The following is a 57,671-nucleotide window of genomic DNA, read 5'->3' as shown; positions in this document are numbered from 1 at the left end:
GTCCCGCACCGCGTCCTTCACGGCCGCGGCGACGTCCTCGGTCCGCGCCGGGCGCAGCACCCGCCGGGGGCGGGCCTCCTCGTTGCCGGCCCAGTTGCGCCACACGCCGCCGTTGTCGCTGCCGCTCATGCCGGGCGTTCCCTTCGGGCCGGTGTTCCTGTACGTCGGACGGGAGAGGGGCGGTTACCGCCGGTTCTCGCTGTCCGGAAGGGTGGACTTGGTCAAGCGTCCAAGTCAAGGGTCCTGGAGTCTTGACTTGGACGGGCGACCAAGAGACGGTGACGGCGTCGCCACCGGTCCCCGCAGAGCCCGCATCCGTACGCCGCGGCCCAGGTCCCGCGGAGTCCGCATCCGTGCCCGGCGCGCGGCCCGGTTCCTCGCGGAGTCCGCACCGCGTCCGGCGTCGGCCCGCGTCCGGAGAAGATCCGTATCCGGAGGAGGTCCGCGTCCCGCGGAGGTCGACGTCCCGGCAGGGGGCGACGTCGCGGCAGAGGTCCCCGTCCCAGCAGAGGCCGACGTCCCGGCAGAGGTCCCCGTCCCCGCAGAGGTCCACGAAAGGCCGCCCATCATGGCAAGCGCCCGCCCCGACGCCGCAGCCGCCGTGTCCCCGGACTCCGCGGTGCCGACCGCGTCCGCCCCGCGCCCCGCCGGCTTCGCCGACCTGGAGAAGGCGACCGCCGGACTCCAGCCGCCCTTCGCCGCCGTGGACCTCGGCGCGCTGCGCGCCAACGCCGCGCAGATGGCCCGCCGCGCCGGCGGCAAGCCGATCCGGCTCGCCAGCAAGTCGCTCCGCTGCCGCGCCCTCATCGACGACGTCCTGGCCCGCCCGGGCTTCGCCGGCGTCCTCGCCTTCACCCTTCCCGAGGCGCTCTGGCTCGCCGCCCACGACCCCCGCGCGGACGTCCTCGTCGGCTATCCGACCGCCGACACCGACGCGCTGGGCCGTCTCGCCGCCGACGAGGACGCCGCCGCCCGCGTCACCGTCATGGTCGACTCCCTCGAACAGCTCGACCTCCTCACCGCGGCCGTCGGAGCCTCGGGCCCCCCGGTCCGTGTCTGTCTCGACCTCGACGCCTCCCTCCGCCTGCTCGGCGGCCGCGTCCACCTCGGCATGCGCCGCTCGCCCCTGCACGCCCCCGCCCAGGCGGCGGCTCTGGCCCGCGCCGTCGTCGCCCGTCCCCGGCTGCGGCTGGTCGGCGTGATGGCGTACGAGGGGCAGATCGCCGGGGTCGGCGACGACCAGCCGACCCAGGCCCGCCCGATGCGCACCGCCGTCCGCGCGGTCCAGCGGCTCTCCGCCCGCGAGCTGCGCGCCCGCCGCGCCGCCGCCGTCCGCGCCGTCCGCGAGGTCGCCCCGCTGGAGTTCGTGAACGGAGGCGGCACCGGCAGCCTGGAGACCACCTCCGCCGAGCCCGCCGTCACCGAACTCGGCGCGGGATCCGGGCTCTACGCCCCCGCCCTCTTCGACCACTACCGGGGCTTCAGTCCGCTGCCCGCCGCCTTCTTCGCGCTCGCGGTGGTCCGCCGCCCCGCCCCCGGCCACGTCACCGTCCTCGGCGGCGGCTGGACCGCGTCCGGCGCCCCCGGGCCGGACCGGCTGCCCGTCCCCGTCCACCCGGCGGGGCTGCGGATGCTCGGCTCCGAGGGCGCGGGCGAGGTCCAGACCCCGCTCGTGGGACCCGCCGCCGACACCCTCCGCTTCGGCGACCGGGTCTGGTTCCGGCACGCCAAGGCCGGCGAGCTCTGCGAACGCGTCGACACCCTCCACCTCGTCGAACACGACCGGGTGGTGGACGAGGTCCCCACCTACCGGGGCGAGGGCATGGCCTTCCTGTGACCTCCGACCGCCCTGCGGTACCGTGACCCGGCCCATCGCGGCCCCCGCCCCGACCGGCCCCGGCCCCGGCCGACCGGCCCCGCCCCCTCCCGAGGAGCCGTCCCATGCCCCGACTCTCCGCCGGTGAGCGCCGCGAGCAGCTGGCGGAGGCGGCGATCCGGGTCATGATCCGCGACGGGGTCGCCGAGACCACCACCCGGGCCGTGGTCGCCGAGGCCGGGGTGCCGCTCGGCGCCTTCCACTACTGCTTCCGTTCCAAGGAGGAGCTCTTCCAGACCGTCATCGAGCGGATCATGGAGCGGAACCTCCCGCCGGCCGACCTCGCCCACCCGGAGGGCGCCACCCCCTTCGACAAGGTCCGCGCGATCCTCCGCGCGTACTGGGAGCAGGTCCGCGCCCGCCCGGACGAGCACCTGGTGACGTACGAGGTCACCCAGTACGCGCTCCGCCGGCCCGGCCTCGCCGACCTGGCCCGCCGCCAGTACCGGCACTACCTGGACGTGAACCGCGCCCACCTGGAGTCGATGGCTCGGGCGGCGGGCCTCGCCTGGACCGTGGACCTCGCGGTTCTCGCCCGTCACGGCCTCGGCGTCCTCGACGGCCTGACCCTCACCTGGCTGATCGACCGCGACGACGAGCAGGCCTTGGCCGCCCTGGACGAGTACGCCCGCTACCTCGCCTCGGTCGCCGAGCCCCTGCCCGTCGCGTAGCGCGCGGGGGTCAGCGGTTCTCGGCGGAGGTCCGCGTCTCCTTGACGGTGTAGGTGACCGCCGGTTCGCGGGGCGCGTCGCCCGCCTTCATCTCGCGCGCCTCCGCCTTCAGGATGCGGGCGGCCTTGCCGGCGTTGCGGGCCAGCTCCGGCAGCTTCTTCGCGCCGACCACCAGGGCGACGACGACCAGCAGGATCGCGATCTCGCTCATACCGAACACGGGGACTCTCCTGGCGGGGGACGGGACGGTGGTCCGACCCGCGTCAATCTACAGGGGCGTAGAAGGACCGGGTAGGGTCACCCCCCGAACGATGAACGACGTCCGGACGGTCCGGGCGAGCGGCCGGGAACGGCGAGGGGGACGACGGATGAAGAAGCGGGACGCCGGGGAGCCGGAGCCCACCGGGGCCGCCGCGCGCCGGCGCGGCCAGGGCGAGCTGGAGGCCCAGGTCCTCGCCGCGGTGCGGGCCGCGGGCCGGCCGGTCACCGCCGGTGCGGTGCGGGAGGTGCTCGGCGGCGGACTCGCGTACACCACCGTCATCACCATCCTGACCCGCCTCCACGCCAAGGGGGCCGTCGCCCGCGAACGCGCCGGCCGGTCCTTCGAGTGGACGGCCGTGGCCGACGAGGCGGGGCTCGCCGCCCTCCGGATGCGCAGACTGCTCGACGGCGAGGGGGACCGGGAGGCCGTCCTCACCCGCTTCGTCACCACCCTCCCCGCCTCCGACGAGCAACTCCTCCGGGAGCTGCTGGCCCGCGCCGAGGAAGGGGCGGAAGACGGGGAAGAGGGAGAGAACCGGGCGGGGGAGGGCTGACACCGTGGGCGTCCTCGTCTTCCTGCCGCTCGTCCTGCCGCTGACCGCGTGGCCCGTCGCCCGGCTCGCCGAGCACCACCTGCACCCGCGCACCGCGACCCGGCTGCTCACCGCCGTGGCCGCGCTGCTCGCCGTGTGCAGCACCCTCTGCCTCGCCCTTCTCATGGTCGTCGGGACCGCCCAGCTGCCCGGCAACCCGCTCCCGGACGCCTGGTCGGACCCGGAGGTGCGGGCCGCCGTGCCGTACGACGAGTTCGCGGGCCGGGCGGCGATCCCCGCGCTCCTCGCGGTGGTCGGGGTCTGCGGCCGGGTGCTGCTGCGCCACCGGAGCGTCCGCGGGCGGGCCGCCCGCGCGCTCGCCGGGCTGCCGGACCGTCCGGTCGCGGTGCTGCCGGACCCGCTCCCGTACGCGTACGCCCTCCCGGCCCCGGCCGGGCGCTCCCGGGGGAGGATCGTGGTCAGCCGGGGCATGCTCGCCCGGCTGGGCTCCGCGGAGCGGCGGGCGCTCTTCGCCCACGAGCGGGCGCATCTGACGGGCCGGCACGACCGGCTGCTGCTCGCCGCCCGGCTGGCCGCCGCGGCCAATCCGTTCCTCCGGCCGCTGCGGACGGCCGTCACGTACTCGGCCGAGCGCTGGGCGGACGAGGAGGCCGCGGTACGGGTCGGCAGCCGGCGCGTGGTCGCGCGGGCCATCGGACGGGCGGCGCTGGCCTCCGGCGGCGCGAGCCCCGCGACCCTGCCGGCCTTCGCCGTCGCAGGTCCTGTGCCGCGCCGGGTGGCCGCCCTCCTGGCGCCGCCGCCCCCGGCACCCCGCGCCTGGCCGCCGGTCTTCACCGCCGTCGGGCTCGCCCTGTGGGGCGCCGTGATGGGCGCCGCGGCCTCGGCCCTCGCCTCGGCGAACTCTGCGGTCGCTCTCTACGCGGTGCTCAGGGCGGCGACGCCGCTCTAGGCGTATTGACCCGCAGGGTTGCCGACGCGGGTCGGTACACCCGGTGCCTGTCCGACCCGGGGCCGCGCGTCTCAGAGGTCGAACTCGTGCGGGGGCAGACCCAGGGCGAAGCACGCCTCGCGGACGACGGCCCGCTCGGTCGGGTCGAAGTGCCCGTCGGCGCCGCCGATGACGATGCCGATCTGGACGACGGCGCGGGCCTCCGCGGGCTTCTTCTTCGCCTTGGCGATCTCCTGGAGGACGGCGACCTTCCCGAAGTCGAAGTCGGCCGCGAGCTGGTCGAGCTGGGCGTCGAAGCGCCGCTGGAGGTCGGCCGCCTCGAAGTTCCGCAGCACCTCGTTGGCGGCGATCAGCTGGGCCACGCGGCTCCGCTCGGCCGGGTCCACGGTGCCGTCCGCCGCCGCGACCAGCGCGCACATCGCCATGCTCGCGTCCCGGAAGGCGCCGCTGGTCAGTTCGTTCTTCCGCGCGGTCAGCTGGGTCTGCATGGTCGAGGCGGACTCCTTGATCCGGTCCCACAGCGCCATCGTCGGCTCACACTCCCTCGGCCGGACTACTCCGGTGTCGAACTTCTACAGTGTTGTAGAAGTTACCAGTCCGAAAAGGAGTGGGAGGCGCGGGGGAGGGTTGTTAGGGTCGGTCGCATGTGCTCCGTCATCCAGAACTTCCGGGCGATCCGGCTTCGTTCCGCGCGCTGACCGCGGTTCCGGCCCTTCATCAGAACGACGCGCCGCCACGCGCGCGCGTCCGTATCGCCCTGCGTCCGCGCCCCCGTGCGCGCGTCGCGTCCGCCGGTCCCGAGGTCGTCCGCGTCCACCGTTCGCCTCAGGATGACGAGGACCTCTCTCCCATGCGCTCAGACCAGCGCCAGCGCCCCACGTTCGTGTTCGTGCACGGCGGCTCCAGCAACGCCCGTGCCTGGACCCCGCTCCGCAACGAACTGGCCCTGCGCGGCCACCGCTCGTACGCCGTCGACCTCCCCGGCCACGGCGACACGGCCGGCGGCCCCGCCGCCTACCACCACCCGACCCAGGACCGCACGGCCCTGCACCACGAGACCTCCCCGATGCACGGCGTCACCCTCGCCGACAACGCCGAGCACGTCGTCGGCGTCCTGCGGCGGCTCGCCGGGCACGGCCCGGTCGTCCTCGCCGGCAACAGCCTCGGCGGCCTCACCCTCACCGCCGTCGTCAACGCCGCCCCGGAGCTCGTCCACCGGGTCGTCTACCTGTCGGCGCTCTGCCTCGCCGACCCCGCCCTGCTCACCGAGCCGTGGGACGTCGTCGACGACGGCCTGCTCGAAGCGGCGGTGACCCGGATCGCCGTCCCGTACGAGGCGCCCGGCCGTGACCCCGGCGTCGTCCGGCTCGACTGGCGGCGCGCCCACACCGACCCGGAGGCGTTCGCCGTGCTCAAGGAGGCCATCATGGCCGACGCCTCCGACGCCCTCTTCCGCCACTTCCTCGACTCGCTCGACGCGGACGAGAACCACGCCGTCATGGAACCGGCCGCGCTCGTCCGCCCCGAGGCGTGGCGCCGGGTGCCCCACACCTACGTCCGCCTCTCCGCCGACCGGAGCCTCACCCCGGCGGTGCAGGACTTCATGATCCGCAAGGCGGACGAACTCACCCCAGACCACCCCTTCGACGTGCACACCCTGCCCACCTCGCACGTCGGGTACGTGAGCCGGCCCGAACTCTTCGCCGACCTCCTCACCCGACTGACCTGACCCGACCCGACCCGACCCGACCTCGTCCGATCTGACCGATCGGGCACGACCCGGTCCCGCGTGACCCGGCCGCCGTCCCGATCCGGTCCGGCGTGACCCGGTCCGGTCCGGCGTGATCCGGTCCGGCGTCCCGATCCGGTCGGGCGCTCGGTGGCCGCCGTACTCCCACGGCGGTCACAGGGCGCCCGGCCGGGTCACCCGATGGTGTGCACTCTCCCCATGCGCCGGGGGCGTACGCCTCGGCAGTGGTCCTGGGGGTGCGCGCCCGCTCCCTACACTCCGCGCTCATGTCGCTCTGGCTGCTCAACCACTTCAGCTCCCTGACCCTCGCCGTCGTCCTCGTCGGCGGCACCGTCGTGCTCGCCGTCGCCGGCAGCGTGCTGCTCCGCCGCCGCCACCCGTCGCTCGCCGAGGGCGAGCACAACGACATGGTCGGCGTGACCCTGGGGATGTTCGGCGCGATCTACGGAATCATCCTCGCCTTCGTCATCGTCACCCTCTGGACCCAGCTGGAGAGCACCCAGACCATCGTCGCCGCCGAGGCCACCGACGTGGCCCTCATCGCCCGGGACGCCGCCGCCTTCCCGCCGGCCGTCCGCGCCGACCTCGACGCCGCCCTGAGCGACTACGTCCACGCCGTCGTCGAACAGCAGTGGCCCCTGATGCGCGAGGGCCGCCCCCAGTACGGCGCCACCGAACGCAGCCTCGTCGCGGCCTTCGACGTGCTCCAGGCGTACGACCCCAAGTCCCCGCGCGAGGAGGTCTTCTACGAGGAGGCCGTCGCCCACCTCAACGACGTGGCCGCGCAGCGCCGCGCCCGGGTCACCATGGCCGAGCAGGAACTCCCGCCGCTCCTCCAGGTCCTGGCCTTCGGCGGCGCGCTCGTCCTCCTCCCGCTGACCTTCCTGTACGGGATGAGGAAGCTGCGGATCCAGGTGCTCTTCGTCGCCTCGGTCGCCGGACTCATCGGCTTCAGCCTGCTGCTCGTGCTCGTCCTCGACCGCCCCTTCGCCGGCGAGCTGAGCGTGAGCCCCGCCCCGTACAAGGAAGGCGCGCTGGCCCGCTACTGGGCCCCGTGAACCACCCGTCCGGCCGCCGCCGGGTGGCCGGAGCCCCGCCCGTGCCGTCCCATGGCGGAGAACGTCCGCGGCGGGGGAGATCCCGGCCGGCCGGGGCGAGGCGAGGCGGGGCGGGAGGCGCGATGGCGTGGACGAACCGGCTGCGGGAGCTACGCGCCGGCGCCGAGCGGCGCTTCCCGGTCCTGACCGAGGTGACCGAACGGCTCGTCGGCGGCAGCCTCCTCGACGCGGGCACCCGGCTCGCGGCCCAGGCGTTCCTCGCCGCCGTCCCGCTGCTCTTCGCCCTCGCCGCCTTCGCCCCCACCCCCGTGCGCGACCAGCTCCGCGAGTCCCTGCGGGCCATGTTCGGCCTCACCGGCCCCGCCGACCAGGAGCTCCAGCAGGTTTTCGACCAGACCACCCCCGACGGGGTCCGGGAGACCACCGGCGCCGTCGGCGCCCTCGTCGCGCTCGTCTCCGCCACCAGCTTCAGCCGCGCCATGGCCCGCGTCTGCGAGCGCGCCTGGGGCCTGCCCAAGGCGGGCACCCGGATCGCCGCCTGGCGGTGGGCGGTCTGGCTGCTCGCCCTGGTCGTCGTCGTCCTCCTCCAGGCACCGATCCGGGACGGCTTCGGCGCCGGCGCCTGGCTCGGCGTCCCCCTCTTCTTCCTCGTCGCCACCGGCGTCTGGCTGTGGACCCAGCACCTCCTCCTCGCCAACCGCGTCCCCTGGCTGCCGCTGCTCCCCGGTGCCCTGCTCGGCGCCACCACCTCCACCGCGCTCGGGATCACCGCCCGCTTCTACATGCCCGCCGCGCTCAACCGGGCCCTCGCCGAGTACGGCGCCCTCGGCCTCGTCCTCACCCTGCTGTCCTGGCTCATCGTCGTCTGCGCCGCGCTGACCTTCGCCTTCACCATCGGAGCCGTACTCGCCCACGAACCCACCCTCAGCCGCCGGCTCGGCACCGACCGCATCCGCCCGGCGGGCCCCGGGCCCGACGCCGGGGGCGACACCGGCGCCGACCGCACCTGACGGGGCTTCGCGTGGAGGGCGCCATCCGCACCTGACGGGGCCTCGTGCGGAGGAGCCGACCGCACCTGACGGGTGAGCCCGCGACCTGACCGGCCCAACCACGGGCCCCACGAGTGGTGGGGCGTCCGTGCCGCTCAGAGACTCCCGGCATGACCAACCACACGAATCGTGCCCGTGCGCACCGCCGTGGGCGCGCCGGGACGACGAGCCTCGCCTGTGCCGTGGCGCTCGCCACCGTGCCCGTGCTGATGCTCGGTCCGGCCGCCGCCCCCGCGGCCGCGGCCCCCCTCCCCGGCGGCCTCGGCCCGTGCGTCTCCGCGGCCCCGCCGGGGGACCCCACGACCTGCCCGTCCCCCTTCCCGCCGATCGACAACGACCCGATCAAGGGCCGGGACAACGCGATCAACATCTACGTCGGCGAGGACTACCTCGTCCGCGGCAGGGCCGCCGAGGCGGAGGGCCGGATCGTCGTCCTCGACGCCTTCGACATGAACAAGCCAGCGGGCGGTGTCTACAACATCGGAGAGGTCGGAGTCGGCTCGAAGGTGCCGCCGGCCGTGGGCGCGGACTGGCTGACCACGGGCGGCGACATCACCGTCGCCACCGGCCAGGAGCTGCTGGCCGAGGACGGAGTCGTCCGTCACGCGGGCACCGTCACCGGCGACGTCGAAGCCACCCTCGAACAGGACGACGACGCCACCGCCCCCTACACCGCGCTCCGCGACCAGCTGACCGCCGCGAGCCAGTGCTACGCGCGCGTGGACGGCGCCCCGCGCACGCCCACCGGCACCGCCGTCAACGAGGGCGGCCAGACCCTCTTCACCGGCGACGGCACCTCCCCGCTCCAGATCTTCAACGTCGACTTCGACATGGAGGGCCCGAACGACGGGCAGCAGGGCATCGTCTTCGCGAACATCCCGGCCGGTGCGACGATCCTCGTCAACGTCACCGGCGACAACCGCACCCTGCGGACCTACAGCGGCGGCATCGCCGACACCGACGACCCGCTCAACGCCTACCGCGAGCGCCTGCTGTGGAACTTCCCCGACGCGACGACGGTCGACCTCGCGGGCACCGGCCAGTTCCAGGGCAGCTTCCTCATCGGCAACCAGGCGTCCACCACGACCGTCAGCCTGCCCGGCATCAACGGCCGCTTCTTCACCACCGGCTCCCTCACCCACACCAGCGTCGGCGAGAGCGGCGGCCAGGAGTTCCACGCCTACCCCTTCACCGGCGACCTCCCGAACTGCGACACCCCCCAGGTCGTCACCGGTGACGTGACGGTCCTCAAGACGGACGCCGAGACCGGCGACCCGCTGGCGGGTGCCACCTTCAGCCTGTGGGAGGAGACGAACGGCGTTCCGGGTCTCCAGACCGACGGCGCCGACCCGGACACGGTGGTCGGCGCGCCGTGCGTCACCGGCGCCGACGGCGAGTGCACGCGGACGGTGGAGACGGGGACGTACTACTGGCAGGAGACCGACGCGCCGGACGGGTACGACCTGCCGGCGAACCCGGTCTTCGGGCCGCTGGTGCTGACCGAGGAGAACGCGTCGACGGGAGTGAGCGTCGAGGCGGACAACACCGCCACGCCCGTCCCGCCGGTCACCGGTGAGGTGCGGGTGGTGAAGACGGACGCGGAGAGCGGCGCGCCGCTGCCGGGCGCGACCTTCCGCCTGTGGGAGGAGACGAACGGCGTCGCCGGTCTCCAGACCGGTGGCGCCGACCCGGACACCACGGTCGGCACGGCGTGCGTGACCGGCGCGGACGGCGTCTGCGAGCGGACGGTGGAGACCGGCACGTACTACTGGCAGGAGACCCAGGCGCCGGACGGGTACGACCTGCCGGCGAATCCGGTGTTCGGGCCGCTCGTCCTGACCGAGGAGAACGCGCAGGCGGGCGTCACCGTGGAGGCGGACAACTCCCGTACGCCGATCCCGCCGGGGACCGGGTCGGTGCGTCTGATCAAGACCGACGCCGGCAGCGGGCTGCCGCTGGGCGGCGCCACCTTCGAGCTGTGGGAGGAGACGAACGGCGTCACCGGGCTGCAGACCGCGGGCGACGAGCCCGACACCCGGGTCGGCACCCCCTGCACCACCGGCTTCGCCGGCCTGTGCGGCTTCGACGACCTCGACCACGGCACGTACTACCTGCGGGAGACGGCCGCCCCCGACGGCTACGAGCTGCCCGCCGACCCGGTGAGCGGGCCGTACGTGGTGAGCGCGGAGCAGGAGGCCGTCTTCGTCATGCTGGACAACGAGCGGGGCGACGGCCCCGGCCCGGGCCCGGACCCCTGTGAGCCGAAGGGCTACGGCGACGAGGGGTACGGCGACGAGGGGTACGGCGACGAGTGCCCCGACGCGGCACGGAAGCACGCCACCGTCTGAGAGCGGTGACCCGAGGGGCGGACGGCGCGCGGAGCGCCGCCCGCCCCTCGGTCCGTCAGGCCCCGCCCGGCCGCCCCGGCACACGGGCGGTGCTGTCGCCGGGGACGAGGGCGGGCAGCAGCGGCCGGGGGCGCGGGTCGGGCCGCGGGGCGGAGGCGGCGGCGCCGAGGGCGAGGTCGACGGACTGCCGGGCCATCTCTCGCTTGGGGAGGACCACGCTGGTGAGCGCCGTGCCGGAGAGCACGCCGGCCGGGGTGTCGTCGTACGCGACCACGGAGAGGTCGTCAGGGACGGTGCGGCCCAGGGCGCGGGCCGCCTCCACCGCGGCGACCGCGAGGACGTCGTGGGTGGCGAAGAGCGCCGTCGCCTCCGGATGCGCGCGCAGCGCGTCGAGCGCCGCCGCCAGGCCGCCCCGGAAGGTGGGTTCGGCCGCGGTCCGCACGGCGTCGTCCGGCAGCGGGATCCCGTCCTCGTGGAAGGCCCGGCGGAAGCCGGCCGTGCGGACGGTGTGCGCGGGGCTGGCGAGGACGAGGGCCCGCTCGTGCCCGAGCGCCCGCAGGTGCCGGCCGGCGAGGTGGCCGCCGTGCTCGTAGTCGACCGTCACCACCGGGAAGCCGTCCGGCAGCGCGGCCTCCCACGCGCACAGCACCACCGGGAAGCGGGCGTCCGCGAGGAGCGGCAGATGGCCGGTGAGCCCCTGGTCGCCGGCGATCAGGAGGGCGTCCACGGAGCGGCTGGCCAGCGCGGCGAGATGACGCCGGGCGCGCTCCCCGTCGAGCCGCGTCGTGCAGAGCAGCAGCCGGTGGCCGCGCTCCTCCAGGGCGTCCTCGACCTCCTCGACCACGTCCGCGTAGAACGGCGCGGAGACGGTCGGCACGAAGAGCCCGACGGTGCGGCTGCTGCCGGTCGCGAGCGAACGGGCCACCAGATTGGGGACGTAGCCGAGTTCGGTGATGGCGGCGCGGACGCGCGCCTCGGTGGCCGGGCGCACCGCGACCCGTCCGGTGACCACGTTCGAGACGGTCTGCTTGGTGACGCCGGCCCGCTCCGCCACGTCCTGCATGGTGACCATGACGCCGCCCCCGTCGTCCCCGCCCCGCCCGCCGATCACGCCCGGCTCGCAACGTAACCGGGCCCCCACCTGCGGTCAAGGCGCCGACGGCGCCCCGCCGATGTGGTCCGGACGCCCAACTCCCCTACGAGGAAAGGGATCCGGCGGAGTCGGGGCTCTTGTTTTACCGGTCAAATGCGCTCTAGGGTCCGTGCCGTCAGCGGCCCGACTCCTCCACCCCAGGGAGTACTCGTGCACCTCTCGCGCAACGGATTCGTGAGCACGCTCGTCGCGGCGCTCCTCGCCGCGGCCGGAGGCGGCGCCCTCGCCGCCGCCCCGCCGGCCGAAGCCGGATCCGCGCCCCCGACCGCCCCCTCACCCGCCTCCGCCACCGCCACCTACACGGTCACCGTCGGCGCCAAGGGTGCCTGGAACCGCCCCGACGACACCCCGGCCAGCCCCTACACCGACAAGGACGGCACCTTCTACTACCAGCAGGCCCACGCGCTCTACGGCGCGAACGACCCCCGCAAGTGGACCTTCTACACCGGCACCGACTTCGACACCGCCGACCGCTCCGCCGCGATCAGCGACGCCGTGAACCCGGCCGACCCCGCCGACCGCAACAACGACACCACCGCGCGCTGCAACAACAGCCCCACCGGCGTGAAGTCCACCGCCGCGCCCGCCGGAAGCGGCTACGCCCACCGCAACTACTGCGACCTGACCGGGATGTGGGTCGATCCGGACACCGGCGACTGGTACGGCCTCGTCCACAACGAGTTCACCCCGCAGCCCTTCGCGGACGGCATCCACTACGACGGCATCGACTACGCGGTCTCCACCGACCAGGGCCGGACCTGGAAGATCAAGGACCACGTCATCACCTCGCCCTACAGCACGGACCGCGGCGACACCGCCGCCTTCCCGCGGCAGACGTACCACTACGGCACCGGCGACCCCCGGCTCTTCGTCGACACCGCCTCCGGCTACTTCTACGCCTTCTACGGCTCCCGGATCGTCAACAAGGGCGGCGGCTGGGCCGCCTTCTACGGGCACGTCGCCCGCGCCCCCATCTCCCAGAAGATGGCGCCCGGTTCGTGGCGCAAGTGGTACGACGGCGCCTGGACCCAGCCCGGCGGCGGAGGCCGGGAGTCCACCATGGTCCCGGTCGGCGCGGCCGGCACCACCGGCTACGTGCCGAAGGAGAAGGAGTACGACCCCGCCAACGCCGGCTCGGTGAGCCAGCAGGTCGCCGCCGGGCTCACTCCCGCCACCTCCCCGCTCTTCGTCATGGACATCACCTACAACGCCTACCTCGGCCTCTACATCGGAGAGCCGCAGGCCGTCGACCAGAGCGGCAACGCCCCGCAGGAGATCTACGCCACCACCGACCTGACCACCCAGAAGTGGTTCAGGCTCGGCGACACCGGCGGCTACCGCACCGCGTCCTGGTACCGCTGGTTCCTCGACGCCGGCAACCGCACCGGCTCCGGCATCGTCGGCAAGGACTTCCGCGCCTACTGCTCCTTCGGCTGCTCGGGCGGCGCGAGCGCCGAGTACGTCAACCTGAGCATCGGTACGAACGCGCCCGCGGCCCCCGTCGACACCGCCCGCGCCTACCGCGTCTCCGCCGCGGACGGCCGTGTCCTCGCCCAGGTCTCCGGCGGCTCCGCCACCACCTCCCGGGCCGCGCCCACCGGTTCGACGCTGGAGCACTGGACCTTCACCGCCAAGGGCGACGGCTCCTACCGCATCGCGAACGCCGCCACCGGCGGTCTCCTCGGCGTCGCGTCGACCGCACCCGCCACGCGCGCGTGGGGCACGAAACCGACCGTCACCGCGGCCGCCTCCGGCACCGGCCAGGACTGGTTCGTCGTCCCCGCCGCCTCCGCCACCGACAACACCCCCACCGGGACGGTCAAGCTCGTCAACCGGTACAGCGGCCTCGTCCTCGCCCTCTCCGCCACCTCCTCGCGCGCCGCCGAGACCACCCCGGCCCGCAGCTGGACGGACACCACCGGCTCCCCGGTCGGCGCCGGCCGCACCGCCGCCGAACAGACCCTCGGCCTCACCCCGGTCGGCGACCCCCCGAGGACCGTCACCCTCACCACCGGCGGCAAGGCCCTCGACAACCCCGACCACAGCACGGCGGACGGCACCGGGCTCGTCACCTGGACCCCGAACAACGGCGCCAACCAGAAGTGGACCCTCACCCCGCGCGCCGACGGCGGCCACGAACTCCGCAACAACGCCTCGGGGAAGTGCGCCGACATCGAGAACGGCTCCACCGCCGCCGGCGCCCGCGTCATCCAGTGGACCTGCCACGGCGGCGCCAACCAGCGCTGGACGCTCACCCGCCTCCCCGACGGCACCTCCACCGTCACCTCCGTGCGCAGCGGCCTCCTCCTGACGGCCGCCTCCACGGCGAACGGAGCACGCGTCACCCAGCAGCCGGACACCGGGAGCGCCCTCCAGCGCTGGACGGTCGGCTGACGCGGCCGGAGGGGAACGAGCACCGGCACCGGCCGAGGTCCCGGATCCCTCTCGGGCATCGGCTCCGGTTCTCTTGCTCTTGCTCGGGCTCGGGCTCCGCCTCCGCCGGACTGGCCGATTCCGGAGGGGCGCCGGGGTGCGGCGGCTTGGCCGGGCGGTCCCCGGGTAGAGCCCCGGAGACAAACCCCCGGCGCCGTCCGCGCCGGGGGTCCGCTCTGTGTCCGGGAGGAATCGATGGAAGACGCCCTGTACGGAGATGCCGCCGAGCCCGGGGACCGGCTCCGGGCCGGACGGCTCTGCGTGCCGGTCCGGCCGGGCCCCCGCGCCTGCGTGACCCGGCTGTTCCGCACGCCGTTCGGGGACAGGACCGCCGTCGCGTTCAGCGGACCGGCGCGGCTGAGGGAGGTCCTGGGGGCGGCCCAGCCGTGGATAGTCCTGGCGGAACCGGCGCTGCGCGCACTCGTCGAGCCGCTGGGCGTCCGCGAACTGCGGATCGACCCCGCCCGCCTCCCCGCACCGGCGGCTCCCGCGCCCGTCCCCGGGCCCGTCCCCGCTCCGGCGGCCTGAGAGGGCCGCCGGGGAGGCCCTACTCCAATCCGGACACCTTCAGGACGGCGCGGGCCGTCTCCGCGTGGACGCGCAGCGAGAGCCGGTCGAGGTCCGGCCCGCCGTGGTCGAGGGTGCCGCGCCGCCGGGCGTCCCGGGCCTCGGCGTCCAGCCGTAGCCAGAGGGCCGGGTTGGCGAGGAGGACCCGGAGGTCGATCTCCGCCCGCGCGCCCTCCTCGTCCCGCAGCACCAGGCTCTGCCCCGTACCGACCGGCCAGGCGACGGCCGTCAGCCGGTCGGTACGGACCGTCCGGACCACCCACAGCCCGCGCACCGTCAGCAGGCCCGGCGCCGAGCTGACCCTCGGCGGCAGCAGCACCACCAGGAGGAGTACAGACAGCCCGATCCACCCGAGGGCGCGCCCCGCCGGCAGCCCGTGGGCGCCGGCGTCCACCACCAGCGCCGTCCCGAGCAGCAGCCCGGCGCAGACGAGCGCCGAGCGCGCCTCCCCCGGCCAGTCCGCGTCGTGCAGCACGTCGTCGGCGGGGTGGGCGTGCGGGCCGGGGAAGGGGAGAGGGGGCTGCATGGCGCCGAGGCTAGGGCGCGGAGCGGACCGTGCCGGGGAGGTTGACACGGTGTTGACGCCGAGGCGAGCGGTCTTGACACACCGCTGACGAAGGGGGGGGAGGCAGGGCTACGGACGGGAGCGGGCGTACGGGACCGTTCGTACGGCAGGGGGCGTACGGGAGCGGGGCCGCGGGCACCGGCGGCCGCCCCCGGGGCCGGGTTCCTCTCCGGCACGATCGGCGCCGGAAGACTGATGACCGGGTCCCCGCCGATCCGTTACCGTACCCGCGGGTAACGGGCGGGTGGCCGTCCCGTACCGCGCGAGGGGAGACCGCCATGGAACGGCAGTGGAGCCTGGAGGAGAGCACGGTCGTGGACGCCCCGCCGGCGCGTGTCTACGCCTGGGTGTCGGACCTGCGGAACATGGGGCGCTGGAGCCCGGAATGCCGGTACGTGTGGGTGCCGCGGCCGCCCGCGCGGGTCGGCACCCGGTTCGTCGGCCTGAACCGGCGCGGGCCGTTCGCCTGGCCGACCTCCGGGCGGGTGGTCCGGGCCACCCCGGGCAGCGAGTTCGTCTTCGACATCGACGTCCTCGGGCTGCCCATCGCCCGCTGGGGCTACCGGTTCGAGCCGGAGGGCGAGGGGACGCGGCTCACCGAGTTCTGGGAGGACCTGCGGACCGGGGGCCGCCGGGCCAGGGTCGCCGAGCTGCTCGGAACGGTCTTCGCCGGCACGAACGCGTCCCGCCGCGTCGCCGTCAACCGCGCCGGCATGCGCACCACCCTGACCCGCATCGCCCGTACCGCGTCCACCGGGCCCTGACCCCCGGACGCGGGCTCCGGCATCGCCGGGTGTCCGCGTCCGGGGGGCCAGGGACCGGGTCCCGCCGACCCCCGGTGGCGGCGCCGGTCGCGGCCGGTCGGCCCGCTAGGTTCGGGGCATGACGACATCCCTCACCGGCAGTGCCTTCGACTCGCTCCTCCTTGACGCCGTGCCCGACCAGCAGGCGTTGCGCCAGGTCTACGAACTGCCCAAAGCAGCGGCCGTGCGCAAGCAGATGAGCGAACTCACCGATGAGGCACGGCGGTTGATCGGATGCTCGTCGCTGGTCCTGGTGGCGAGCGCGGACGCCGAGGGCCACTGCGACGTCTCCCCGCGCGGAGGTCCGCCCGGGTTCGTCGCCGTCCTGGACGCGCGGACGGTGGCGATACCGGACGCGACGGGGAACAAGCGTCTGGACACCCTGCAGAACGTCATCGCCACGGGACGGGCCGGGCTGCTGTTCACCGTCCCGGGGCGCACCACGACGCTCAGGGTGAACGGCCGGGCCTGTGTCTCCACCCGCCCCGATCTGCTCTCCCGGTTGACCGCGGTGGGCAAGCCGCCGGCGAGTGCGCTGGTGGTGGGCATCGAGGAGGTGTACCCGCACTGCCCCAAGTCGCTGCTGCGCGGCGGAGCCTGGAAGCCGGAGCAGTGGCTGCCGGCGGACGCCCAGCCGACCTCGGCCGAGGTGACGCTGGCCCAGCTGCGGATGCCGGGGCTGACGATCGCCGACATCGAGCGGGCGGAGGCGGACTCGCTGAAGTACCGCTACGAGTGACGGGCCCAGGGCCGGTCACGGGGGATCGGCCCCGCCCGCACGCGCTTCGTCGGGGTCGGCGGCCGGCTGATTCCCGGCCCGCAGTTCCCGCCGCAGGGCGCGCAGCGCGGTGCGCTCCTGCGCCCGCCGCCGCAGCCACGCACGTCGTCGCTCGCGCGTGACGAAGAGGAGCAGGATCAGGACGAGGAGGCCGCCGACGGCGAGGGCGGCGACGAGCCAGGGGAAGAAGGACAGCCGGACGGTGTCGCTGGTCACGGTCCTCGCCGCACCGCCGGGGACCGTGGCGGTCACCGAGGCGGTGACCGCCAGGCGGCCGAAGGCGGGGAGGTCGGCCAGGCGGCCGGTGACGGTGGCACTGCCGCCGGGGATCACGTAGATCCCCCCGGGGGCGAGCGGGACGGTACGCGCGCCGCCGCCGGTGATGTTCAGCGTTCCGGCGAAGGTGTAGAGGACGTTGCCCGTGTTGCGTACGGTCACGGAGAACTCCTCGCCGTCGCCCGCGGGCCGGTGTTCCAGTTCCGAGAGGGAGACCTGGAGGTCGGCGGTGCCGGGGACGGTGAGCTCGACGAGCCGGGCGATACGGGTCTCGGTGTTGACGCCGCCGCTGACGGCGGGGGTGCGCAGCGCGGTGACCAGGCTGCCGAGATAGCCGCCGGGCGGGGTGCCTGCGGGCACCGTGAGGGAGAAGCGGACCGTGGCGCTGCTCTTCGGCGGCACGGTGACGGTGGCCTCGGATTCCAGCTTCAGCCAGGCCCCGACCGCGCGCATCCTCTGGCCCTCCTGCGCGGGGGCGAGGCCGCCGCCGGTGGCGTTGCCGACGTCGGCGCCGTAGACGTGGAAGGTGCGGGCCTTGTCGCTCTCGTTGTAGATGACAGCGGAATCCTCGATCCGGGCACCGGCCTTGAGCGCGTACCCGAAGTGCCCGCCGGTCAGCGTCGTCAGACCGTAGAGCCCGGCCCGTACGCCGAACGGAGCGCCGGCGGCCGCTTCCCCCGGAGTGGGCGAGGGGGCGGGGGCCGGCGCTGCCTGCGCGCCCGGCGCCAGAGCGAGCACGAGGCCCGCGAGGAGGAGACCCCACCGGGGACCCCACCGGAGACCCCGCCGGGCGGGGACCCGTGCCCGGCGGATGGTGGCGCCGCCGCGGGCGCGCAGGCAGCTGTTCACGGGATCAGCCGGTGATCGTGTACTGGAGGGTGCCGCTGTACGAGCCGGGGACCGTTTCCGCGGGGATGTTCCACTGCGCCGTCGACCCTTCGTGGGCGAAGACGCCGCGGGTGCCGCCGTCGCCGGTCGCCATCGTCACGGCGGGGGAGAGGCTCGTGCCCGGCTGCGGGTCGGCGCCCTTGGGGAAGGAGCCGCCCGGGCCCGGCTTGGCGACGCCCGTCCACCGGACGCCGGTTCCGTTCAGGGACCGGCCGGTCGTGACCAGCAGATTGTCCCATCCGACGGTGTCCTTGCCGCCGCTGACCAGATCGGTCGTGGCGACGGTCACCGACCAGGGGGCGGTGGTGGAGAGGGTGTTGGTGTACGTGAAGGTGCCGAGTCCCGCCGGGGCGCTGACGCGGCCGGGTGTCAGCGTGCCGAAGTCGACGGCCGGCAGGTTCACCTCCATCGACAGGACACCGGGCACCTTGGCGACCTGTACCGACATCGACTGGGCCGTGCCCCTCGGCTTCGAGGTGTTCAGCAGCACCTGCGCCGCGACACCCGCGGCGGTGGAACCGGCCGCCAGGTCGGGCCGGCCGTCGGCGTTCAGGTCTCCGACGGCGTACGCGCCGCTCACACCGCTCGCCGTGACGTACACCGGGCTCGCGTTGCGGAAGGAGCCCTTCCCGTCGCCGAGGAGGACGGTGGGCTGGTCGTCGGGGCCGTTGCCGGTGACCAGGTCCGGCTTGCCGTCCGTGTCGACGTCGGTGATCGCGACGCCCGTGAGGGCCCGGCCGCCGACCGGGTGGGTGACCGGTGCGCCGAAGGCTCCGGCTCCGTCGCCGGGGAAGACGGTGATCGCCCGGTCGCTGTGCGCGACGGCCGCGTCAGGCTTGCCGTCGCCGTTCACGTCGCCGAGGGCGAGGGCCCCGCCGAGGGAGACGGCGTCGGCGAAGCGGGTGGCCGGGCCGAGACGGCCCTTGCTGTCGCCGAGGAGGACGGAGATGTCGGACGTGCCCGCGTTGACGGTGACCACGTCGAGCCTGCCGTCGCCGTCGACGTCCCCCGTCTTGAGGCCGGAGGGGCGCAGTTGCCTGGCGGAGTAGCTGGTGGGCCGGCCGCCGCCGACGTAGTAGTTGCTCGCGGTGCCCAGGGCGCCGGTGCCGTCGTTGGTCCACAACGAGACGTTGTCGCCGTTGGCGTTGGAGGTCAGCACGTCGGGCTTGCCGTCACCGTTCATGTCGGCGACCGTGACGTCCACGGGGAACAAGGCGTCCGTCGACGGGTTGACCGGCGTCGGCGCGAAGTAGGAGGTGGCCGGGGCGAAGCCGCCCTTGCCGTCGCCGAGCAGCTCGACGACGCTGCCCATGCTCTCCTCGCCGTGCTGCGTGGGCCGCTTGGTCAGGGCCGCCGCGACGACCGCGTCCAGCCGGCCGTCACCGTTGAGGTCCGCCAGGGCGACAGCCGTCGGGAAGGCGCCGGTGTCGAGCCCGAAGGAGACACCGGGGCCGAAGCCGCCCTTGCCGTCACCGAGCGCGGCCACCAGGGTGTTCGATCCCTTGACCGGGGTGACGAGGTCGGCCTTGCCGTCCCCGTTCAGGTCGCCCAGCGCCGGGGCGGTGCCCTTCCCGGAGCCCGCGGGCAGCGGGACGGCGGTCGCCCCGCCGAAGGAGACGCCGGGATCCGGCGCGGCCTGGGCGGCCGGCGCCAGACACAGCCCGGCCATGAGTGCGACCGCCGAGCCGAGCACGAGCCCGGCGACGCGTGGTGTGGAAGTCTTCAACGTACCTGCCCCTTGCAGATGTCGCGGCACGTCGACAGGAGGAGTCGAGCCGCGGGGGTGTGTGGGGAGAGCCGAATGCAGTCAACACCGCCGCGGCGGGAGATTTCAGTGGATGTCCCACCAGTTCCGCGGCCGCCCCGCGGCCGTGACCTGGTGGTTCCTACGATGTCCAACCGGCTTTCTCTGAGCGGGTGTTGTCGTGGCAACCGCGGAACCAGGGCTCCGTTACGGACAGTTCCTCCGCTCGAACACCACGCGCGGGGCCGGCGTGCGGGGGAGAGCCGCCGTGCCACCGTGTTTCGCGTGCGGAGCCGCGGACGGTGCCGTGTACGGAGCCGCGGACGGTGAGGACGGTGAGGGCGGTGACAGGGCGAGCCCGGACACGGGCTGCCCGGGGTGCGTGGAGGGCCTGCCCGGGGCGGTTTCGCTCCCGCCCCGGATCCGTCACCCCTCCACGAGGCGGGCCGCGCCGAAGGAGACGTCGAACCGGTCGCACCAGATGCTGACGCTGCCGTACGCGGACCAGTCCAGGCCGGCCGGCAGGGGGTAGTTCTGGTCGCCCTTGTTGCCCTTGAGCTTGGCGAGGTTCACGTACTTCCCGTCGTCGAAGACGCGCCACCCGGCGATTCCTTCCTTGACCGGCGCGTCGCTCAGCCACACCCGCAGGTCGGGCCCGTTGCTCGTGTCCAGCCCTTCGAGGCGCAGTGTGTGGCTGCCGTCCGCGAGGCGCACGATCCGCACGGTGCCGGCCGTCGCGTGCTCGTGGCTGATGAAGGTGCCCCGGGCGACCGTGGCCGGCGTGGCGGGCGGCTCGGGCCGCGCCGTCGCCCCGGGGGACGGCGCCCGCGTGGCCGGTGCGGCGGAGGGCAGTTCCTCGGTCACCGTCTCGTCCACCCACAGGGCCCAGGGCTTGAACCAGACGAGCCCGGCGGCGAGCACCGCCACCACCAGCACACCCACCCCGGCCCATCGGGCCTTCCTCACACCGCGCCCCACGACACACCTCCGCCTCTCGTCCTCGCTCCCCCAGGAGAGCGGGCAGCCGCCCCTGCCCGGGGGCGGCGCCCACATTCCAGACCTACGCGCCGAGCACGGCAAGGGGACATGAACGCCCCGGGCGGGCCCGCAGGTTGCCGGGGCCGGGCATTCGACCCGGAGTCCCGGCCATGGCACTCTGCGGCGCGAACGCCGATTCTCTGCCGGGCCGTTCGCCGCCACGTAGATCACGGGGGAGCCGCATGACCATAGTGCCGCATCAGGAGAACCCACGGACCGAAGGCCACATGGTGGTCTGCGGTGACGACGGGCTCGCGCACCGGCTGGCGGCCGAGCTGCGGGAGGTCTACCGGCGTCGCGTGGTCCTCGTCGTCCCGGTCGCCGAACCGCACGAGCGGCCCGCCGCGCCGATCACTCCGCTCCCGGCGGACCCCTCTCATGGCGGGGCGGGGCCACCGCTGCGGGAGGTGGACTCCCCCGCACCCACCCGTGAGGCCCTGCGGCGGGCCGGGGCGGAATCCGCCGACGCCCTGGCACTGCTCTACGAGGACGACGAGACGAACCTGCGGGCCGCGCTCGCCGCGCGCCGGCTGAACCCGGGGCTGCGCCTGGTCGTCCGCATGTACAACCGCAAGCTGGGCGACCAGCTGGAGGAACTCCTCGACCAGGCCGTCCTCCTGAACGAACCGGGCGTGGACCGGACCGTCCTGGACGCCTCCACGACGGTGCTGTCCGACGCGGACACCGCCGCGCCCGCACTCGTCGCCACGGCCATCGCCGACACCAGGAAAGTGGTGCAGGCCGGTGGCCTGCTGCTGCGCGCGGCGGAGCGGCCCGCTCCCGGCCGCGGGGAGGTCCCCGACCCGGGACTGTGCACGCTGGCGCTGCTGTCGTCGACGACCAGCGACCCCGCCGGGTCCGAGGGCTCGGACACGAGCGGGGCACGAGGCCCCGATCTCCTGCCCGACGACCGGGTCGTCCTCGCGTCCCAGGGCCGCGGCACCATCGTCCTGGAGGCGGTCGGCCGGGCCGGTCCCGCCCTGCCGCCCCGCCGTCTCACCCGTCGCGGCGCCCCCCTCGGCGAGCTGTTCTCCGCCCGCCTGCGGTGGGCGCTCGCCGGCATCGTCGCCGCGGTCCTCGCGCTGACGGTCACCACGATCGCGCTCACCGACGCGGGTCCCGTCGAGGCCGCGTACCTGACCCTGCTCGATCTCTTCTCCATCAACGACCCGGCCCTGGAGGAGCCGACCACCCGGCAGGTGCTCCAGCTGCTGTCGGGGCTGGTCGGCCTCGCCCTGCTGCCCCTGCTCGTGGCCGCGGCCCTGGAGGCCCTGGGCACCTTCCGGGCGGCCGGCGCCCTGCGCCGCCCGCCCCGCACGCTCTCCGGTCACATCGTGCTGCTCGGCCTCGGCAAGATCGGCTCCCGTGTCCTCGCCCGGCTGCGGGAGTACGACATCCCGGTCGTGTGCGTCGAACACGATCCCGACGCCCGCGGCATCCCGCTCGCGCGGGACCTGGGCGTCCCGGTGATCCTGGGCGACGTCACGGACGACGGCGTCCTCGAGGCGGCCCGCATCCACCGGGCCGACGCCCTGCTCGCCCTCACCAGCTCCGACACCACGAACCTGGAGGCCGTCCTCGCCGCACGCACCCTCCACGGCGGCCTGCGGACCGTGCTCCGGCTCTACGACGACGACTTCGCCACCGCCGTCTACCGCACCCTGCGCTCCGCCCACCCCGACGCCGTCACCCGCAGCCGCAGCGTCTCCCACCTCGCCGCCCCGGCCTTCGCCGGAGCGATGATGGGCCGCCAGGTCCTCGGGGCGATACCCGTCGAGCGCAAGGTCCTGCTCTTCGCCGCGCTCCTCGTCGCGGGCCACCCCCACCTCGAAGGGCGGACCGTCGCCGAGTCGTTCCGCGCCGACTCCTGGCGCGTCCTCGCCCTCGACACGACCGACGCCTCCGCCCGCCGCCCCGACCTCGCCTCCACCCCGCCCGACGGCGAACGGTCCGAACTCCTCTGGGACCTCCACCCCGGATACGTCCTCCAGCCCCGCGACCGCGTCGTCATCGCCGCCACCCGCCGCGGCCTCGCCGAACTCCTCGCGACCGGCCCGCGGCCGGCGTCCGAACCGGCCGCGGGATGAGCCGTGCCCGTCCGGGGGACGAGAGCGCCCGGACGGGGTCCGGCGCGGCCGGACCGCCGACCCCCACTCATGCCCGGACAGGGAACCGGATCCGGCTCCCTCATCCGTCCCCAGGGAGCGAGCCGGATCCGGCTCCGCGGCGGCCCCGTGAGCCCCCCGGGGCCGCCGAGGGAGGCAGAGGCGTCTGCCTCCCTCGGGTGGTGTTCGGCGCTCCCCTCCCCCCGGCTGGGAGAAGCGGCCGCCTTTCACTCGCGCGGGTGACCGAAGGCCGGGGCCGGCGGCGAAAACCACTCCCATCCGTACGCCTGTCCGCTACGAAGACTCTGCACAGGCCGCCCCGGCCCTGTGGCCGCAGCCCGCCCCACCCGCAGCCGGCCCCGCCCCTCCGACCAAGGACCCGCATGCGATGGACACCCCGCCCCCGGCCGGCCGACCCGGACGGCTGCGTCTGGTCCCCACCCGCGGAGCCCGCCCGGTGAACCGGCCCGTCCCCGTCGACAACCCCGGTCCGCCTCCGCGCCACGACCTCGCCGACGTGATGCGGCAGGTCGCCCAGGGCGACCAGCAGGCGTTCTCCACCCTCTACGACGCCCTCGCCCCGATGGTCTTCGGCCTCGTCGTCAGGGTCCTGCGCGACCGCGCCCAGTCCGAGGAGGTCACCCAGGAGGTCATGATCGACCTGTGGCGCCAGGCGGCCCGCTACCGGCCCACGGCCGGCAGCGTCACCACCTGGGCGGCGACCATCGCCCACCGCCGGGCCGTGGACCGGGTCCGCTCCGCCCAGGCGGCCACCGACCGCGAGCACGCCCAGGCCGCCCGGGAGCACACCACCGCCTTCGACGAGGTCGCCGAACAGGTCGAGACCCGGCTGGAGAGCGAGCAGGTACGCCGCTGTCTGCGCGGTCTGACCGAGCTCCAGCGCCAGGCCGTCACCCTCGCCTACTACCGGGGGCTGACCTACCGTGAGGTCGCCGAGACCCTGCACACGCCGCTTCCCACCATCAAGACACGCATGCGCGACGGACTGATCCGGCTCCGCGACTGCATGGGGGTGACCACATGAACCAGCACCGCTCCGACGTCCACACCCTCGCCGCCGCGTACGCCCTCGACGCCCTCGACCCCGTCGAGCGGGAGGACTTCGCCGCGCACCTCCCGCACTGCGAGGACTGCCGCAGGGACGTGGAGGAGTTCGAGGCGACCGCCGCCCGCCTCGCCGGCGCCGCCGCACAGGACCCGCCGCCCGCCCTCAAGCAGCGCACGATGGCCGCGGTCGACGGTGTGCGCCAGCTCCCGCCCCGGGTCCCCGCGACCGGTGGGGCCCACCGCACCACCCGCTTCCTCAGGCGCAAGGCGGTCCCCCTCGCCCTCGCCGCGAGCGTGGCCGCCGCCGTCTCCTTCGCCGGCCTCGCCGCATGGCAGCACCAGGAGAGCCAGGACGCCCGGCGGCAGGCCCAGCGGGCCGAACGGCAACTCGACTCGGTGAGCACGCTGCTGGCCGCGCCGGACGCCCGTACGGTCCACGGCCGGGCCACCAACGGAGCCCTTACCACCGTCGTCAGCTCCGACCGCCAGAACCGGGCCGTCTTCACCGCGACCGGCCTGCCCACCCCGGCCGACGGCATGACCTACCAGCTCTGGCTCGACCGGGACGGCGCCATGCGACCCGCCGGGTTCATCCCTGCCGACGGCACGGTCCCGCTCGACGGCGACATCGCCCACGCAGGTGCGGTCGGCCTCACGCTCGAACCGGCCGGAGGATCATCCCAGCCCACCACCACACCGCTCCTCCTGCTGACCCTGCCGGCCTGACGCCTCTTGCCCGCGGCGGTCCGACCGGCCTGGGGTCGGTCGTCCTGCCGATGTCCCGCCCTCGCAGCCTTCGCCGTCGTGACCGGGCCCATCCCGTCCCCGCTGTTCCAGCACGACGGCGAAGGAGTCGAACACCGTGACGTGCGACGACCGACTTCGAGGTCGGGCCTCGGCCCTGACGGCAACAGCTCCGTCTGTCCATCGTTGTCAACAGAGTGACGAAATTTGCTTGCATCGCTTGCGCTATGCTTGCGTGCGTGACGCGACGACTTGCTCTGGTGGCGAAGAAGGTGGGCGTCAGCGAGGCCACGGTGAGCCGTGTTCTCAATGGCAAGCCCGGGGTTTCCGAGACGACCCGGCAGTCCGTGCTGACAGCGCTCGACGTCCTCGGCTACGAACGGCCGACGCAGTTGCGCGGAGAGAGGGCCAGGCTTGTCGGCCTGGTGCTGCCGGAACTCCAGAACCCCATCTTTCCTGCCTTCGCCGAGGTCATCGGCGGCGCCCTCGCCCAGCAGGGGCTGACCCCGGTTCTCTGCACGCAGACCAGGGGCGGCGTCTCGGAGGCCGACTACGTGGAGCTGCTTCTCCAGCAGCATGTTTCTGGAGTCGTCTTCGCAGGCGGACTGTTTGCGCAAGCTGATGCTCCGCACGACCACTACTACCGGCTGGCCGAGCGCAACATCCCCGTCGTCCTGATCAATGCCTCCATCGAAGGACTCGACTTCCCGTGCGTGTCCTGCGACGACGCCGTCGCCGTCGAGCAGGCGTGGCGTCACCTCGCTTCGCTGGGGCACGAGCGGATCGGGCTCGTCCTCGGGCCTGAGGACCACGTACCCTCCCGGCGCAAGCTGGACGCCGCTCGTGTGGCCGCCGCGACTGCCGGCATGGAGTGGAACGACACCTTCGTGGAACGATCGATCTTCTCCCTGGAGGGCGGGCAGGTTGCTGCCGCGCGACTCCTGGACAGAGGGGTCACCGGCATCGTCTGTGGCAGTGACCCTCTGGCACTGGGCGCGATCAGGGCTGCCAGGCGGCGCGGCCTGTCAGTTCCTGCCGACGTGTCGGTCGTCGGCTTCGACGACTCGGCGTTCATGACCTGCACGGAACCACCGCTGTCCACGGTGCGGCAACCCATCGAGGCCATGGGACGCGCTGCGGTGGACCTTTTGATCACGCAGGTCCAGGGGACCCAGCATCAGTCGGGGGAACTCCTCTTCGAGCCCGAGCTCGTCGTCCGCGGCTCGACGGCTCCGCCGCCCGCTCCCTAGAGGCCATCTCGTTCGGCTGCCGGCAGGGGGAAGCCGCTGGTGCGAGCGCCTCGAGCGCTGTCGACGCACGTGCTCGGCGCCGAGGGGGACGGTGCGCTCCGCAGAGCCGGCCGCCGTTGGCCGTGCACATCACAGCCGTACCGCGGGCGTTCGAGCGTGGATCCTGAACTCGCCCCTACCGATGGTCGCACTTCCATGGACGTGAGCACTTCCTACGATCACGACCTCGTTGAACCCGGCCCTGCCTTCGTCGCGCCGGGCTGAGCGGACTTCGGCAGACAGTTCGTGACACTTCGGGCCTTGCTGTCGGCGTAGGGGCTCGCCTCCCCGTCTGTGTACGGCGAACAGTGCCGGCCGAGGGCGCCGGCAGGAGTGCCGTCCCCCCAGTCATCGTCCCCCCAGTGCCCGATGCCGCGACTTCGGGTTTCCGCAGACGCAGGGCCGGGGGAGTCGCCCCGCGCACCGAGGCGGCGAGGTTGTCCCGCTCGGATATGTGGTTCAGCTGAACACGCATTGTTCAGCAGGGATAGCAATTTTTCAACAGGCTAGAGCAAAATGTGGCGCCTCCCGGCTTGCCGTGATGCACCGGCGGACCCGCTCGCACCTTGGGTCGATGACGCGCAGGGGTGCGAGGCGAGGCCGGCGTTCCCTCCGTCCGTCGCGGCTTCAGCGCCGTCGTCAGCGGGTTCCCAGGTGGCCCGGCGTGGGGTGCGGTCGGCGCGCCCCGCAGGGGGCGCCGGCGACTCCGGCAGGTGCGCGCGTGAAGGTGCGGCAGTCCAAGAAGCTCGTGACACAGTCGTAATCATGCAATCTTGGGTCGAAATCTTGCATCGCTCTGTTCTGCGTCCTAGTGTGACGCTCCGATCAGGGCAGTGCCCTGGGGACCACCTCGGAGGAGCCGTAATGAAGTCCCGTAACCTCGCGATCTTTTTGATCTCTTCAGGTCTTGTCCTGTCAGCCACGGCGTGCGGTGGCGACTCGGACGCCGGAGCCAAGGGGGACGTCACGATCACCGTGGCGTGTCAGCCGGCGAAGACGGCACCTCAGCAGCGCAAGGCATGGGACGACGACGTCAAGGCGTTCGAGAAGGCGCACCCGGGCGTCAAGGTCAAGAGCACGGACCAGCAGCCGTGCTTCGACCCGAAGACCTTCGCCGCGAAGCTGGCCGGCGGCCAGATGGAGACGGTCTACATGGCCCCCGTCACCAACTACGCCGATGTCATGACCAAGGGACAGGCGAAGGACATCACGGCCTCCACGGACCTGGTGAAGAACTTCGGGAACATCCGCCAGGACGTCCGGGACATGGTCACCAAGGACGGCAAGATCTACGGGGTCCCCAACGTCAGCTACTCCGTCGGGCTGGTCTACAACCGCAAGCTCTTCGAGCAGGCCGGCCTCGACCCCAACTCCCCGCCGAAGACCTGGGACGAGGTCCGCGCCGCGGCCAAGAAGATCGCCGACCTGGGTGACGCCTACGTCGGATACGGAGAGTACGGCGGCGGCAACGTCGGTGGCTGGCACTTCGCGCAGTCCATCTTCAGCCGCGGCGGCGAGATGGCCGTGGACGGCAAGGCGGCCTTCAACAGCGCCGAGGGCAAGGCGGTCCTGCAGACGCTGCACGACATGCGCTGGAAGGACGACAGCGTCGGCAAGAAGGTGCTGATCGGCTGGGAGGCGCTGATGCAGCAGATGGCGGCCGGCAAGACGGGCATGATGCTCGGCGCCCCGGACGTCGTCACCGACCTGGTGCAGAAGTTCCAGGGAGGCAAGGACCAGTACGGCATCGCCCCCATCCCCGAGGGCAAGGCGTCGCTCACCGGTGGCGAGGCCTACATGATCAACCCGAAGGCGAGCGAGGCCGAGGCCAAGGCCGGCCTCCAGTGGATCGACTTCCAGTTCAACACGCCCGGCAAGGGCCGCCACGACTACGCGCGCGGCAAGGCCAACGGCGAAGCCGTGGGCGTGCCGAACAACGACTACATGGGCGACTCGCCGACGGGCAAGGAGATCGCCGCACTCCGCGAGAAGAACGCGGTCCTTCCGGTCGAGTACTACCAGCCCTACGTCGAGGCGGCGGAGAACATCGAGATCAAGCTGGAGCCGGCGAAGGCACAGGAGCTCTACGCGGTGCTGGACGTCCCCATGTCCGCCGTTCTCACCCGCAAGGACGCCGACATCGACAAGCTGCTCGCCGACGCCGAGGCCAAGGCGAACACGATTCTGGCGAAGAGCTGACCGTCGTGGGACGGGTGCCGCACTCCGTCGGAGACGGAGTGCGGCACCCCGACCCGCGGCGCGGACCGGGAGATCACCATGGACACACCCACCGTGCAGGCGAAACGGCCGTCGAAGCCACAGCGCCGGCCACCCGCACGTCCCACACGTCAGAGAAGGACTCTTCGCACCAACATCACCGCCTATGGATTCCTGTGCGCGGCCCTGTTCTGCTTCGCGCTCTTCGCCTGGTGGCCGATCATCCGGCAGATCGTGCTCAGCTTCCAGGAGACGAACCTGGTGGACGAGCCCAAGTGGGTGGGTCTGGACAACTTCCGCTCGGTGGTGGAGGACCCGGCGTTCGGCCAGGCGTGGAAGAACACCTTCGCCTTCACCTTCCTCGCCCTCCTGTGCGGCTACGTGATCCCCTTCGTGGTGGCGGTCGTCCTCAACGAACTGCGGCACGCACGCGGATACCTGCGTTTCGTCGTGTACCTGCCGGTGATGCTGCCGCCGATCGTCTCGGTGTTGCTCTTCCGCTGGTTCTACGATCCCGGACCCGGCCTGTTCAACCAGATGCTCGACTTCGTCGGCCTGCCGGGCCTGTCCTGGCTGGACTCCACGGATACCGCGCTGATCTCCCTGGTCATCGTCTCCACCTGGATGAACATGGGCTCCGGGGTCCTGATCTATCTCGCCGCACTGCAGAGCATCCCCGGTGACCTCTACGAAGCGGCCGAACTCGATGGAGCCGGAATCCTCCGGCGCATCTGGAACGTCACCGTCCCGCAGACCCGGCTGATCCTGCTGCTCATGCTGATGCTCCAGGTCGTCGCCACCATGCAGGTGTTCATCGAGCCCTACATGCTCACCGGCGGAGGGCCGGAGAACGCGACGGTCACCGTCGCCTTCCTCATGTACCAGTACGCCTTCGTCTACGGCGGCAACTACGGAGCCGGCAGCGCGCTCGGAGTCATGCTCATGATCGTTCTCCTTGCCGTCGCCGCAGTCCAGCTCAGGCTGACCCGCGACGAGAAGAGGTAGTCCCGTGCCCCACACCATCGACTCGTCGACCCACCCGGAAACCGCAGGGGACGACACCCGCAAGGGATCGCCGCCGGCAGCGTCCCGCCGGCCCGAGCGGCGCCGCGCCCACTGGGCCGAAGGCCACTCACGCACCATCGTTTCTCCCCTCGAGCTCAAGTCCCGCTGGGGATCACGGATCTACTGGACCGTGCTCGCCGCCATCCTGTCCGTCTTCACGCTCGTGTTCGTCTTCCCGCTGTACTGGATGGTCACGGGCGCGATGAAATCGGGCGAGGAGATCGCCCAGATGCCGCCGACGCTGTGGCCGAAGGACCCGGACTTCTCGGTGTTCGTGGACGCGTGGGAGCTCTTCGACGTCGGGCTGCTCCTGGAGAACACGCTCTTCTACGCGGTCGGTGCCTGGCTGTTCGCCCTCGCGGTGGACGTGACGGCCGCGTACGCGCTGTCCAAGCTGCGCCCCATGTTCGGCAACGTGATCCTCGGGGCGATGTTCGCCACCCTGATGATCCCGCCGATCGTCGTCATGATCCCGGCGTACATCACCGCCACGGACGTGCCGATCTTCGGGTGGAACCTGCTCAACACGCCCTGGGCCATCTGGTTCCCGGTGGCGGCCAACGGATTCAACATCTTCCTGCTGAAGCGGTTCTTCGATTCGATTCCCGACGAGATCCTCGAAGCGGCTGAGATCGACGGGGTGCCGCCGTGGCGCGTGCTCGTCTCGATCATCCTGCCGATCTCGCGGCCCATCCTCGGTGTGGTGTCCATCTTCACCATCGTGATGGTGTTCAAGGACTTCGTCTGGCCGCTGCTCGTGCTGCCGGACAGCGAGAAGATGACGATCAGCGTGGGACTCTCGCAGACTGCGGGACAGGTGACGCAGAACCAGATCATGGCGGGTCTCGTGATGGCGAGCATTCCGATGATCATCGTGTTCGTCTTCTTCCAGCGGAGCATCATGGCCGGGCTCACCGCCGGCAGCCTCAAGGGCTGACGGGCACGCCACCCCCTCGAAACCTTCGCCGTCGTCCCGGGCCCATCCCTTTCCCCGCTGTCCGGGGCGACGGTGAAGTACGCCTGGGCGGGCCGCCCTTCACTTCCCGGGTCGGCGCTGCTCCGCCCACTCCGAACCTCCGCCGTCGTCCCGGCCCATTCCGTCCCGCATTCCGGGACGACGGCGGAGAACTCCTCCCTGCCTTCCTGCCCGAAAGGACCGTTCCGTGGCAGCCCCCTCTCCGTCCCGCACCTCCGACTGGTGGCGCGACGCCGTCATCTACCAGGTCTACCCGCGCAGTTTCGCCGACGGCGACGGCGACGGCACCGGTGACCTCGCGGGCGTCCGAGCGAGACTGCCTCACCTCGCCGCACTCGGCGTCGACGCCCTGTGGTTCACCCCCTGGTACGCCTCCCCGCTGGTCGACGGCGGCTACGACGTCGCCGACTACCGCTCCATCGACCCCGCCTTCGGCACCCTCGACGAGGCCGAGAAGCTCATCGCCGAGGCCGCCGGCCTCGGCCTGCGCGTCATCGTCGACATCGTCCCCAACCACGTCTCCGACCAGCACGCATGGTTCCAGGAGGCCCTCGCGGCGGGCCCCGGCAGCGAGGCGCGCGCCCGTTTCCACTTCCGGCCCGGGCGCGGTGAGAACGGCGAACTCCCGCCCAACGACTGGCCGTCGCAGTTCTCCGGCACCACCTGGACCCGCGTCCCCGACGGTGAGTGGTACCTCCACCTGTTCACCCCCGAACAGCCCGACCTGAACTGGTCCCACCCCGACGTGCGCCGCGAGCACGAGGACGTCCTGCGCTTCTGGTTCGAGCGCGGTGTCGCCGGCGTCCGCATCGACTCCGCCGCCCTCCTCACCAAGGACCCGGACCTGCGGGACTTCACCGAGGGCGTCGACCCCCACCCGTACATCGACCTCGACGAGATCCACGACGTCTACCGTTCCTGGCGGGCCATAGCCGACGAGTACGGCGGCGTCTTCGTCGGCGAGGTCTGGCTCCCCGACGCCGAACGCTTCGCCCGCTACCTGCGCCCCGACGAACTCCACACGGCCTTCAACTTCAACTTCCTCGCCTGTCCCTGGGAGCCGGACCGGCTTCGCTCCACCATCGACGACACCCTCGCCGAGCACGCCCCCGTCCACGCCCCCGCCACCTGGGTGCTGTGCAACCACGACGTCACCCGCACCGCCACCCGCTACGGCCGCGCCGACACCGCCTTCGACTTCGCCACCAAACGCTTCGGGACCCCCGCCGACCTGGAGCTCGGCACCCGCCGCGCCCGCGCCGCCGCCCTCCTCACCCTCGCCCTGCCCGGCTCCGTCTACCTCTACCAGGGCGAGGAACTGGGCCTGCCCGAGGCCGACATCCCCCTCGACCGCATCCAGGACCCCATGCACTTCCGCTCCGGCGGCACCGACCCCGGCCGCGACGGCTGCCGCGTCCCCCTCCCCTGGGAGGCCGAGGCACCCTCGTGCGGCTTCGGCGGTACGGACCCCTGGCTGCCGCAGCCCGCCGACTGGGCCCGCTACGCCGTCGACCGGCAGAGCGCCGACCCCGACTCGATGCTCACCCTCTACCGCGCGGCCCTCGCCCTGCGCCGCGTCGAGCCAGGCTTCGGCGACGGAGCGATGACGTGGCTCCCCGCCGCCGACGGAGTCCTCGTCTTCACCCGCGACCACGGCCTGACCTGCGTGGTCAACCTGTCCGCCGGACCCGTCGAACTCCCCGCGCACCGTGCGAGGCTGCTCGCCAGCGGCCCCCTGGACGCCGACGGCACCCTCCCTCCGGACACGGCCGTCTGGCTGCGCGCCTGAGCGTCGGGGGCGTTCCGACAGCGCCGTCCGCCCCGCAGGCGGAGGGCGGTTCGTGGAAAGACTCCACCGTGCGGCCGAGGCCGATCGGCGCCGACTCCGTCGGCCGCGGCGCGCGGTGGCAGAGGCCGGGACCCTGACCCCCGGCCCCGGCGAAAGCCCCGTTCCCGTTCCGTGGGGGGCCGGGAGCGGGGCTTTCGCGTACGGGGCGCGGTCCGCGGCGTCGGCAGACGCCCGCACCGCGCCCGCCCACCACCGCGACGCCCGCGCGCCGCGGATCCCTCCCGTCCGAGAAGCGAGCCCAGATGATCCCCAGCCGCGTCCGTCCGCGCGTCCGCGCCGGTGCCAGAGCCACCGCCGTCGCCTGCGCGCTCCTCTGTCTCGGCCAGGCGGCGGGCGGCACCGCAGCCGCCACGGCCGCCGGTCCGCCCCCGGTCTCCTCTTCCGTCGGTCCCGCGGTCACCCGCGCCGGCCTCGACCCGGCGCTCGTCGCCGGCCGGGGCGCCGACGTCGCCTTCGACGAGCAGGAGGCGGAGAACGCCCGCACCACCGGCACCGTCATCGGCCCGGACCGCACCCCGTACACCCTCCCCTCGGAGGCGTCGGGCCGGAAGGCGGTCCGGCTCGTCCCCGGCCAGTACGTCGAGTTCACCCTGCCCCGCGCGGCGAACGCCCTCACCGTCCGCTACAGCATCCCGGACGCGGCCGGGGGCGGCGGCATCACCGCGCCCCTGGACGTCACCGTCGACGGCCGCCACCGCAGGACGATGACGCTGACCTCGCAGTACTCCTGGCTCTACAACCAGTACCCCTTCACCAACGACCCCGGCGCCGACCTGCTCCACCCGGACTGGTGGCTCGCCGAGTGCGCCTGCGTCCCTGCCGCCACCACGCCGACGCCCACCTTCGACAAGCCCTTCCGGCCCACCCACTTCTACGACGAGCAGCGCCTGCGCCTCGGCAAGACCTTCCGCGCGGGGGAGAAGGTACGGCTCACGGTGCCGGCCGGCAGTCCCGCCGCCTGGACCGTGATCGACCTCCTCGACACCGAACTCGTCGCCCCGCCGCACGTCGAGCGCGGCGCCGTCGACGTACGGCTCCTGGGCGCCGACCCCACCGGCCGCCGCGACGCCGCCCCCGCGATCGAGCGGGCCATCGCGCTGGCCCGCCGCCTGGACCGGCCCGTCTACCTGCCGCCGGGCACCTTCCGTGTCGACCGGCACATCGAGGTCGACGACATCACGATCGTCGGCGCCGGCAACTGGCACACCGTCCTCAAGGGCCGCCAGGTCACCCTCGCCGAACCCGCCCCCGACGGCTCCCGGCACACCGGCGTCGGCCTCTACGGCAAGCCCGCCGCCGAGGGCGGCAGCCGCGACGTCCACCTGCGCGGATTCGCCGTCGAGGGCGACGTCCGCGAGCGCATCGACACCGACCAGGTCAACGCCATCGGCGGCGCCATGAGCGACTCGACCGTCGACGGCCTCTACCTGCACCACACCAAGGTCGGGCTCTGGTTCGACGGCCCCATGCGGAACGTGAAGGTCACGAACAACATCATCACCGACCAGATCGCCGACGCCCTCAACTTCCACACCGGCGTCACCGACTCGCTCGTCCGGAACAACTTCGTCCGCAACACCGGCGACGACGGCATCGCCCTCTGGTCGGAGAAGACCGCCGACGCCCGCAACACCGTCGACCGCAACACCGTCCAGTCACCCACCCTGGCCAACGGCATCGCCGTGTACGGGGGCGAGGACACCACCGTCAGCGGCAACCTCGTCGCCGACCCCGTCCGCGAGGGCAGCGGCCTCCACGCCGGCGCCCGCTTCGGCGCCGAACCCTTCACCGGCACCCTCCGTTTCACCGACAACACCACCGTCCGCGCCGGCACCCTCGACCTCAACTGGCGGATCGGCCTCGGCGCCCTCTGGTTCTACGCCCTCGACGGCTCGATCGACGCCGACGTACGGGTCACCGGGGACCACTACCTCGACTCCACGCACAACGCGATCATGCTGGTCAGCGAGTACGCGGTGAAGGACCGGTTCTCCATCCCCTCGGTGCACTTCAAGGACATCCGCGTCGACGGCACCGGGAACTCCGTCGTCAGCGCCCGCACCGCCGGCTCGGCGACCTTCGAGAACGTCGACGCCCGCAACGTCGGGGCGGTCGGCGCCAACAACTGCGGCTCGTTCAACTTCCCCGCCACCGGCTCCGAGTTCACGCTCGCCGACCGGGGCGGCAACGACGGCGGCTGGCTCGCCCCCTGGCTGCTGCCGAACACCATCACCTGCGACGACCGCCCGCCGGTCGTCGCACCCCCGGCCCCCGCGCCCTGGTCCTGACGTCAGGACCACGGGGGAGCCCCGCGGGGAGTCGAATGACGGCTCCTCGCGGGAACCAGCGCAAGCAGGCTTGCTAAAAAGGACCACAAGACGCAACCCCCTTGCAGAATTTGCGCTAGAGTTGCGTGCATGACGCGACGACTTGCCCAGGTGGCGAAGAAGGTGGGGGTCAGCGAGGCCACGGTGAGCCGTGTCCTCAACGGCAAGCCCGGGGTTTCCGAAGCGACCAGGCAGTCCGTGCTGACGGCACTCGACGTGCTCGGCTACGAGCGGCCCACGCAGCTGCGCGGCGAACGGGCCCGGCTCGTCGGCCTGGTCCTCCCGGAGCTCCAGAACCCCATCTTCCCGGCGTTCGCCGAGGTCATCGGCGGCTCCCTGGCCCAGCAGGGACTGACGCCGGTCCTCTGCACGCAGACCAAGGGCGGCGTCTCCGAGGCCGACTACGTGGAGCTGCTGCTCCAGCAGCAGGTCTCCGGCGTCGTGTTCGCCGGCGGACTGTTCGCGCAGGCCGACGCCCCGCACGACCACTACTACCGGCTGGCCGAGCGCAACATCCCGGTCGTCCTCGTCAACGCTTCCATAGAAGGGCTCGACTTCCCTTGCGTCGCCTGTGACGACGCCGTCGCGATCGAGCAGGCGTGGCGTCATCTTGCATCCCTCGGCCACGAGAGGATCGGGCTCATCCTGGGGCCCGCGGACCACGTGCCTTCCCGGCGCAAGCTGGAGGCGGCCCGTGTGGCCGCCTCGGCCGCGGGCATGACCTGGGACGACGCGTCCTGTGAGCGGTCGGTCTTCTCTCTCGAAGGCGGGCAGGCCGCCGCGACGCGCCTGCTCGGCCGCGGGGTCACCGGCATCGTGTGCGGCAGTGACCCGCTGGCGCTGGGCGCGATCAGGGCCGCCAGGCGGCGTGGTCTCTCCGTGCCGGCGGACGTCTCGGTCGTCGGCTTCGACGACTCGGCCTTCATGACCGTCACCGAACCGCCGCTGTCGACGGTCCGTCAGCCCATCGAGGCCATGGGGCGGGCCGCCGTGGACCTGCTGATCACTCAGATCCAGGGCACCCAGCACCACCTCGGGGAGCTGCTCTTCGAACCCGAGCTCGTCGTCCGCGGCTCGACGGCGCCGCCGCGAGCGCGCTGATCCGGAGACGCCACCCCCTGCTTTCCGGGCGTGACGTGCTCGATAACTGAACAGTAAGGCCCCTGACGGCACCGGTATTCCGCACTGAGCGGCGCGATACCGGTGCCGTCGGCGTTTCCGCGAGATGACGACAGTTTGCATATGGACGAGACCCGTTGACAAAGACGTCATCCCATAGAAACCTTGCGGGCTGGCGGCGCAAATGAGCCACAGGGTTGCTCAAGAACACGGCTAGCCGCCTTTTGATCCTTGTCGGAGTCATGTCGGGTCCCAGAGCGCGTGGTCCTGCCGAACTCCCGTCAGTCCCCTGCCTGTCAGTTGCCGAGGGGCTGTTCCGGACCACAGAACACGGGCCCTGCTCGCATCGCGGAGAGGTCACCATGAGAGGCACACATCCGAGCAGGCGGCTGGGGGTGGGTCTGCTGACAGCAGGCCTGATCTCCGTAGGGCTGCTCCCCGTTCCCGCGCATGCCGCGGCGGACACCAACCTCGCGCTCGGCCGAGCCGCGACGGCCGGCGGAACGAACGGCGGCTACCCGGCCTCCCACGTCACCGACGGAAGCCAGCAGTCCTACTGGGAAGGCCCGTTGGGCTCCTTCCCGCAGTGGGTGCAGGTCGACCTGGGCACCCAGGTCGACCTCGACCGTCTCGCGCTCAAGCTGCCCACCGGCTGGGAGGCGCGCAACCAGTCCCTCGCCATCCTCGGCAGCGCCGACGGCGCCACGTTCAGCACGATCGCCGCTGCCGAGGCGCGGGCGTTCAACCCCTCCGCGGCCAACACGGTGAACGTCGAACTGCCGTCGGCCACCGCCCGGTTCGTCCGGGTCCAGGTGGCATCCAACAGCTCCTGGAACGCGGCCCAGCTCTCTGAGCTCGAGGTCTACGGCGAGACCGGCGGAGGCGAGGACCCGGGCGACCCGCCGCCGGTCACCGGCACGAACCTGGCCCGCAACAAGCCCATCGAGGCCACCTCCACCACCCAGAGCTACGCGGCCGGCAACGCCAACGACGACAGCACGTCGACCTATTGGGAGTCCGCCGGCTTCCCCAGCTCCCTGACCGTCAAGCTCGGAGCGGACGCCGAGGTCCAGGCCGTCGTCGTCAAGCTCAACCCCGACGCCGCCTGGGGCCCGCGCACCCAGTCCCTGGAGGTCTCCGGCCGCGCCTCCGACGCCACGGGCTTCACCACCCTGAAGGCGCGCGCCGACTACGCCTTCAACCCCTCGTCGGGCCAGAACACGGTCACCATCCCGGTCACCGGCCGCGTCTCGGACCTGCGGCTGACCGGCTTCTCCAACAACGGCGCCCCCGGCGTCCAGGTCGCGGAGATCCAGGTGCTCGGCACGGCCGCCCCGGCTCCGGACTTCGTCGTCAACGAGCTCACCTGGGAGCCGGCCACCCCGTCCGAGGCCGACGACGTGACCGCCAAGGTCACCGTTCGCAACGCCGGCACCGCGGCGGCCCCGGCGACGACGGTGAACGTCAGCGCCGAGGGCACCGTCGCGGGCTCAGCCTCGGTCCCGGCGCTCGCCGCCGGACAGACGGCGACCGTGAACGTCCCCATGGGCAAGCGCCCGATGGGCTCCTACACGGTGTCGGCGGCCGTCGACCCGACGGACACCGTCCCCGAGCTCGACAACGGCAACAACAGCCGCACCGCGACGAACAAGCTGACCGTCACGCAGACCCCGGGCCCCGACCTCACGGTCACCGGCATCACCCCCAACCCGGGCGCCCCCGCGGTCGGAGCCCCCGTCTCCTTCACGGTCGCCGTCAAGAACCGCGGCACCTCCTCCGTCCCGGCCGGCAGCGTCACCCGGCTCACGGTGGGCACCACCACCCTGTCGGGGACGACCCCGGCCATCGCGGCCGGCGACACCGCCGACGTCGCTCTCACCGGGACCTGGACGGCCACCGACGGCGGCGTCACGCTCACCGCGACCGCCGACGCCACCAGCACCGTCACCGAGACCAACGAGAACAACAACGTCTTCGGCCGGTCCCTGGTCGTCGGACGCGGCGCCGCCGTCCCGTACACGGAGTACGAGGCCGAGGACGCCGCCTACCGCGGCACCCTCCTCCAGACCGACTCCACCCGCCCGTTCGGCCACACCAACTTCGCCACCGAGTCCTCGGGCCGCGAGTCGGTTCGCCTCAACACGCAGGGCGACTACGTGGAGTTCACCTCCGCCAACGCCGCCAACTCCATCGTCGTGCGCAACTCGATCCCCGACGCCCCGGGCGGCGGCGGCCAGGAGGCCACCCTCAGCCTCTACGCGAACGGCCAGTTCGTCCGCAAGGTGACCCTCTCCTCCAAGCACAGCTGGCTGTACGGCACCACCGACCAGCCGGAAGGGCTCGTCAACACCCCGGGCGGCGACGCGCGGCGGCTCTTCGACGAGTCCCACGCCCTGCTGGCCCAGTCCTACCCGGCCGGCACGAAGTTCCGCCTCCAGCGCGACGCGGGTGACACCGCCGCCTTCTACGTCGTCGACCTGATCGACCTGGAGCAGGTCGCCCCGCCGGCCGCGAAGCCCGCGGAGTGCGTCTCGATCACCGAGTACGGGGCCGTGCCCAACGACGGCATCGACGACACCGACGCCCTCCAGCGCGCCGTCACCGCGGACCAGAAGGGCGAGATCCCCTGCGTCTGGATCCCGGCGGGCCAGTGGCGCCAGGAGCAGAAGATCCTCACCGACGACCCGCTGAACCGGGGCATGCACAACCAGGTCGGCATCCGGGACGTCACCATCCGCGGCGCCGGCATGTGGCACTCGCAGCTCTACACGCTGACCCCGCCGCACCTCGCCAACGGCATCAACCACCCGCACGAGGGCAACTTCGGCTTCGACATCGACGACAACACCAAGATCTCGGACATCGCCATCTTCGGCTCCGGCACCATCCGCGGCAACAACGCCAACGAGGAGGGCGGCGTCGGCCTCAACGGCCGCTTCGGCAAGAACACCAAGATCAACAACGTCTGGATCGAGCACGCCAACGTCGGCGCCTGGGTCGGCCGCGACTACACCAACATCCCCGAGCTGTGGAACCCCGGCGACGGCGTGGAGTTCAGCGGCATGCGGATCCGCAACACCTACGCCGACGGCGTCAACTTCTCCAACGGCACCCGCAACTCCACCGTCTACAACTCGTCCTTCCGCAACACCGGCGACGACGCCCTCGCGGTGTGGGCCAACAAGTACGTCAAGGACACGTCGGTGGACGTCGGCCACGACAACCACTTCCGCAACAACACGGTCCAGCTCCCCTGGCGGGCCAACGGCATCGCGATCTACGGCGGTTACGGCAACACCATCGAGAACAACGTGGTCTCCGACACCATGAACTACCCGGGGATCATGCTGGCGACCGACCACGACCCGCTGCCCTTCTCCGGGCAGACGCTGATCGCCAACAACGCCCTGTACCGCACCGGCGGCGCGTTCTGGAACGAGGACCAGGAGTTCGGCGCCATCACCCTCTTCGCCCAGGGCCCCGACATCCCGGGCGTCACCATCCGGGACACCGACATCCACGAGTCGACCTATGACGGCATCCAGTTCAAGACCGGCGGCGGCTCCATGCCGAACGTCAAGGTCACGAACGTGAAGATCGACAAGTCGCTCAACGGCTGCGGAATCCTCGCGATGGGCGGTGCGCGCGGCAGCGCCACGCTGACGAACGTCACCGTCACGAACTCGGCCAAGGGCGACGTCTGCTCGCAGCCCGGCACGCAGTTCGTCTTCAACCAGGGCTGACGTCCCGATCCCCCTCCCGTGGGGACGCCCGGCCCTGCGTCCGGGCGTCCCCACCCCCACCCCCTCCACGAAGCGAGGAACGATGAGAACCCCCACCTGGCGGTCACGGTGCCTGAGCGCCGCGATCGCGACGAGCCTGCTGGCGCTGGGAGGTCCCCTGATGGCCGCCCACGCCGCCGGCGGACCCAATATCGCGCTCGGTGACGCCGCCGCTTCCAGCAGCGCCCAGTCCGGCTACGGCGCCGGCAACATCACCGACGGAAATCAGGGCACGTACTGGGAGAGCGCCGGCACCTCCCTGCCCCAGTGGGTGCAGGCCGACCTCGGCACCTCCACCCGCGTCGACGAGGTGGTCCTGAAGCTGCCCGCCGGCTGGGAGGCCCGGAACCAGACCCTGTCCGTCCAGGGCAGCGCGGACGGCACCAGCTTCTCCACCCTGAAGGCCTCCGCCACCTACACCTTCAGCCCCGGCTCGGCCAACACGGTCACCGTCGCCTTCCCGGCCACGCAGGCCCGCTTCGTCCGGGTGAACGTCACCGCCAACACCGGATGGCAGGCCGCCCAGCTCTCCGAGCTGGAGGTGCACGCCGCCGAGGGCTCCTCCGCGAACCTCGCCGCGGGCAAGACCCTCACCGCCAGCAGCCACACCGAGGTGTACGCCGCGCCCAACGCCAACGACGGCAACCGGGCCAGCTACTGGGAGAGCACCAACAACACCCTTCCCCAGTGGCTCCAGGCCGACCTCGGCGCCTCCGTCGCCGTCAACCGGGTCGTCCTCAAGCTGCCCGCCGGCTGGGGCACCCGCAGCCAGACCCTGAAGATCCAGGGCAGCACCAACGGCACCGACTTCACCGACCTGTCGGCCTCCGACGCGTACGCGTTCAACGCGGCCAACGACAACACCGCGACGATCACGCTGGACTCCACCACCACCCGCTACGTGCGCGTGCTGGTGACCGCGAACACCGTCCAGCCCGCCGCCCAGATATCCGAGCTGGAGGTCTACGGACCGGCCACCGGCGACACCCAGGCCCCGTCCGCCCCCGCGAACCTGGCCTACACCCAGCCCGCCACCGGCCAGATCAGGCTCACCTGGAACGCCTCGACCGACAACGTCGGGGTCTCCGGCTACGACGTCTACGCCGACAACGTCCTGCTGACCTCCGTCGCGGGTGACGTCACGAGCTTCACCGACAACCGCCCGGCCGACCAGACGGTCTCCTACCGGGTCCGGGCCAAGGACGCGGCCGGCAACCAGTCCGGGGACAGCAACACCGTCACCCGCACCGGCGACGGCGGCGACACCCAGGCCCCCACCGCCCCCGCGAACCTCGGGTTCACCGAGCCGGCGAGCGGCCAGGTGAAGCTGACCTGGACCGCCGCCACCGACAACAAGGGCGTCACGGCGTACGACGTGTACGCCAACAACGTCCTGCGCGGCAGCGTCGCGGGGGGCGTCACCACCTACACCGACACCCAGCCGGCGAGCGCCACGGTCGCCTACCACGTGGTCGCCAAGGACGCGGCGGGCAACACCTCCGTCGCCTCCAACAGCGTCACCCGCAACGGCACCGGCGGCAGCGGCTCCAACCTCTCCGTAGGCAAGCCGATCGAGGCGTCCTCGACCACGGGCGGCTTCGCCGCGGGCAGCGCCAACGACAACGACACCGCCACCTACTGGGAGGGCGCGGGCGGCGCCTACCCCCAGACCCTCACCGTCAAGCTCGGCGCCAACGCCGACATCGACAAGCTCGTGCTGAAGCTCAACCCGGCCCAGGCGTGGCAGGCCCGCACCCAGACCCTGGAGGTCCTCGGCCGCGAGCAGAGCGCCACCGGCTTCACCGGCAAGGTCGCGGCCAAGGGCTACTCCTTCGACCCGGCGAGCGGCAACACGGTCACGATCCCGCTGACCGCGCGACTCGCCGACGTCCAGCTGAAGTTCACCGCCAACACCGGCGCCCCCGGCGGCCAGATCGCCGAGTTCCAGGTCGTCGGCGTGCCCGCGCCCAACCCGGACCTGACCGTCACCGGACTGACCACCACGCCCGCCGCGCCCGAGGAGGACGACGAGATCACCGTCTCGGCCGTCGTCCGCAACGACGGCGCCGCGCCCGCGGCGGCGAGCAAGGTCGCCGTCCGCCTCGGCGGCACCAAGGTCGCGACCGGGCAGGCCCCGGCGCTGGCCCCCGGCGAGCAGGCCACCGTCCCCGTCTCCATCGGCGCGCGCGCCGCGGGCTCGTACGAGCTGAGCGCGGTCGCCGACGAGGCGAACCAGGTCCTGGAGCAGAACGAGACCAACAACACCCACACCCGGTCCACCGCCCTCGTGGTCAAGCCGGTCGCGAGCTCCGACCTGCTCGCCACCTCGGTGACGACCAGCCCGTCGAGCCCGACCGCCGGCGACGCCGTCACGTTCAAGGTCGCGGTGAAGAACCAGGGCACGGAGCCGACCACGACCGGCGACCGCGCGGTGACGCTGGAACTCCTCAACGCTCAGGGCGGCGTGGTCAAGACCCTGACGGGCGCTCAGAGCGGCGCCCTGGCGCCCGGAGCCTCGGCCGTCGTGAGCCTCGGCACGTGGACGGCCGTCAACGGCTCCTACACCGTCAGGACGGTCATCGCGGCCGACGCGAACGAACTGCCCGTGAAGCGGGAGAACAACGCGCAGTCGCAGCCGCTGTTCGTCGGCCGCGGCGCGAACATGCCGTACACGATGTACGAGGCGGAGGACGGCGCCGCCGGCGGCGGAGCCTCCGTCGTCGGACCCAACCGCACCATCGGCGACATCGCGGGCGAGGCGTCCGGCCGCAAGGCCGTCACCCTGGACGCGACCGGCGAGTACGTCGAGTTCACCACCCGCGCCGCGACCAACACCCTGGTCACCCGCTTCTCGATCCCGGACGCCCCGGGCGGCGGCGGCATCAACACCACCCTGAACGTCTACGTCGACGGCGTGTTCAAGAAGGCGCTGCCGCTCACCTCGAAGTACGCCTGGCTGTACGGCGCCGAGGCCGGACCCGGCAACGACCCGGGCTCCGGCGCCCCGCGCCACATCTACGACGAGGCGAACCTGATGTTCGGGGAGACCATCCCCGCCGGCAGCAAGATCAAGCTCCAGAAGGACTCCGCGAACTCGGCCGCGCACTACGCGATCGACTTCGTGAACCTGGAGCAGGTCGCCCCGGTCGCGAACCCGGACCCCGCCACCTACACGGTGCCGGCCGGCTTCACCCACCAGGACGTGCAGAACGCCCTCGACAAGGTCCGCATGGACACCACCGGGAAGCTCGTCGGCGTCTACCTGCCGGCCGGTGACTACCAGACCTCCAGCAAGTTCCAGGTCTACGGCAAGGCGGTCAAGGTCGTCGGCGCCGGCCCGTGGTTCACGAAGTTCCACGCGCCGACCACGCAGGACAACACCGACATCGGCTTCCGCGCCGAGGCCACGGCGAACGGCTCGCACTTCAAGGGCTTCGCCTACTTCGGCAACTACGTCACCCGCATCGACGGCCCGGGCAAGGTCTTCGACTTCGCGAACGTCGCGGACGTCGTCATCGACGACATCTGGAACGAGCACATGGTGTGCCTCTACTGGGGCGCCAACACCGACCGGGTGACGATCAAGAACTCCCGGATCCGGAACATGTTCGCCGACGGCGTCAACATGACCAACGGCTCGACGGACAACCTGGTGTCCAACAACGACGCACGGGCCACCGGCGACGACAGCTTCGCGCTCTTCTCGGCGATCGACGCCGGCGGCGCGGACATGAAGAACAACGTCTACGAGAACCTCACCACCACGCTCACCTGGCGGGCCGCGGGCATCGCGGTGTACGGCGGCTACAACAACACCTTCCGCAACATCCACATCGCCGACACGCTCGTCTACTCCGGCATCACCATCTCGTCGCTGGACTTCGGCTACCCGATGAACGGCTTCGGGACCATCCCGACGAACTTCGAGAACATCTCGATCGTCCGGGCCGGTGGCCACTTCTGGGGCAACCAGTCCTTCCCCGGCATCTGGATCTTCTCCGCCTCGAAGGTCTTCCAGGGGATCCGGGTGAGCCACGTGGACATCGTCGACCCCACCTACAGCGGCATCATGTTCCAGACCAAGTACACCGGTTCCCAGCCGGAGAACCCGGTCAAGGACACCGTCTTCACCGACATCTCCATCACGGGCGCGAAGCGGAGCGGCGACGCCTGGGACGCCAGGTCCGGCATCGGCATCTGGGCCAACGAGATGCCCGAGCCCGGCCAGGGCCCCGCCGTCGGCGAAGTGACCTTCAACTGCCTGCGCATGCAGGACAACGCCGAGAACATCCGGAACACCACCAACTTCAAGATCAACATCAACCCCTGCTGATCCCGCCCGCACCTCCGGCGAGTACGACGGCGCCCACCGCACCCGCGGTGGGCGCCGCCCCCTCGCGAGGGCTTCGGCCGGGAAGGCATCCCGCACGCGCAGAAGCTCGAAAGCTGCTCCTGGGGAACAGACGCCATGTGCTTCGTGGGCGGCGCCGCCTCACCCTCGCCGTCGTCCTCGGCGCCCGCTCCGACAGCCGGCTGCCCGGTGAATCACCCGACAACATCTGCCTCGCCCCGGCCAAGGTGGGGCGAATGCGTACGCATGTCCGAAGGGGCTCCATCTTGAGAACCGTTCTGCCGCGCCGCCGCCGTCACGCTTCCGCGGCCGCCCTCCTCGTCCTCGTGCTGACGGCCTGCGCGGCAGTCGGGGGCGGAGACGGTGCAGCCCGCGGCAAGGACTCTTCGGACCCCACGACGCTTCTCGATCCGAACACCAAGGTGACGATCACGATCGACTGCATGCCGCCGCCGGCGAAGGCGGCCGAGCTGAAGGAGTGGAAGGAGGACGTCGCCGCGTTCAACGAGACCTATCCCAACGTCACCGTCGAGGGGCGTTCCACCCCCGGCCAGTGTCTGGAGCCGCCGCGCTTCACCGCCATGCTCAAGGCGAGGTCGCAGCCGGACGTCTTCTACACCTACTTCACCGACCTGCCCCAGGTCCTCGCCGAGGACGGCGCCCAGGACATCTCCGCCTACGTGCATCCGTGGTCGGTACCACTCCTCAAGGACATCAACCCTGACGTCCTCGACTCCCTCCGGCACAGGGGCAGGCTCTACGGCCTGCCGACCAGCAACTACACGATGGGCCTGCTGATCAACCGCAAGCTGTTCGAGGAGGCCGGCCTGGACCCCGACGCCCCGCCGCGGACCTGGGAGGAGGTCCGGGCCGCCGCCAAGAAGATAGCGGGCCTCGGCGAGGGCGTCGCCGGCTTCGGCGAGTACAGCGCCGGCAACACCGGCGGCTGGCACTTCACCGCCCAGCTCTACAGCCTCGGCGGCGACATCGTGGACGCGAGCGGTACCAAGGCGGCCTTCAACAACGAGCTCGGCAAGCAGGTCGCGGAGAACCTCCACGCCATGCGCTGGGAGGACGACAGCATGGGCGAGACCCAGCTGCTGAAGTGGGGCGACCTCCAGAAGCGGATCGCCACCGACAAGCTCGGCATGTTCCTCGCCGCGCCCGACGACATCACGTACATGGTCCAGGAACTCGGCGCGAGGTATGAGAACTTCGGCATGGGACCCCTCCCCGGCGGCAGGAACACCCTGGTCGGCGGCAACAACTACATGATCAAGAAGGGCATCTCGCCCGACAAGATCAAGGCCGCTGTCGCCTGGCTCGGCTTCAAGTTCGCCACGGTCGGCAAGGGGCAGTTCGACTGGGCGCGAACCAAGGCCGACGGCCTGCCGGTCGGCATCCCCCAGCCGAACTTCTGGCTCGGCGGCACCAAGGCCAAGGACGACGCCGCCCGCGTCGAGCACGCCACCATGCCGGTCGCCAACTTCAAGACCTTCATGGACAACCCCGTCCCGGGCAAGGCCGAACCGCCGAAGGCCCAGGAGCTCTACAAGATCCTCGACGACGTGATGTCCGGCGTCCTCACCGACAGGGACGCCGACATCGACAAGCTTCTGACCACCGCAGAGGCACGGGTCAACCGACTTCTTGCCGATCAGTAGCCGCCCAGGGCCGGCGGGGGTCCGGTGCAGGCGGGGGCGACACGTCCGGTCACGCGGCCCGGAGGGCCGGTGCCGTCATGACGGTCTCGCATTCGACGGGAGGGCAGCCGGCCGCGTGCGGCTTGTCCGCGGCGTCGGATGATCAGGGCGTGGGCCTCCGCTACAGCCAGTCCTTCCGCTTGAAGACCACGTACAGACTCACGCACACCACCGCCATCAGCACCACCGCGAACGGATACCCGCCCGCCCAGTGCAGCTCCGGCATGTTGTCGAAGTTCATGCCGTAGATCGTGCCGACCAGCGTGGGGGCGAACAGGATCGCGGCCCACGAGGAGATCTTCTTGATCTCCTCGTTCTGTTCGAAGCCCGCTTCGGCCAACGCGCGCATCTCCGCGTTCTGTTGCTGGGTGACCAGGGTCGCGTTGACCGTCAGGATGTCCGCGAGGGCCTGGCGGAAGCCGTCGACACGTTCGCTGGTGTGGGTCACGTGGTCGGCGACGTCGCGGAGGTAGCGCTGGAGTTCCTCGTCGGTGCCGTACTTGGCGAAGCCGGCCATCAGGCCGTGGAGCATGCCGACGAGCGGGCGGGTCGCGCGCTGGAACTCGACCACCTCGCGGGAGAGTTCGTAGATGCGGCGCGAGACGGTGGGGTCGCCGCCGAAGACCTCGGTCTCGATCTCGTCGACGTCGTTCTGCACACCGGCGACGACCGGGGCGTAGCCGTCGACCACCGCGTCCAGGATGGCGTACAGGACGGCTTCGGGGCCGAGGGCGAGCAGGTCGGGGTCCTCCTCCATGCGGCGGCGGACCGCCGACAGGTCGGGCGCCGCGCCGTGGCGGACCGTGATGAGGAAGTCGGGGCCCACGAAGACGTGGAGCTCGCCGAAGTCGACCTCCTCCTGGGCGTCCAGATAGCGGGCCGCGCGCAGGACGACGAAGAGGGTGTCGCCGTACCGCTCCAGCTTCGGTCGCTGGTGGGCCTCCAGGGCGTCCTCGACGGCGAGTTCGTGGAGGTCGAACTCGGCCGCCAGGGAGTGGAGTTCCTGTTCGGTCGGACGGTGCAGGCCGATCCACGCCATGCCGTCCGGATGCTCGCGCAGCTGCCGGTACGTCTCGGCCAGCGTCGCCGGCGATGACACCTTGCGGCCGTCGCGGTACAGGGTCGCCTGGATCACGCTCGGCTCGGCGGCGGGGGCCTCCGGGGGCGACGGGGCCGGGGACGGCTCCGGACGGCGCCGCCAGGCCGCGCGGGGGTGGCGGTCGGACACGTGCGTACCTCCGGGTCGGCTGCTGCGGGTCCCGCCGGGGCCTCGCAGGGGGATGATCAGGATATATGGGCGGGAAGAGGGTGGTCGGGGAGGGGCAGTGCGGATCCTGGCGGGCCGCTGAGTCGCCGCTTTTCCTCCGACGCCAGGAAAGAGGACGAGAACTGTCCTCGATGCCTTGTAGCGTCCCCCGCATGGACTCCCTTCCCCCGGTCTCGCGCCGCGCCCTGGGCCGTGCCACCCTCGCCCGCCAGCTGCTGCTCCGGCACTCCCCGCTCGGGCCCGAGGAGGCCGTGCGCCACCTGGTGGGGCTCCAGGCGCAGAACACCAAGGCGCCGTACTACGCCCTCGCCGCCCGCCTCGACGGCTTCCGGCCCGAGGAGCTGTCCGCGCTCATGGAGTCCCGGGCCGTCGCCCGGATCGTCACCCTGCGCTCCACCGTCCACACCCACACCGCCCGCGACGCCGTCGCCCTGCGCGCCCTCGCCCAGCCGGGCGCGATCGACCGCGAGCTCGGCATGTTCCGCAAGGGGCTCGCCGGCGTCGACCTCGACCGGCTCGCCGCCCTCGCCCGCGACCTCGTCGAGGCGGAGCCCCGTACCCCCAAGCAGCTCCGCGAACGCCTCCTCCAGGAGTGGCCGGAGGCCGACCCGCAGGCCCTGACCGTCGCCGCGCGCTGTCTGCTGCCGCTCGTCCAGGTCACCCCACGCGGACTGTGGGGGAGCAGCGGCCAGGTCGCGCTCACCACCACCGACGTGTGGTTCGAGGGCGCGGCGGACGGCACCGCCGACCTCGACGAGACCCTGCTGCGCTACCTCGGCGCCTTCGGGCCCGCCTCCGTGAAGGACATGCAGGCATGGTGCGGGCTGACCCGGCTGCGGCCCGTGTTCGAGCGGCTGCGGCCCCGGCTGCTCGCCCTCCGGGACGAGGCCGGCACCGAGCTCTTCGACCTGCCCGACGCCCCCCGCCCGGACGAGTCCGTCCCCGCCCCGCCGCGCTTCCTGCCCGAGTTCGACAACCTGCTCCTCTCGCACGCCGACCGGCGCAGGGTCGTCCCCGACGAGCACCGGGGCCGCACCTGGACCGGCAACCGGGCCCACCGCGTCTTCCTCCTCGACGGCCTCCTCGCCGGGCTCTGGTTCCTGGAGGAGGCCGAGGGGCGCGTCACGCTGACCGTCGAGCCCTTCGGCCGGCTCACCCGCGCCGACCGGGCCGCCCTCACCGCCGAGGCCGAACGGACCCTCCGCCTCACCGGCCCCGCCGACGGCGCCTATGACCTGGTCTTCCGTGCCGCCGAGTGAGGGGACGCCCCGGACGGACCGCGCCGAGCGGGCCGGACCCGAGCCCGCCGCACCCGACAGCACCCCCGCCCGCGCGGCGCCCGAGCCCCGTATGAGCCGGGCCGAGGTCGCGGCGGTGCTCGCCCGGGCCGGTCACCACCCCGGGCGGGACATCGGCGACGAGCGGCTCGGCGCGCTGCTGCGGACCGTGACCGAACGGTTCGCCGCGGAAGGGCACCCCGTCGAGGCGTTCCCCGCTGCCCGCGCCTTCGTCCGGACGTACGGCGGACTGCGCTTCGACATCCCGGGCACCCCGCCCGACGCCGTCGGCCTCACCCCGCACTGGATCTACGAGGAGAGCGGCGAGGACGTCGCCGAACTCGCCGGAGCGCTGCGGACCCGGCTCTTCCCGGTCGGGTACACCACCTTCGACGGGGCCATGCTGCTCCTCGACGAGACCGGGCGGTTCTTCCTCCTCCACCACACCGGCCCGTACCACCTCGGGGACGGCGTCGACGAGGCCGTGAGCCGCCTCCTGCGCGGCCCCGACGTGGAGGCCCGCACGCTCTTCCCTACGGCAGCGCCCCCGCCCGCCGCGCCGCCACCACCGCCTCGAGACGGGTGTGCGCCCCCAGCTTCCGCATCGCCGAGCGCAGATAGCCCTTGACGGTCTCCGGGCGCAGCCCGAGCCGCTGCGCCGCCGCGGCGTTCGTCGCCCCGGAGGCGACCGCCGCCAGGACGTCCGTCTCGCGCGGTGTCAGCGCCACGTCCTCGGCCGGGCCCGGCCGCCCCGCCGCCGACTCCAGCCGGCCGCAGACGGCGAGCAGCCGGGCCCGCAGCTCCTCGTCGGCCACCCGCGGGGCGAGAGCCCGCAGCTCCCCGTGGGCCTGCCGCACCTCCTCCCACGACGGTCCCGGCGCCGCCGCCGGCTCCACCAGGCGGCTCACCTCGTCACGTACGGCCAGCGCCTGCTCCACGTCCCGGGCCGCCGCCACCGCCGCGTCGAAGACCCGCTCACCGAGCGGCAGCGCGTCCCGCAGCGCCCCGTACAGCACCCCGCGCACCTGCCGCCGGACGACCACCGGCACGGCGATCACCGACCGCAGGCCCTCCGCCGACACCGGGAGGTCGTACTCGTGGGTGATGTGCCGGGCCACCGGGTAGTCGGTGACCGCGCACGGCCGGGCCAGGGCCACGCACTTGCCGCCCAGGCCGTTGCCGGGGGAGACCGCCAGGCCCCGGAGCGCCGGGGTGAGCGCCCCGTGCAGCTCGGCGATCCGCAGCGGCCGGCCGGCCTCCACCAGGCCGCCGAAGACCACCGGCAGCCCGCTGCCGCGCCGCAGCCGCACCAGCGCCGCCCGCAGCTCCACCGCCTCGGTCCGCTCGGCCATGGCGGAACACCCCTTCCCTCACGCCCTCGCCCCGGTCCGCCCGCTCCTTCACCCCCGAACGGGGGTAGTGACACCGAGGTCACCGATTACACGATGGGCGGGACCGGTCCCGCAACGAGGAGGACACATGACGGCTACCAGCGCGACGGAGGAGTTCCGGACCGCCCGGGACTTCCTGCTCCGGCACCGCGAGGACTACGCGGCGGCCCGCGACGGCTTCGTCTGGCCCCGCCCCGACCGGTTCAACTGGGCGCTGGAGTGGTTCGACGTCATCGCCGAGGGCAACGACCGCACCGCCCTGCACATCGTCGAGGAGGACGGCTCCGGGACGAAGGTGAGCTTCGCGGAGATGTCCGCCCGCTCGAACCGGGTCGCGAACTGGCTGCGCGCCCAGGGCGTCCGCGCCGGGGACCGGATCATCGTGATGCTGGGCAACCAGACCGAGCTGTGGGAGACCGTGCTCGCCGCGATGAAGCTGCGCGCCGTCGTCATCCCCGCCACCCCCCTCCTCGGCCCCGCCGACCTGCGCGACCGCGTCGAGCGCGGCCGGGCCAGGCACGTGATCACGCGCGCCGAGGACACCGGGAAGTTCGCCGAGGTGCCCGGCGACTACACCCGCATCGCGATCGGCGGCGACGGGGTGGACTGGCTGGGGTACGAGCACGCCGCCCGCGAGTCCGACGTCTTCGAGCCCGACGGCGTCACCCTCGCCCACGACACGCTGATGCTGTACTTCACCTCCGGCACCACCGCCCGCCCCAAGCTGGTGGAGCACACCCACGTCTCCTACCCGGTCGGGCACCTGGCGACGATGTACTGGATCGGGCTCCGGCCCGGGGACGTGCACCTCAACATCTCCTCGCCCGGCTGGGCCAAGCACGCCTGGTCCAACCTCTTCGCGCCCTGGAACGCGGAGGCGACCGTCTTCGTCCACAACTACACGCGCTTCGACGCGGGCCGGCTGATGGACGAGATGGAACGCCACGGCGTCACGTCCTTCTGCGCCCCGCCGACCGTCTGGCGGATGCTCATCCAGTCCGACCTCGGCCGCCTCGCCACCCCGCCGCGCGAGGTCGTCGCCGCCGGGGAGCCGCTGAACCCCGAGGTCATCGAGGCGGTCCGGCGCGGCTGGGGGGTCACCATCCGCGACGGCTTCGGCCAGACCGAGACCGCCGTCCAGGTCTCCAACAGCCCCGGTCAGCGGCTCAAGGAAGGCTCCATGGGCCGCCCGAGCCCCGGCTACGCGGTCACCCTGGTCGACCCGGTGACGGGCCGCGCGGACGTCGAGGAGGGCGAGATCTGCCTCGACCTGTCCGCCCACCCGGTGGGCCTGATGACCGGATACCACGGCGACCCGGAGAAGACGACGGAGGCGATGGCCGGCGGCTACTACCGCACCGGCGACATCGGCAGCCGCGACGAGGACGGCTACATCCACTACGTGGGCCGCGCCGACGACGTCTTCAAGGCGTCCGACTACAAGATCAGCCCCTTCGAGCTGGAGAGCGCCCTCCTCGAACACGAGGCCGTCGCCGAGGCGGCCGTCGTCCCCGCGCCCGACCCCCTGCGGCTCGCCGTCCCGAAGGCGTACGTCGTCCTCGCCGAGGGCTTCAAGCCGGACGCGGAGACCGCCAGGACCCTCTTCGCCCACTCGAAGGCCGTCCTCGCCCCGTACAAGCGGGTCCGCCGCCTGGAGTTCGCCGAGCTGCCGAAGACGGTCTCCGGCAAGATCCGCCGGGTCGAGCTGCGCCGCCTCACCGCCGAAGGCGCGTCCACCGGACCGGAGTTCACCGAAGGAGACCTCGCATGACGGGCACGATCCCCACGTCCGGCACGAGCCGTACGGAGCTCTCCTACGCGCACGGGGCGGCGGACACCCCGCTCCTCGGCGACACCATCGGCGCCAACCTCGACCGGGCCGTCGCCGCCTGGCCCGACCGCGAGGCCCTCGTCGACGTCGCGGGCGGACGCCGCTGGACCTACGCCGAGTTCGGCGCCGAGGTCGACCGGATCGCGGGCGCGCTGCTCGGCAGCGGCGTCCGCAAGGGCGACCGGGTCGGCATCTGGGCGGTGAACTGCCCCGAGTGGGTCCTGGTCCAGTACGCCACCGCCCGGGTCGGCGCCGTCATGGTCACCATCAACCCCGCCTACCGCGCACACGAACTCGCCTATGTGCTGCGCCAGTCGGGGATCTCAATGCTCCTCGCCTCGCTCGCCCACAGGACCAGCGACTACCGGTCGATGGTCGAGGAGGTCAGGGGCGAGTGCCCGGAGCTCCGGGAGGCGGTGTACTTCGGCGACCCGAGCTGGGACGAGTTCGCCGCCCGCCCGTCGGGAGGGCTCGTCCCCGAACCGCTCTCCGCCGACGAGCCGGTGAACATCCAGTACACCTCGGGCACCACCGGCTTCCCCAAGGGCGCCACGCTCTCCCACCACAACATCCTCAACAACGGTTACTTCGTGGGCGAGATGATCGCCTACACCGAGCAGGACCGGATCTGCGTGCCGGTGCCCTTCTACCACTGCTTCGGCATGGTGATGGGGAATCTCGCGGCCACCTCGCACGGCGCCTGCATCGTCGTCCCGGCCCCCTCCTTCGACCCGGCCGCGACCCTCCGCGCCGTCCAGGACGAGCGCTGCACCTCCCTCTACGGAGTGCCGACGATGTTCATCGCGGAGCTGAACCTCCCGGACTTCGCCGCCTACGACCTGTCCTCGCTGCGCACCGGCATCATGGCGGGCTCGCCGTGCCCGGTGGAAGTGATGAAGCGGGTGGTCGCCGAGATGAACATGGCGGAGGTGTCCATCTGTTACGGCATGACCGAGACCTCCCCGGTCTCCACCCAGACCCGCCGCGACGACGACCTGGAGCGGCGCACCGGCACGGTCGGCCGGGTCCTGCCGCACGTCGAGGTGAAGGTGGTCGACCCGGCGACCGGCCTCACCGTGGAGCGCGGCGCCGCGGGCGAGCTGTGCACCCGCGGCTACAGCGTGATGCTCGGCTACTGGGACGAGCCGGCGAAGACCGCCGAGGTCGTCGACGCGGGCCGCTGGATGCACACCGGCGACCTCGCGGTGATGCGGGAGGACGGGTACGTCCAGATCGTCGGCCGCATCAAGGACATGATCATCCGCGGCGGCGAGAACGTGTACCCGCGCGAGATCGAGGAGTTCCTGTACGCGCACCCGAAGATCGCCGACGTGCAGGTGGTCGGCGTTCCCGACGAGCGGTACGGCGAGGAGATCCTGGCCTGCGTGATCCCGCGCGACCCGGCCGACCCGCCCACCCTCGACGAACTCGCCGCCTTCTGCCGGGACCGCCTCGCCCACTACAAGGTCCCGCGCCGCGTCGAGATCCTCGCGGAGTTCCCGATGACGGTGAGCGGCAAGGTGCGGAAGGTGGAGCTGAGGGAGCGGTACGCGACCCCGGGTGAGTCCTAGCCCACCGGGTTCCTCCGGACCTGCCTAGCCCACCGGCTTCCTCGCCAGTTCGCGGCGCATGCAGATGCGGGGCCAGGCCGCCAGTCCGTGGGCGGCCTCGGCGCGGCTGATGGCGCGCAGGCCGTCGGTGAGGTCCGGGTCCGCCTCGGCGAGCGGGCGGAAGCCGAGGCGGGCGTAGTACGGGGCGTTCCACGGCACTTCGGTGAAGGTCGTGAGGGTCAGGGCGGTCAGGCCCTCCTCCCGGGCGGCCTCCGCCAGGTGCTCGATCAGCGCCCGGCCGACGCCCCGGCGGGCCGCGTCGGGATGCACGGAGACCTGCTCGATGTGGGCGGCGCCGTCCACGGTGTCCGTGAGGAGGTACGCGACGGGCCGGTCGGCCCCGTCGACCGCCACCCAGGCCCGGCCCGCCACCCGGTACCCCTCCAGCACGTCCAGCGGGAGGGGTTCGTCGTCGGCGACGGCCGTCATGCCGAGGGTGCGGAAGGGTTCGCCCGCCGCGCGCTCGATGGACTGGAGCAGCGGGAGTTCGGCCGGTGCGGCCACTCGGATGCGCATACGCCAGTATGCGCCCGGCTCGGCGGGGGCCGGAGGCGCGGTGGTCCCGACCTGGCCGACACGGGCCGTCGGGTCCGGCCCGGCGCGCGTCGTCAGCCGGGCCCCGACAGGCCCCCGTCCCGGGAGAACCGGGGCAGGAACAGGGCCAGCGCCGGGTCGCCGTGCAGCGCCACGTACAGCAGGACCAGCCGCCCGTCCGTCACCTCGTGCCGGTGCTCCGGCAGCGGGTGCCGCTCCCGCAGCTCGGCCAGCAGCCGGCGGGCGGTCCGGGTCGAGGGCGGCAGCCGCAGCAGGGCGAGGGCGGCGAGGAGGAGCGGCACGCCCGGGGCCAGTACGGGCAGGAGCCCCGGTCCGTCCCCGGTGCCGGCCGCCGCGAGCAGCCCGGCCGCGAGCGTCACCGGCGCCGCGGCGAGGAGCAGCCGGGCCGAGCGGTGCCGCCCCGGCGGGCGCAGCAGCCCCGCCCGCCCCAGTTCGGCCCGCAGCCCGCCCACGGCCCGGCGCACCTCGGGGCGCAGGGCCAGGGCGCGCAGGCCGAGGGCGTTGCGGAGCGAGCGGTGGACGCCGAGCCGCACCGGGTCGCGGGTCCGGCCGGGCCCGCCGTTGGCCCGAACCGTACGTTTGCGTCCTGCCGCGACCGCGCCCTGCTGGTGCAGCGCCACGAGCGCGACCGTCACCGCGGCCCGGCGTCCGCCGCGCAGCAGGGCCAGCGCCTCCGGCCCGGGCGGCGCCTCCGCGGGGCCCGTACCGGGGCCCGGCCGCCGGGCGCGCAGCAGCACCGCCGCGGCGAGCACCTCGGTCCAGGCGGCCACGACCGCCGCCACCCACCACCACGTCCCCGTCCCCATGCCCTCCACCCCCATGGTGTTTCTGCCCGGGGGAGCGTGATCATCACGCGTGGATGGCCGGATCCGTTCGCTCGAAGGGCGTGGTTCGGATCAGATGGCGCCGCCGGAAGTGAGTTCGTCGGCCGCGTTGTTCACGGGCTGCGGGGTGCCGGTGAGATCGAGGACGAAGAGCGGCAGCCCTATCTCGGTGGCGCGGGACCGGGCCTCGGGGGTGTAGCCGGCGAGCGAGAAGAAGATGCCCACGGCGGAGGTGTTGAGTCCGTTCAGCCACAGGCACTCGACGGCCCGCAGCCCGGCCGGCCGGGTGCTGGGGTCGACCTGGGCGACGAGCCCGGGCCCGCGCAGGTCCACGCCGGCGGAGTGCCGGTCGTCCGGCTGCACGATCTCCCGGAACCCGAGCCAGCGCAGATACGTGGCGGCCGCGGCGACCGCGTCCGAGGCCGTCCGGATCGTCACCGGCCGGAACGCGCCCCGGGCGGGCGCGGGCCGCGGGGCCGTCGGCGGCAGCGGGATGTGGACGGGGTACCGCTCGGCGAAGGACCGCGGAGTGTTCCCGAACCAGTCGGTGACGGGCGCGGTGGGCGCCGTGCCGTCGGGGAACCCTTCGGCGGTGGGTGCCGTGCCGTCGGGGAACTCCTCGGCGGTGGGTGCCGTGCCGTCGGGGAACTCCTCGGCGGTGGGTGCCGTGTCACCGGGCGACCCCTCGGCGGTGGGTGCCGTGCCGTCGGGGAACCCCTCCGGTGCCGGGTCGTCCAGCCGGGTCTCCTCCGGAGCCTCTTCCGGGTCCTCCTGCCGGGGCAGCTCCCAGGTCGCCGCCTCCAGGCCCTGCTCGTCCCGGGCTTCCCCGTCCCCTGCCTCCCCGCCCCAGCCGTCCCCGTCCCAGCCCTCCTCGTCCCGGCCCGCTTCGTGCCCGGTCTCCTCCCCCTCGGCTCCCTCTGCCCCCTCGTCCCCGGCCCGCCGTTCGGGGGCGGCGAGGAAGCCGGCCGGGGCGGCGTCGGGCCCGGGGCCGGCGGAGTCGTCCGCCGCGTGCGCCGTGGGGCCGTGCCGCTCGGAGCCGTACCCCTCGTCCCGCTCGCCCTCCGGCACGGGGGTCGCGGTCCCGGCCCCCACCGCCTCCTCCGTCACCGGTGCCACCGGGATCCGCAGCACCGCCCCGCAGGCGCAGCCCAGCTCCGGACTCGGCCACTGGTCCTCGCGGCCGCAGGCGCGGCAGCGCACGGTGACCCACTCGTCGAGCCAGGTCCGGTGCCGGACCGGCTCGGCGGTCGCGTCCGGGACCAGCCGCGGGGCGACCGGGCTCCCGCAGGGGCAGGGGTAGACGGGCGCCGCGTACGTATGGCTCCGCCGGCACTCCGGGCAGTGCACCGCTACCGAGTCACCCACACCGAACCCCCTCTTCCCGTGCACGTCATCGTCCACCAATCCGGCCGCGCGGGGGTGCGACTTCGGCCACCGGGGAGGGCCCGCGGGTGCCCGTCTGGTGGGACCTCCCTTGACGACTTCCCGACCCCCACTTACATTGCTTCCATATAGCAGAACAGTTTTTCCGCATTACGGAAACAGGACCGGGCGGCCCGCCCGGCACCTGCGACCGACCGGCCGAGCAGGAGCACTCCCATGCCTCGTATGACCGCCGCCGCAGCGGCCGTTGAGATCCTCAAGCGCGAAGGCGTCACCAACGCCTTCGGCGTGCCCGGCGCGGCGATCAACCCCTTCTACCGCGAGCTCAAGAACGTCGGCGGCATCAGCCACACGCTGGCCCGCCACGTCGAGGGCGCCTCCCACATGGCCGAGGGCTACACCCGGGCCAAGGCCGGCAACATCGGTGTCTGCATCGGCACCTCCGGCCCCGCCGGCACCGACATGATCACCGGCCTGTACTCGGCGATCGCCGACTCCATCCCGATCCTCTGCATCACCGGTCAGGCTCCGGTCTCGAAGCTCCACAAGGAGGACTTCCAGGCCGTCGACATCGCCTCGATCGCCAAGCCCGTCACCAAGGCCGCCACCACGGTCCTGGAGGCCGCGCAGGTCCCCGGTGTCTTCCAGCAGGCCTTCCACCTGATGCGCTCCGGCCGTCCCGGCCCGGTCCTCATCGACCTCCCGATCGACGTCCAGCTGACCGAGATCGAGTTCGACCCGGAGACCTACGAGCCGCTGCCGGTCTACAAGCCGTCCGCGACCCGCGCCCAGGCCGAGAAGGCGCTGAGCTTCCTCCTGGAGGCCGAGCGCCCGCTGATCGTCGCCGGCGGCGGCATCATCAACGCCGACGCCTCCGACCTGCTGGTCGAGTTCGCCGAGCTGACGAACATCCCGGTCATCTCCACCCTCATGGGCTGGGGCACCATCCCGGACGACCACGAGCTCGCCGCCGGCATGGTCGGCGTCCAGACCGCGCACCGCTACGGCAACGCGACCTTCCTGGAGTCCGACACCGTCATCGGTATCGGCAACCGCTGGGCCAACCGCCACACCGGGTACAACCTGGAGGCGTACACCAAGGGCCGGAAGTTCGTCCACGTCGACATCGAGCCCACCCAGCTCGGCAAGATCTTCGCCCCGGACTACGGCATCGCCTCCGACGCCAAGGTCGCCCTGGAGCTCTTCATCGAGATCGCCAAGGAGTGGAAGGCCGAGGGCAAGCTCCCCGACTTCACCTCCTGGGCCGCCTCCGCGCAGGACCGCAAGGCCACCCTCCAGCGCCGCACGCACTTCGAGAACATCCCGATGAAGCCGCAGCGCGTCTACGAGGAGATGAACAAGGCCTTCGGCCCGGACACCCGGTACGTCACCACCATCGGTCTCTCCCAGATCGCGGCCGCGCAGTTCCTGCACGTCTACAAGCCGCGCCACTGGATCAACTGCGGCCAGGCCGGCCCGCTCGGCTGGACCATCCCGGCCGCCATCGGCGCCGCTACCGCGCAGCCGGACGTCCCGGTCGTCGCGCTCTCCGGCGACTACGACTTCCAGTTCATGATCGAGGAGCTGGCGGTCGCCGCCCAGCACAAGGTCCCCTACGTCCACGTCCTCGTGAACAACGCCTACCTCGGCCTCATCCGGCAGGCGCAGGGTGGCCTCGGCATCAACTTCGAGGTCAACCTCGAGTTCGAGAACATCAACACCCCCGAGATCGGCGTCTACGGCGTCGACCACGTCAAGGTCGCCGAGGGCCTCGGCGTCAAGGCGATCCGGGTCACCGACCCGGAGAAGCTGGGCGAGGCGCTGGAGCAGGCCAAGAAGCTGGCCGTCGAGTTCCAGGTCCCGGTCGTCGTCGAGGCGATCCTGGAGCGCATCACCAACATCGCCATGAGCAAGACCGTCGACATGAGCGACGTCACCGAGTTCGAGGACCTGGCCACCGAGCCGGGTCACGCGCCGACCGCGATCAAGCCGCTCGCGGTCTGACCGACCGGCCCCCGCCCGCACCCGTCGTCCACGTCACGGGTGCGGGCGGGGCCCGCACCGGGGCCCCATCCCCGACACGACGTGCCCGGCAGGCTCCATCCGGCCGGGCACGTCGCCGTTCCCCCGCACCCCGGGCCGGGCGGCTCGTACACTCACGAGGATGGAGGACCCCA

43 protein-coding genes and 1 pseudogene (2 of these 44 only partly in view) are annotated in these 57,671 nt (G+C 72.6%); 31 read left to right on the top strand and 13 right to left on the bottom strand.

The window, feature by feature from the left end; translation table 11 throughout:
* On the bottom strand, positions 1 to 129 hold the 5' end (the start) of the coding sequence (locus tag ACFYT9_RS35300; RefSeq protein WP_389170270.1) for a D-arabinono-1,4-lactone oxidase. It extends 1,203 nt beyond the left edge of the window; only the first 129 of its 1,332 coding nucleotides appear in the window; the start codon lies at positions 127 to 129; the stop codon falls past the left edge of the window.
* A 439-nt stretch (positions 130 to 568) separates the two neighbouring features.
* On the opposite strand from ACFYT9_RS35300, the gene ACFYT9_RS35295 reads away from it, so the two are divergent.
* Positions 569 to 1,837, top strand: coding sequence for an alanine racemase (locus ACFYT9_RS35295; RefSeq protein ID WP_389170268.1), 1,269 nt, complete (start codon positions 569 to 571; stop codon positions 1,835 to 1,837).
* A gap of 104 nt (positions 1,838 to 1,941) precedes the next feature.
* Positions 1,942 to 2,547 (top strand): TetR/AcrR family transcriptional regulator, encoded by a 606-nt coding sequence (locus ACFYT9_RS35290; protein ID WP_376596509.1) that lies wholly within the window; start codon positions 1,942 to 1,944, stop codon positions 2,545 to 2,547.
* A 10-nt stretch (positions 2,548 to 2,557) separates the two neighbouring features.
* Here the strand turns inward: ACFYT9_RS35290 and ACFYT9_RS35285 are convergent, their stop codons facing one another.
* Positions 2,558 to 2,758 (bottom strand): twin-arginine translocase TatA/TatE family subunit, encoded by a 201-nt coding sequence (locus tag ACFYT9_RS35285; protein ID WP_376596519.1) that lies wholly within the window; start codon positions 2,756 to 2,758, stop codon positions 2,558 to 2,560.
* Between the two features lie 157 nt (positions 2,759 to 2,915).
* On the opposite strand from ACFYT9_RS35285, the gene ACFYT9_RS35280 reads away from it, so the two are divergent.
* Together ACFYT9_RS35280 and ACFYT9_RS35275 are read left to right on the top strand one after the other, a co-directional pair.
* Positions 2,916 to 3,362, top strand: coding sequence for a BlaI/MecI/CopY family transcriptional regulator (locus ACFYT9_RS35280; protein ID WP_387278376.1), 447 nt, complete (start codon positions 2,916 to 2,918; stop codon positions 3,360 to 3,362).
* Positions 3,363 to 3,366: 4 nt separating this feature from the next.
* Positions 3,367 to 4,311 carry a M56 family metallopeptidase gene (locus tag ACFYT9_RS35275; RefSeq protein WP_387278374.1) on the top strand — a complete coding sequence of 315 codons (945 nt, stop codon included), beginning with the start codon at positions 3,367 to 3,369 and terminating at the stop codon, positions 4,309 to 4,311.
* 71 nt (positions 4,312 to 4,382) lie between these two features.
* Here the strand turns inward: ACFYT9_RS35275 and ACFYT9_RS35270 are convergent, their stop codons facing one another.
* Complete coding sequence (locus tag ACFYT9_RS35270; RefSeq protein WP_376596503.1) at positions 4,383 to 4,838, bottom strand: tellurite resistance TerB family protein; 456 nt, start codon at positions 4,836 to 4,838, stop codon at positions 4,383 to 4,385.
* Between the two features lie 323 nt (positions 4,839 to 5,161).
* Between ACFYT9_RS35270 and ACFYT9_RS35265 the strand changes: the two genes are divergently transcribed.
* The 4 genes from ACFYT9_RS35265 to ACFYT9_RS35250 all read left to right on the top strand — a co-directional run bounded on the left by ACFYT9_RS35265 (position 5,162) and on the right by ACFYT9_RS35250 (position 10,516).
* Complete coding sequence (locus ACFYT9_RS35265) at positions 5,162 to 6,040, top strand: alpha/beta hydrolase (protein ID WP_389170265.1); 879 nt, start codon at positions 5,162 to 5,164, stop codon at positions 6,038 to 6,040.
* Between the two features lie 287 nt (positions 6,041 to 6,327).
* Positions 6,328 to 7,119 (top strand): DUF4239 domain-containing protein, encoded by a 792-nt coding sequence (locus tag ACFYT9_RS35260; RefSeq protein WP_387278370.1) that lies wholly within the window; start codon positions 6,328 to 6,330, stop codon positions 7,117 to 7,119.
* Between the two features lie 122 nt (positions 7,120 to 7,241).
* Positions 7,242 to 8,129, top strand: a complete 888-nt coding sequence (locus ACFYT9_RS35255) for a YhjD/YihY/BrkB family envelope integrity protein (RefSeq protein ID WP_389170261.1) — start codon at positions 7,242 to 7,244, stop codon at positions 8,127 to 8,129.
* Positions 8,130 to 8,278: 149 nt separating this feature from the next.
* On the top strand, positions 8,279 to 10,516 hold the full coding sequence (locus tag ACFYT9_RS35250) for a choice-of-anchor A family protein (protein WP_389170259.1): 2,238 nt from the start codon (positions 8,279 to 8,281) through the stop codon (positions 10,514 to 10,516).
* A gap of 55 nt (positions 10,517 to 10,571) precedes the next feature.
* Here ACFYT9_RS35250 and ACFYT9_RS35245 read toward each other — a convergent pair whose 3' ends face one another.
* Positions 10,572 to 11,627 (bottom strand): LacI family DNA-binding transcriptional regulator, encoded by a 1,056-nt coding sequence (locus ACFYT9_RS35245; RefSeq protein ID WP_389170256.1) that lies wholly within the window; start codon positions 11,625 to 11,627, stop codon positions 10,572 to 10,574.
* A gap of 192 nt (positions 11,628 to 11,819) precedes the next feature.
* Here ACFYT9_RS35245 and ACFYT9_RS35240 point away from each other — a divergent pair, with 192 nt between their 5' ends.
* On the top strand, positions 11,820 to 14,063 hold the full coding sequence (locus tag ACFYT9_RS35240) for an RICIN domain-containing protein (protein WP_389170254.1): 2,244 nt from the start codon (positions 11,820 to 11,822) through the stop codon (positions 14,061 to 14,063).
* 234 nt (positions 14,064 to 14,297) lie between these two features.
* A complete protein-coding gene (locus ACFYT9_RS35235) occupies positions 14,298 to 14,630 on the top strand; it encodes an SAV_915 family protein (protein ID WP_387278360.1) in 333 nt (110 codons plus the stop codon).
* 19 nt (positions 14,631 to 14,649) lie between these two features.
* Here ACFYT9_RS35235 and ACFYT9_RS35230 read toward each other — a convergent pair whose 3' ends face one another.
* Entirely contained in the window at positions 14,650 to 15,195 is a 546-nt protein-coding gene (locus tag ACFYT9_RS35230; protein ID WP_389170251.1) for a hypothetical protein, read from the bottom strand.
* Positions 15,196 to 15,512: 317 nt separating this feature from the next.
* On the opposite strand from ACFYT9_RS35230, the gene ACFYT9_RS35225 reads away from it, so the two are divergent.
* Positions 15,513 to 15,998, top strand: coding sequence for an SRPBCC family protein (locus ACFYT9_RS35225; RefSeq protein ID WP_387278356.1), 486 nt, complete (start codon positions 15,513 to 15,515; stop codon positions 15,996 to 15,998).
* A 118-nt stretch (positions 15,999 to 16,116) separates the two neighbouring features.
* On the top strand, positions 16,117 to 16,776 hold the full coding sequence (locus ACFYT9_RS35220) for an MSMEG_1061 family FMN-dependent PPOX-type flavoprotein (protein WP_389170248.1): 660 nt from the start codon (positions 16,117 to 16,119) through the stop codon (positions 16,774 to 16,776).
* Positions 16,777 to 16,791: 15 nt separating this feature from the next.
* On the opposite strand, the gene ACFYT9_RS35215 is transcribed toward ACFYT9_RS35220, so the two are convergent.
* The 3 genes from ACFYT9_RS35215 to ACFYT9_RS35205 all read right to left on the bottom strand — a co-directional run bounded on the left by ACFYT9_RS35215 (position 16,792) and on the right by ACFYT9_RS35205 (position 20,689).
* Positions 16,792 to 17,940, bottom strand: a complete 1,149-nt coding sequence (locus tag ACFYT9_RS35215) for a hypothetical protein (protein ID WP_389170245.1) — start codon at positions 17,938 to 17,940, stop codon at positions 16,792 to 16,794.
* A gap of 4 nt (positions 17,941 to 17,944) precedes the next feature.
* Entirely contained in the window at positions 17,945 to 19,705 is a 1,761-nt protein-coding gene (locus ACFYT9_RS35210; protein WP_389170242.1) for an FG-GAP repeat domain-containing protein, read from the bottom strand.
* A 444-nt stretch (positions 19,706 to 20,149) separates the two neighbouring features.
* Complete coding sequence (locus ACFYT9_RS35205; protein ID WP_376596480.1) at positions 20,150 to 20,689, bottom strand: DM13 domain-containing protein; 540 nt, start codon at positions 20,687 to 20,689, stop codon at positions 20,150 to 20,152.
* Positions 20,690 to 20,988: 299 nt separating this feature from the next.
* Between ACFYT9_RS35205 and ACFYT9_RS35200 the strand changes: the two genes are divergently transcribed.
* The 13 genes from ACFYT9_RS35200 to ACFYT9_RS35140 all read left to right on the top strand — a co-directional run bounded on the left by ACFYT9_RS35200 (position 20,989) and on the right by ACFYT9_RS35140 (position 45,317).
* Positions 20,989 to 22,848, top strand: a complete 1,860-nt coding sequence (locus tag ACFYT9_RS35200; protein WP_389170290.1) for an NAD-binding protein — start codon at positions 20,989 to 20,991, stop codon at positions 22,846 to 22,848.
* Positions 22,849 to 23,254: 406 nt separating this feature from the next.
* A complete protein-coding gene (locus tag ACFYT9_RS35195) occupies positions 23,255 to 23,911 on the top strand; it encodes a sigma-70 family RNA polymerase sigma factor (protein ID WP_376596476.1) in 657 nt (218 codons plus the stop codon).
* Complete coding sequence (locus ACFYT9_RS35190) at positions 23,908 to 24,660, top strand: anti-sigma factor (RefSeq protein ID WP_389170238.1); 753 nt, start codon at positions 23,908 to 23,910, stop codon at positions 24,658 to 24,660. The genes ACFYT9_RS35195 and ACFYT9_RS35190 overlap by 4 nt, the downstream gene beginning before the upstream one ends.
* A 257-nt stretch (positions 24,661 to 24,917) precedes the next feature.
* Complete coding sequence (locus ACFYT9_RS35185) at positions 24,918 to 25,928, top strand: LacI family DNA-binding transcriptional regulator (protein WP_376596472.1); 1,011 nt, start codon at positions 24,918 to 24,920, stop codon at positions 25,926 to 25,928.
* Between the two features lie 903 nt (positions 25,929 to 26,831).
* Positions 26,832 to 28,166 carry an ABC transporter substrate-binding protein gene (locus ACFYT9_RS35180; protein WP_389170235.1) on the top strand — a complete coding sequence of 445 codons (1,335 nt, stop codon included), beginning with the start codon at positions 26,832 to 26,834 and terminating at the stop codon, positions 28,164 to 28,166.
* A 78-nt stretch (positions 28,167 to 28,244) separates the two neighbouring features.
* Positions 28,245 to 29,189 carry a carbohydrate ABC transporter permease gene (locus tag ACFYT9_RS35175; protein WP_387277652.1) on the top strand — a complete coding sequence of 315 codons (945 nt, stop codon included), beginning with the start codon at positions 28,245 to 28,247 and terminating at the stop codon, positions 29,187 to 29,189.
* 136 nt (positions 29,190 to 29,325) lie between these two features.
* A complete protein-coding gene (locus ACFYT9_RS35170) occupies positions 29,326 to 30,186 on the top strand; it encodes a carbohydrate ABC transporter permease (RefSeq protein WP_389170287.1) in 861 nt (286 codons plus the stop codon).
* Between the two features lie 226 nt (positions 30,187 to 30,412).
* A complete protein-coding gene (locus ACFYT9_RS35165; RefSeq protein WP_389170231.1) occupies positions 30,413 to 32,014 on the top strand; it encodes a glycoside hydrolase family 13 protein in 1,602 nt (533 codons plus the stop codon).
* Positions 32,015 to 32,316: 302 nt separating this feature from the next.
* The gene (locus tag ACFYT9_RS35160) at positions 32,317 to 34,362 is read left to right on the top strand and encodes a glycosyl hydrolase family 28-related protein (protein WP_389170229.1); all 2,046 of its coding nucleotides are present in this window, start codon (positions 32,317 to 32,319) and stop codon (positions 34,360 to 34,362) included.
* A gap of 129 nt (positions 34,363 to 34,491) precedes the next feature.
* Complete coding sequence (locus tag ACFYT9_RS35155) at positions 34,492 to 35,502, top strand: LacI family DNA-binding transcriptional regulator (protein WP_376604381.1); 1,011 nt, start codon at positions 34,492 to 34,494, stop codon at positions 35,500 to 35,502.
* A 380-nt stretch (positions 35,503 to 35,882) separates the two neighbouring features.
* Positions 35,883 to 39,263 (top strand): CARDB domain-containing protein, encoded by a 3,381-nt coding sequence (locus tag ACFYT9_RS35150; protein ID WP_389170225.1) that lies wholly within the window; start codon positions 35,883 to 35,885, stop codon positions 39,261 to 39,263.
* An 82-nt stretch (positions 39,264 to 39,345) separates the two neighbouring features.
* Positions 39,346 to 43,635 (top strand): discoidin domain-containing protein, encoded by a 4,290-nt coding sequence (locus ACFYT9_RS35145; protein ID WP_389170223.1) that lies wholly within the window; start codon positions 39,346 to 39,348, stop codon positions 43,633 to 43,635.
* A gap of 284 nt (positions 43,636 to 43,919) precedes the next feature.
* The gene (locus tag ACFYT9_RS35140; protein ID WP_389170220.1) at positions 43,920 to 45,317 is read left to right on the top strand and encodes an extracellular solute-binding protein; all 1,398 of its coding nucleotides are present in this window, start codon (positions 43,920 to 43,922) and stop codon (positions 45,315 to 45,317) included.
* 160 nt (positions 45,318 to 45,477) lie between these two features.
* On the opposite strand, the gene ACFYT9_RS35135 is transcribed toward ACFYT9_RS35140, so the two are convergent.
* Entirely contained in the window at positions 45,478 to 46,584 is a 1,107-nt protein-coding gene (locus ACFYT9_RS35135) for a magnesium and cobalt transport protein CorA (protein WP_389170217.1), read from the bottom strand.
* 191 nt (positions 46,585 to 46,775) lie between these two features.
* On the opposite strand from ACFYT9_RS35135, the gene ACFYT9_RS35130 reads away from it, so the two are divergent.
* Together ACFYT9_RS35130 and ACFYT9_RS35125 are read left to right on the top strand one after the other, a co-directional pair.
* Entirely contained in the window at positions 46,776 to 47,882 is a 1,107-nt protein-coding gene (locus ACFYT9_RS35130; protein WP_389170214.1) for a winged helix DNA-binding domain-containing protein, read from the top strand.
* Positions 47,869 to 48,528, top strand: a complete 660-nt coding sequence (locus tag ACFYT9_RS35125) for an SUKH-3 domain-containing protein (RefSeq protein WP_389170211.1) — start codon at positions 47,869 to 47,871, stop codon at positions 48,526 to 48,528. Before ACFYT9_RS35130 ends, ACFYT9_RS35125 begins: the two co-directional genes overlap by 14 nt.
* Here ACFYT9_RS35125 and ACFYT9_RS35120 read toward each other — a convergent pair.
* Positions 48,434 to 49,252 carry a LuxR C-terminal-related transcriptional regulator gene (locus ACFYT9_RS35120; protein ID WP_389170208.1) on the bottom strand — a complete coding sequence of 273 codons (819 nt, stop codon included), beginning with the start codon at positions 49,250 to 49,252 and terminating at the stop codon, positions 48,434 to 48,436. The two genes, ACFYT9_RS35125 and ACFYT9_RS35120, sit on opposite strands and share 95 nt — an antisense overlap.
* 127 nt (positions 49,253 to 49,379) lie before the next feature.
* Between ACFYT9_RS35120 and ACFYT9_RS35115 the strand changes: the two genes are divergently transcribed.
* The gene (locus ACFYT9_RS35115) at positions 49,380 to 51,062 is read left to right on the top strand and encodes an AMP-binding protein (protein WP_389170206.1); all 1,683 of its coding nucleotides are present in this window, start codon (positions 49,380 to 49,382) and stop codon (positions 51,060 to 51,062) included.
* Positions 51,059 to 52,693, top strand: coding sequence for an AMP-binding protein (locus ACFYT9_RS35110; protein WP_389170203.1), 1,635 nt, complete (start codon positions 51,059 to 51,061; stop codon positions 52,691 to 52,693). The genes ACFYT9_RS35115 and ACFYT9_RS35110 overlap by 4 nt, the downstream gene beginning before the upstream one ends.
* A 24-nt stretch (positions 52,694 to 52,717) precedes the next feature.
* Here ACFYT9_RS35110 and ACFYT9_RS35105 read toward each other — a convergent pair whose 3' ends face one another.
* The 3 genes and pseudogenes from ACFYT9_RS35105 to ACFYT9_RS35095 form a co-directional block, all read right to left on the bottom strand.
* Complete coding sequence (locus ACFYT9_RS35105; RefSeq protein WP_389170200.1) at positions 52,718 to 53,248, bottom strand: GNAT family N-acetyltransferase; 531 nt, start codon at positions 53,246 to 53,248, stop codon at positions 52,718 to 52,720.
* Between the two features lie 92 nt (positions 53,249 to 53,340).
* A complete protein-coding gene (locus ACFYT9_RS35100) occupies positions 53,341 to 54,093 on the bottom strand; it encodes a TIGR04222 domain-containing membrane protein (protein WP_387277677.1) in 753 nt (250 codons plus the stop codon).
* Between the two features lie 90 nt (positions 54,094 to 54,183).
* Positions 54,184 to 54,678 (bottom strand): annotated as a pseudogene (locus ACFYT9_RS35095) (hypothetical protein); the annotation flags it as partial.
* A 1,032-nt stretch (positions 54,679 to 55,710) separates the two neighbouring features.
* Here ACFYT9_RS35095 and gcl point away from each other — a divergent pair.
* Entirely contained in the window at positions 55,711 to 57,498 is a 1,788-nt protein-coding gene (gene gcl / locus ACFYT9_RS35090; protein WP_387277679.1) for a glyoxylate carboligase, read from the top strand.
* Positions 57,499 to 57,658: 160 nt separating this feature from the next.
* A protein-coding gene (locus ACFYT9_RS35085) for a helix-turn-helix domain-containing protein (RefSeq protein WP_389170196.1) crosses the window boundary here: on the top strand, positions 57,659 to 57,671 show its 5' portion. Its footprint extends 830 nt past the window's final position; only the first 13 of its 843 coding nucleotides appear in the window; it begins with the start codon at positions 57,659 to 57,661; its stop codon lies off the right edge, out of view.

The organism is Streptomyces sp. NPDC004435, from assembly GCF_042873895.1.
Taxonomy (GTDB): Bacteria; Actinomycetota; Actinomycetes; order Streptomycetales; family Streptomycetaceae; genus Streptomyces.
This window is presented reverse-complemented; position numbering and strand designations above follow the sequence as displayed.

Bases quoted from the DNA above. Each gene is read 5' to 3' on its own strand.
- ACFYT9_RS35295 (WP_389170268.1), top strand. From the start codon at position 569: ATGGCAAGCGCCCGCCCCGACGCCGCAGCCGCCGTGTCCCCGGACTCC.
- ACFYT9_RS35290 (WP_376596509.1), top strand. From the start codon at position 1,942: ATGCCCCGACTCTCCGCCGGTGAGCGCCGCGAGCAGCTGGCGGAGGCG.
- ACFYT9_RS35285 (WP_376596519.1), bottom strand. From the start codon at position 2,758: ATGAGCGAGATCGCGATCCTGCTGGTCGTCGTCGCCCTGGTGGTCGGC.
- ACFYT9_RS35280 (WP_387278376.1), top strand. From the start codon at position 2,916: ATGAAGAAGCGGGACGCCGGGGAGCCGGAGCCCACCGGGGCCGCCGCG.
- ACFYT9_RS35270 (WP_376596503.1), bottom strand. From the start codon at position 4,838: ATGGCGCTGTGGGACCGGATCAAGGAGTCCGCCTCGACCATGCAGACC.
- ACFYT9_RS35265 (WP_389170265.1), top strand. From the start codon at position 5,162: ATGCGCTCAGACCAGCGCCAGCGCCCCACGTTCGTGTTCGTGCACGGC.
- ACFYT9_RS35260 (WP_387278370.1), top strand. From the start codon at position 6,328: ATGTCGCTCTGGCTGCTCAACCACTTCAGCTCCCTGACCCTCGCCGTC.
- ACFYT9_RS35255 (WP_389170261.1), top strand. From the start codon at position 7,242: ATGGCGTGGACGAACCGGCTGCGGGAGCTACGCGCCGGCGCCGAGCGG.
- ACFYT9_RS35250 (WP_389170259.1), top strand. From the start codon at position 8,279: ATGACCAACCACACGAATCGTGCCCGTGCGCACCGCCGTGGGCGCGCC.
- ACFYT9_RS35235 (WP_387278360.1), top strand. From the start codon at position 14,298: ATGGAAGACGCCCTGTACGGAGATGCCGCCGAGCCCGGGGACCGGCTC.
- ACFYT9_RS35230 (WP_389170251.1), bottom strand. From the start codon at position 15,195: ATGCAGCCCCCTCTCCCCTTCCCCGGCCCGCACGCCCACCCCGCCGAC.
- ACFYT9_RS35225 (WP_387278356.1), top strand. From the start codon at position 15,513: ATGGAACGGCAGTGGAGCCTGGAGGAGAGCACGGTCGTGGACGCCCCG.
- ACFYT9_RS35220 (WP_389170248.1), top strand. From the start codon at position 16,117: ATGACGACATCCCTCACCGGCAGTGCCTTCGACTCGCTCCTCCTTGAC.
- ACFYT9_RS35200 (WP_389170290.1), top strand. From the start codon at position 20,989: ATGGTGGTCTGCGGTGACGACGGGCTCGCGCACCGGCTGGCGGCCGAG.
- ACFYT9_RS35195 (WP_376596476.1), top strand. From the start codon at position 23,255: ATGGACACCCCGCCCCCGGCCGGCCGACCCGGACGGCTGCGTCTGGTC.
- ACFYT9_RS35190 (WP_389170238.1), top strand. From the start codon at position 23,908: ATGAACCAGCACCGCTCCGACGTCCACACCCTCGCCGCCGCGTACGCC.
- ACFYT9_RS35180 (WP_389170235.1), top strand. From the start codon at position 26,832: ATGAAGTCCCGTAACCTCGCGATCTTTTTGATCTCTTCAGGTCTTGTC.
- ACFYT9_RS35175 (WP_387277652.1), top strand. From the start codon at position 28,245: ATGGACACACCCACCGTGCAGGCGAAACGGCCGTCGAAGCCACAGCGC.
- ACFYT9_RS35160 (WP_389170229.1), top strand. From the start codon at position 32,317: ATGATCCCCAGCCGCGTCCGTCCGCGCGTCCGCGCCGGTGCCAGAGCC.
- ACFYT9_RS35155 (WP_376604381.1), top strand. From the start codon at position 34,492: ATGACGCGACGACTTGCCCAGGTGGCGAAGAAGGTGGGGGTCAGCGAG.
- ACFYT9_RS35150 (WP_389170225.1), top strand. From the start codon at position 35,883: ATGAGAGGCACACATCCGAGCAGGCGGCTGGGGGTGGGTCTGCTGACA.
- ACFYT9_RS35145 (WP_389170223.1), top strand. From the start codon at position 39,346: ATGAGAACCCCCACCTGGCGGTCACGGTGCCTGAGCGCCGCGATCGCG.
- ACFYT9_RS35130 (WP_389170214.1), top strand. From the start codon at position 46,776: ATGGACTCCCTTCCCCCGGTCTCGCGCCGCGCCCTGGGCCGTGCCACC.
- ACFYT9_RS35120 (WP_389170208.1), bottom strand. From the start codon at position 49,252: ATGGCCGAGCGGACCGAGGCGGTGGAGCTGCGGGCGGCGCTGGTGCGG.
- ACFYT9_RS35115 (WP_389170206.1), top strand. From the start codon at position 49,380: ATGACGGCTACCAGCGCGACGGAGGAGTTCCGGACCGCCCGGGACTTC.
- ACFYT9_RS35110 (WP_389170203.1), top strand. From the start codon at position 51,059: ATGACGGGCACGATCCCCACGTCCGGCACGAGCCGTACGGAGCTCTCC.
- ACFYT9_RS35105 (WP_389170200.1), bottom strand. From the start codon at position 53,248: ATGCGCATCCGAGTGGCCGCACCGGCCGAACTCCCGCTGCTCCAGTCC.
- ACFYT9_RS35100 (WP_387277677.1), bottom strand. From the start codon at position 54,093: ATGGGGACGGGGACGTGGTGGTGGGTGGCGGCGGTCGTGGCCGCCTGG.
- gcl (WP_387277679.1), top strand. From the start codon at position 55,711: ATGCCTCGTATGACCGCCGCCGCAGCGGCCGTTGAGATCCTCAAGCGC.